Raw genomic sequence first — 43,481 nt, 5'->3', positions numbered from 1 at the left:
CAACGCTTCCAGCTTAGCTTCCGCACTAAGAGAATGGCCATCAATTAAAAATGAATTTGAACCATGCATAGTGAAAACATGAGCCCAATAACGAACATGTTTTGTTGGGACAGAATATTTTTCAGCGAGCTCTCGAGGAGTGGAGCCATCAAGATACTTTTTAGCTACTTTGAACTTTAACTCGCGACTGTATTTGGACATAAATAAAAGACCCCCAATAATTGGTTGTCCAACTATTGGGGGTCACTTCAAAGCATGGGAACGAGAGAAAACTTTCTGCTCAGCGAATGGCCAATTTGATCATATTTTTACCTAGGACGGTATTACAGTTCAACACCCGGGCTTAGTGTCGCTGGAAGCTCGGTTGCCGAACCTTCCATTGATGCCATAGGGTAAGCACAGTAGTCCGCAGCGTAGAATGCGCTTGGACGCAGGTTACCTGAAGCGCCCGGTCCACCAAATGGTGCATCACCACTCGCTCCCGTTAGCTGACGGTTGCGATTAACAATACCGGCACGAATGTGGTCTACGAAGTATTCCCACTCTGCATCATCGGTAGTCACAAGACCAGCCGACAGACCAAAACGAGTATTGTTAGCCAATTCAACGGCTTGCTCTAGAGTTTGATAACGCACTAATTGCAGCAGCGGACCAAAGTACTCTTCATCAGGAAGTTGCGCGATAGCCGTAACATCAATAATACCCGGCGAGACAAACGCAGCACCTTTACTTTGCGCTTCAACAAGGCTGTTACCGCCCAGTGATTGAAGATTCGCTTGTGCATGCAAAATAAAGTCGGCAGCCGCTTTAGAGATTTGTGGCCCCATAAATGGCGCAGGCTCAGCAAATGGTTGATCCATACGCAGCTTCTTAGTTGCTTCGATTAAGCGAGCCACGAGTTCATCACCTTTCGCCCCCATCGGAACGTACAGGCGACGCGCACAGGTACAACGTTGACCAGCACTGATAAATGCAGACTGAATGATGGTATAAACCGTTGCGTTTAACTCACCGAACTGCTCAGAAATCAGCATGGGATTATTCCCGCCCATTTCTAGCGCGAGCATCTTATCTGGTTGACCCGCAAATTGGCGATGCAGGATGTGCCCCGTATTAGCACTACCGGTAAACAGTAGACCATCAATACCTTTGGACTGAGCGAGCGCGATGCCGGTTTCTTTACCGCCTTGTATCAGGTTGATAACACCGGCTGGCAGACCGGCGGCTTGCCAAAGCTTCATCGTGACTTCAGCCGTCCATGGCGTTTGCTCTGAAGGCTTAAACACCACAGTGTTACCTGCCAGTAACGCAGGAACAATATGACCATTTGGCAAATGACCCGGGAAATTGTACGGGCCAAATACTGCCATAACACCTAGCGGGCGGTGGCGCAGTACAATTTGGTTACCCGCCGCTTCACGTACCGTTTCACCAGTACGCTCATGGTATGCACGAATGGAGATAGCAATTTTACCCGCCATTGCAGCCGCTTCAGTGCGAGTCTCCCAAATGGGTTTCCCCGTTTCTTTCGCGATCACTTCGGCAATTTGTTCGCTACTTTGTTTAATTTTTTCCGCAAAAGCGAGCAGAACTTTTTCACGCTCTGCGACAGGCAGTTTTTTCCAGCGAACAAAGGCATTACGAGCAGAAGCGACCGCTTGTTCGACTTGCTGTTGTGTTGCACTTTGACCTTGCCAAATGATTTCATCATTATAAGGGCTTAAAGATGAAAGCATTTCACCTTTACCTTCTAACCACTGCCCGGCGATCCACTGTTGCCCTGCTATCCTCGGTTGTTCTGCTGCCCACTGAGTCATGCTCTATTCCTTGTCGCTTAGCTTTACACAAGTGATGCGATTGCTTTATCCAAACGCGCTAAGCCTTGTTCAATTTCTTCTTTTTCGATGACTAACGATGGCGTCAAACGAACTACGTTGGCACCCGCCATCAGAATCATTAGACCTTGTTTACCGGCGGCAACAAGAATGTCGCGAGCCCGACCTTGCCACTCTTCGTTTAACGCAGCACCGATCAACAGACCTTTACCGCGAACTTCAGAAAACACCTTGTACTTAGCATTAATCTTCTCTAAACCTGCACGGAATAGCGCTTCTCGCTCAAGCACACCTGCCAGAGTTTCAGGTTGGCTAATGATGTCCACGACCGCTTCTGCTACCGCACAGGCTAGTGGGTTGCCGCCGTAGGTAGAACCGTGTGTACCGGGCTTAAAGTGCTGTGCAAGCTCAGTTGTGGTTAGCATGGCACCGATAGGGAAACCACCGCCAAGAGATTTAGCTGTGCTGAGAATATCAGGAGTAATACCTAGACCTTGGTATGCGAAGAAGTGACCAGTACGACCGTTACCCGTTTGAACTTCATCGAAAATCAATAACGCATTGTATTTGTCACACAGCTCACGAACCGTTTGGATGAACTCTGGCGTTGGCGAGACAATACCACCTTCACCTTGCAGTGGTTCGATCATCACCGCGCAAGTGCGATCCGAGATGTGTGCACGCAGCGCTTCAACGTTGTTGTACTCAAGGTGAGTAATGTCACCCGGTTTTGGACCAAAACCGTCTGAGTAAGCGGCTTGACCACCAACGGTGACAGTGAAAAAAGTACGACCGTGGAAACCTTGTTTAAAGGCAATGATTTCAGATTTATCAGGGCCGAACTCATCTGCGGCATAGCGGCGCGCAAGCTTAAGTGCTGCTTCGTTTGCTTCTGCACCTGAGTTTGAGAAAAATACTTTTTCCGCAAAGCTGATTTCGGTCAGTTTCTTCGCCAGACGAAGTGCTGGCTCGTTTGTCATCACGTTACTGAGATGCCAAAGCTTGTTGCCTTGCTCGGTCAACGCGTTAACCATCGCTGGGTGACAATGACCTAAACCACTCACCGCGATACCGCCAGCAAAATCAATGTACTCATTGCCTTGTTGATCCCATACGCGTGAGCCTTGTCCCTTAACCGGGATGAATTCCATTGGGTTATAACAAGGTACCATCACCTCATCAAACAGACCGCGTTCTACATTCATTTCAGTTGTCATTGCTCGTCCCTTTTTAATACTGCACGCCTTGTAGATCGTCGACCTAACTACAAAAATATAAGCTTGATATTTTGTATATTATTTTAGTGAGCGCAGCATTGTATTTACAAAATATTGACCATTTCAATAGTGATTTATCCCTTCACAGTCTTTTCCCGACTAATAAATGACACTACTGTTGAGTATTTATGCAACAAGCCAAGACTTTTATGAAGCAATTTCTACGTTTCATCACAAAATAATTAGCAGAACCCCATAAGAAATGAGCTATTCGGTAAAAAGCAGATGAAATATCACGAATAAAATTTCACCAGAGACAAATCATGGCATTGAGATAAGGAAAATAATGAATAGTGATCTCTGTCAGGGAATGATGACTTAGTACAAGTCAATCAACGACGTAGGAAATTTGCTAACAACTCATGCCCTTGTTCTGTTTTGATCGACTCAGGATGAAACTGAACGGCATCAATCGCTAGGCTTTTATGTTGATAACCCATAATTTCATCCATGCTGCCATCTGGGAGCTCAGTCCATGCCGTTAATTCAAAACAATCAGGAAAGGAGTCTGTTTTCACCACTAAAGAGTGGTAACGAGTCACAGTGAGGGGATTATTCAAACCAGCAAAAACACTCTTGCCATTGTGCTTAATTGGCGATGTTTTGCCATGCATCACTTGGCGGGCTCTCACCACTTCGCCGCCAAAGACCTGCGCTATGGCTTGATGTCCGAGACAAACACCGAGAATAGGCAATTTCCCGGTAAAATGTTTAATCGCATCCAACGAAATACCCGCATCGTTTGGCGTGCATGGTCCGGGAGAAATAACCAGATGGGAAGGAGCCAATGCTTCAATTTGTTCTAATGTGATCTCATCATTACGCACCACTTTCACTTGTGCGCCCAGCTCGCAAAAATACTGGTACAAGTTATAAGTAAAAGAGTCGTAGTTATCGATGATGAGTAACATAGGCTGAAATATCTATTGCAATGAGAACCACCCGCATTCTACGAATCCACTGCTCAGATTCAATCTATAACATTCAATCTATAACAATGGCACGCCAAAATGATAAATGGTGAAAAGGCTAGCAAAGCTAGCCTTGGAATACGGATTGAATACTAATATGGACGCGCCACAAAACCGACGGCTTGGTATACGTTCTTCAGCGTTTGCAGTGCACGAGCCGATGCTTTTTCAGCACCATCACGCATTACGCTGTTTAAGTATTCGCGATCATTACGGATACGTGCATATTCAGCTTGCACTGGTTCAAGCATCGCAACCAATGCTTCACCAACGTCTTTCTTGAACGGACCGTACATTTCAACCCCGGCATAATCGGCTTCAATCTCAGCAAAAGTTTTGCCTGTTGCTGCTGAGTACAAGCCCATTAGGTTAGAAATACCCGCCTTGTTCTCAACATCGTGAGCGATACGTGGCGGCGTTTCTGTATCGGTTTGCGCTTTATTAATCTTCTTAATGATCGACTTAGGATCTTCTAGCAGAGTGATCACGTTTTTGCGGTTATCGTCTGATTTAGACATCTTCTTGGTCGCATCTTGCAAGCTCATCACCCGTGCGTTTACCGTTGGAATGTACGGCTCTGGAATGGTGAAGATTGGCGCTTCTGGCGCATAGATGTTGTTAAAACGAGTGGCAATGTCGCGCGCCAACTCTAAATGTTGCTTCTGGTCGCTGCCAACTGGTACTTGATGCGCACCATACAACAGAATATCTGCCGCCATTAACACTGGGTAATCAAACAGACCCACGTTGACATCATTCGCATAACGTTCTGATTTGTCTTTAAACTGAGTCATACGGCTCAGTTCACCCATTTGTGTATAACAGTTCAATACCCAACCAAGTTGAGCATGCTCCGGTACGTGAGACTGAACAAAAAGCGTGCTCTTCTTCGGATCAACACCAACGGCCAAACAAATCGCCAAGGCGTCTAGCGTTGCTTCATGCAGGGCTTTAGGCTCTTGGCGAACCGTAATTGCATGTAAATCAACAACACAATATTGGCAATCATAATCGTCTTGCATTTGGTGCCATTGACGTAGAGCACCCAAGTAGTTACCGATACTTAGTTCGCCAGATGGCTGAACACCACTCAATACGATGGGTTTGCTCATGGGTATGATTTCCTTGTTACAGATAAGAATATAAGGTCAAACAGTCTAACGCGCTGAATCGGTTTATAACCTGAACATTTCAGCGCGATTTAGCAGTGTACTCATTAACGAGTATTTTTCTAGTTAAGAATTCTCTCGTTAACCATCTTCTAGTTAAAAAAATAGTTTTTATGCTCAAACCGCCACAACATCGAGCAATTGTGCAATGTCATCAGCAACATAATCTGGGTTTGCATTGGCAATAGGTTCACCGTGGTTGTAACCGTAAGTTAAAGCAAACGAAGCGCAGCCCGCGTTTTTCGCCGCCAGAATGTCGTTTTTGGAATCACCGACCATCAGCATTTGGCTGGCGTCCAACTGATGTTTTTCTAACAGCCAGTTTAAAGCCATAGGATCAGGCTTTTTATTGGGGAAGGTGTCGCCGCCAATCACGTCAGTAAAGTACTGAGCGATATTGTGTTGTTCCAGTACGTGCGGCACAAACTTAGACGGTTTATTGGTCACCAATGTCAGAGTAAAACCCGCCTGATGCAAAGACGCCAACGTCTCTTTGACATTGCGGTATAAGTGACTGAGTTTGTGACCGGTCTTTTGGTAAAAATCATCAAACAGCTCACGAGCTTTTGTCTGCACGTCTTTATCCAACGCAGGGTCAACGACAAGGCTACGACTTAAAGAACGACCAATAAGAATATCGGCACCGTTGCCAACATAATCTCTCACTTCAACTTCTGTCACACCAGGGTAACCTAATGCTTGTACGGCTTGATCTGCTGCGACAGCCAAATCTGGAACGCTATCCAATAACGTACCATCTAAATCAAAAGCGATCAGTTTTATTTGCTTCACTATCAACTTCCCTAACTTTCTCTTTTCTATTAATAATTATTTTTCAACATCAGCCAACTGTGCACGCATATCATCAATCACAGCTTTGTAATCGGGTTGGTCAAAAATCGCTGAACCTGCAACAAACATATCAGCGCCAGCTTCAGCTATTTCACGGATGTTTTCCACTTTAACACCGCCATCCACTTCCAAGCGAATATCGCGACCGCTTTGATCAATCAACTTACGCACCGCGCGCAGTTTATCCAATGTATGTGGAATAAACGATTGACCACCAAAACCTGGGTTTACCGACATCAGCAGAATCATATCCACTTTATCCATCAGGTAATCCAAGTGGCTTAATGATGTCGCAGGGTTTAAAACCACACCCGCTTTACAGCCGTGTTCTTTAATCAGTTGCAATGTACGGTCAACGTGCTCTGACGCTTCCACATGGAAAGTAATCATAGAGGCACCCGCTTTAGCAAAATCAGGGATGATGCGGTCAACAGGTTTAACCATCAAGTGCACATCGATTGGTGCAGTAATGCCATAGTCACGCAGCGCTTTACAAATCGGTGCACCAAAAGTCAGGTTAGGTACGTAGTGATTATCCATCACATCAAAGTGCACAACGTCAGCACCGGCTGCGAGCGCTTTTTCGACATCTTCTCCCAGACGAGCTAAATCTGCGGAAAGAATGGATGGAGCAATGAGAAAATCTTTCATACCTGACCTCTTAGGCTTATTGAATGCAAGCTGAACACAATGTGTGCATCATTCTACCTAAGGGAGGCTGTAGATCCTAGCGTTAAGGGCTTCGGTTTTTCTAAGCAGGGCGATTTAGCGAAGAAGATAGCTAGCAAATCTTCCCAAGCATTAACAGTGTTGAATTTAAGAGCGGGCGTTGAACAGTGCCAGCAATTCATCCACTTTATTACGACCAGAGCCATTGCTACTAATCGTGCGTTTTACCTTGACCACATTTAACTGCGCACCGTTATAGAGGCGGCGGGTTAAAATGGTATCGTGGTTTGAAATCAAGACCGGGATATTGCGTTCGCTTGCGGTTTTCTCTGCGATGTCAGCTAGCGCTGCCTGATCATCAAGCGTAAAACCGGCACCAGCATATGAAGTGAAATTTGCCGTGTTCGACAGTGGCGCATACGGTGGATCGCAATAAATCACACTGCTCTTGCCGGCTTGACGAAATGTCTCTTCGTAACCGGCACAGATAAACGTCGCTTTTTGCGCTTTTTGTGCGAAGAATTCCAGTTCCGATTCTGGGAAATACGGCTTTTTATAGGATCCAAATGGAACGTTGAATCCACCCTTTTTGTTGTAACGGCAAAGGCCGTTAAAACCAAAACGGTTCATGTATAGAAATGCCAGCGAGCGATAGAAAACATCGTCAGAGCGATTGAACTGCGAGCGGACATCGAGATAGAACTCTTTACGGTTGTTGTCGGCCACAAACCAACGTCTAGCTTCGGTAATATACTGCTGTGGATTTTCTTTCAGTAACTTGTAGAGATTAACTAGATCGGGGTTAATATCTGCCAGCAGATAGTGCTCATACTCTGTGTTCAAGAATATGGAACCGGCACCGACAAATGGCTCTACCAATTGTTCAGCAGATGGCAAATGGCGTTGAATATCCTCGACTAGACCATATTTACCACCAGCCCATTTCAGAAAGGCACGCTGCTTTTTCATCTACTGCTCTAATTCTTAACCACAAAAATAAGGCTACGGAATGTAACACATTTTGTCAGCGAGCTCAGGTTTATTTCGCACGTTCAATCTCTCTATGCACTTGGCTTAACGATTTTGCCCAAGGTCCAAGTTGTTGCAAAGGATTTGACAAGGTTTCTACCGCATCTCTCGCTAACTGAATGGTTGGATAGTTGCTGTAGGTAATAATGTACCATTCTGCATCATTTCTGAGTGTCGGGTAGACATTGACCTTACCTTGCAACTGATACTGATTGATGAAACGCTGTGCATCAGCAATGGAATTAAAAGCACCCAATTGTAAGGTATAGCTGCGAGGAGACATGGCTTTCAGCTCTTCTCTCGCAAACGAAAAGGTCACTTTTACTGCCGGCGGAGTTTCGGTTACGGCGGTCACAGGTTTGGCTTGCTCAATATCCACGGTTTGCGCCGCTGTTATAGTTGTTTGAGAGACAGAAGCTTGAGAGACAGAAACTTGCGGTACAGCAGACTCATCCACCAGAGTATCGATCTTAGAGGTATCCGCTTTCTCGGGTTTACCTTCTAACAGAGCATCCACCACATCAGAGGTGATCACCACGCGCTGTTGGTCACTGTCAGACACACCAACACCTTCTTCGCTCTCAACAACATCCGGCGGTAATGCTGCAGAATCGTCAGTGATACTGTTTTCAAGCGGAGATGATGGCGTGGTATTTATCGAGTTGGTATCTGTCGTCGGAGTCGGCTCACTCAGGGTAGGAATCACCGTTTGCTCTTTGACCAGAGTCATCTGTTGCGCTTTGTCGTCTGGAGACGGTTGTGACAACCACCACCAGTAACCACCACCAATCAATAACAGCAGCAACACGACCAACAGAGCCACTTTCACTGGCGAACCAATAATTGAGCGAATCACAATACGTTTTTCCATTTTCTGTTCTCCCAGAGCCATAATTTCTCCTGGTAAGTTTTTCACTTTTTTATAAGCTGCTCTTACGCGGCGTTCATGCTCGTCATCAACATAACGCATAACTCGTTGTTCAAACAAACGATCGGCTTCATCGCGACTCAGCAATTCAATTTCTAAGTCAACTGGTTTGTGTTCTTGTCCGTAGCTTAAACGAGTTAATAACGCATCTAAACCAATAGATTGCGCAAACAGGACTACGTTCACTGTCCAGTGCGGATTTGCCTGAGATTCTAAGATCCACATCCACAATTCAGAGACTAATGTTTCCGACAACAGATGAGCATCATCGATGACCACAACCACATCACATTGGGCTTGCTCAAACAGATGTGAAAAACTTTCCACCAGAGAGTCTTTAGGGTTGAACAGAGATTCAGAGCTGAGCTGAGAAAGAATGGTTAGACGTCGTTGTTCGTCGTTTTGATTAGGATGACACATGAGCAATGACTGATTTTTGTCATTTGCCCACGCTTCAAGGTAACGCTGTGCCAGCCAAGATTTACCGGCTCCTTGGTTACCACAGACATTGATTAAATTTGAGCTAAAACGAGTGAGAAGCTGTAAACGCTCCAATAACTCGGTCTGAGAATCTAATTCCAGTACATGTGCCAAATTCATCGTTCATCCTAAAGGAAAACAGCATTACCCTAAAGTAAGCACCCCGCTATAGGGTGCGACAATAATCGATCGCCTGCTCAATAATGGTTTCCGGTACGCCTTTCACTACCTCTGATGCACCAATACTGGTTGGTAATACCAGGCGTAACTCGCCCGCCAGCACTTTTTTATCGCGCATCATGTGTTTCATGAAATCATCGAAAGACATGCTTTCTGGGGTATGTACCAGCAATTTTGCTCTTTTAAATATAGAAAGGATTCGCTCAACTTGTTGCTCGGTAATAAAACCTTGCAGTTGCGCTGTTTTCGCCGCCATCATGGTTCCTGCGGAAACCGCTTCACCATGTAGCCAATTGCCATATCCAAGTTCAGCTTCAATCGCATGACCAAATGTATGACCTAAATTCAACAAGGCACGAATGCCCGATTCCTTTTCATCTTGAGCAACAACTTCCGCTTTAATCTGGCAACAACGCGCGATTGCGTACGTCAGAGCTTGTTCATCCAACGCATACAGTTCATCCATATGTTGTTCTAACCAAACGAAAAAAGCTTCGTCGTAGATAATACCATACTTGATAACTTCAGCCATGCCTGCCGCGAATTCTCGCTCTGGAAGAGTATTCAGGCAGTTGGTATCAATAATGACTGCTTTCGGCTGGTAAAAGGCACCAATCATGTTTTTACCCAGAGGATGGTTTACTGCGGTTTTACCACCAACAGAAGAGTCCACTTGAGAAAGCAGTGTTGTGGGTATCTGAATAAAGTCCACACCACGTTGATAACATGAGGCAGCAAAACCAACCAAGTCACCGATAACACCACCACCTAAAGCGATGATGACCACATCTCGGCTGTGATTGTGCTCAAGCAGGAAGCTCAAAACGGTATTGAATGTTTCTAAGGTTTTGTATTTCTCGCCATCAGGCAGTTCCAGAACCGAACTGATGCAACCTTTTTGCTCAAGTAACGTTGTGATTTTACTCGCATACAATGGAGCCACGGTATGGTTTGTAATGACTACGACTTTTTGTTTTGCGGAAAGAGAAAGAAGAGCCGGATCATTAAATAATCCGGCACCAATTGAGATAGGGTAGCTACGTTCACCTAAGCTGACCGTGATCCGTTCCATGGTCTGCACTCCAATAAAAAGAACAAATTAGTTATGTTCTTCTAGCATTTTTACGATCTGATTGGCTACCACTTTTGCACTTTGGTCATCTGTACGTACGGTAATGTCCGCGATTTCTTCGTACAGAGGGTTACGACCATCAGCTAAACTCTCTAAAACTTCTCGCGGGCTGTCCGTTTGTAGTAATGGACGCTTTTTGTCGCGGTTGGTGCGAGCAAGTTGCTTTTCGATGGTGGTTTCTAAATATACGACAATACCACGTGCAGATAGGCGGTTACGGTTTTCTTTGCTCAATACAGAGCCACCACCAGTCGCTAGAACAATACCTTGCTGTTCAGTGAGGTCATTAATGACCGTTTCTTCGCGTTTGCGGAAACCTTCTTCACCTTCAACATCGAATACCCATGCGATATCAGCACCAGTGCGCTCTTCGATAACTGTATCAGAGTCTACAAACTCCATATGCAGTTGTTGAGCCAGGTGTCGACCAATTGTACTTTTGCCGGCGCCCATAGGACCGACAAGAAAAATATTGCGTTTCTCAGCCATGTTTAGCAGTAATTTACAACGTTAATTCAATGACATCGCCACAAAATTCGCCGGACATAAGTCAACGATAGGAATGCTTGTGGCACCTATTCCTCACAGATATTTCGTGATAAGACCCGAAATTATCTAGATCTGGTGGCACTAATGCAACTTTAATTTTCCTTCATAATGAATAATAGCGATAAGTTATTGAATAACCACTTTAGGTGTAACAAATATTAATAGCTCACTTTTACCCATTTTTTCGTAGCTTCGACGAAATAACGCCCCTAATAACGGAAGATCGCCTAATAAAGGCACTTTCTCGACTGAGCTGTTTACGCTGTGTTGAAAAATCCCGCCTAACACCACTGTCTCACCGTTGTTTACTAATACCTGCGTTCCTATTCTCTGCGTGTTAATCGCGACAGCTTCACCGGTGCCTGTTTTTACCACATCACCGACACGGTCTTGAGTCACGCTAAGATCAAGCACTAAACGGTTGTCGGGGGTGATTTGCGGAGTCACCATTAGACTCAATACCGCTTTTCTAAACGAGACCGAGGAAGCACCACTGGAAGACGCTTCCAAATAAGGCAGCTCTGTACCTTGTTCTATATAGGCCGGTTTTTTATTGGTAGTAATCAACCTCGGGCTAGAAATAACCTCGGCCTTTGATTCTCTTTGTAGAGCAGAAAGTTCTAAGTCCAACAGTGTATCTGCCCCCAGCTTTGCCACCTGAAACGCAATGCTTGAGGCTCCTGTGGTTGTCGCAGCTAAATTCACATTCAGGAAATCATCGATGGATACCATCTTTTTCCCCTCTGGCCCCTCTCCTTGCTCTCCGGCACCATAAAGACCTGCTGCAAACAAGTTACTCTCGATACTGCTTCCTGAACTATGGCTGCCATTGGTTGTGGTATGCCCCCAACGCACTCCCAGCTCTTCTATATCGCCTTCGTTCACGGTAACAATACGTGCTTCAATCTGCACTTGTTTTACCGGAACATCTAACGATTTGACAATATCCCGGATAACCGTAACGTTCTCTGGTAATTCACGAATTAACAGTGCATTGGTTCTTTCATCAATACTGATTGAGCCTCGCTCGGATAGCATGCTGAGCGGCCCTTCACCATTAATCATCTTGGCGATATCTGAAGCTTTAGCAAAACTGACGCTAATAATGTCGGATTGCAAATCACCCAACGTTTCTTCCATGCGTGCTTGTTCTAGCTTTTGTTGTTCTCGTAGATCAAACTCGCTCTTGGTCGCCACTAAAATCACATTACCATCAATTCGCTTATCCAACCCTCGCGCCTCAAGGATGATGTTGAGCGCCTTTTGCCAAGGAACCTCATCAAGGCGTAGCGTCATATTGCCGGTCACAGAATCAGACACCACGAGGTTGAACTCGTTATAATCAGCAATAAGCTGCAGCACGCTCCGCACCGGAATATCCTGAAAGTTAATGGATATCGGCTTGCTGTCCTGTTCTGTCAGCAATTGCTGTTTCGCTTTGGCAGTCACCCCTCGGATCACCACTTCCAACACATTGTGATTGAGCTGGTAATGGTATTGGTAATCGCCTGTCACTTTCACCTCAAGAAGACCATCTGGTTGCTGACGGAATACTTCAATAGACTCAACAAGGGTAGCGAAATCAGACACATCTAGCACAAAAAGTTTATCGTCTGGAACTTGTGTATTGAGGAGTTTAATGTTCAAACCGTTAGTCGTTTTTGCCACATCGACAATGGACGAAGTGGAAGCTAAGTCAACCAGGATAACCGCCGCTTTATCGGCATTAATGTTGAAATCAATGTTGTTCAGCTTATTTAAGATATTTTGCTCGGCACTGGCGGTTTGACACGCAACCACCAATAAGCAAGTGATTAGAAAAAAATGCCTAAGGATTTTATGCCCCATAGAAAGCCAATCATTCATGATAATTTTCTCCACTATCTACTTACTTCACCAACAATCTACTTACTTCAAAACCAACTTGACGTTACGCTGATTCCAACACCCTAAGCCATCGGGCAAGGTTTCTTTTATTAGCAAATACTCTTTGGCTACAGCCGAGACGCGCCCGTGATTGATACCGATATATTGCCCTTTTGCTATGTATGCCAACTTCCCGTCGGGAGTCTGGATCAGTGCTGATGTACTTTTGCCGTTACTCATAACGCCCTTAAATTTCAGTTGCTTTAAGGCAAAACGTTCTAGGGGACCCTTGCTGGTGCGCTTGGCTGGCTGCCAACAATCTCTGTTCGCAATGGGTTGGTTTTGTGTCACGGCTTCTCTTGGCAGTTCGAAAGGCTCTCTTGCTTCGGTATTGGCATAAATAAACACGTCAAATGGCACAATAGGCTGTTGCGGAATGAGCTCCTTACGAGCCTGCAAAGTTACCTGCTCGACATAATCGACCAGAGAATCTTCATTTGCCTGACAGCCGAGCAAACCAATATACATCCAGAGCCAATAACAGCGTTTGTTATTCATTGCTAACCTCCGGCAAAGACTCATCTGGCTGATACTGATAGGTGAATGCACGCACTTTCAGATTCAAACGTTGGCTGTTTTGACTGATTCGTTGCCAGTCAACATGTTCGAAATAAATGATCCTTGGTAGCTGTGCGATAGCTTGTGAAAACTGACCGATGTGGTGGTACTCGCCAGTGAGCTCAAGATCGAGAGGCAAACGAGACAAAAATGCCTGTTGTTGTTTTTCACCCCAATCCATGCGAGTGAAATTAAGTTGATGCTTGATCCCGAGTTCATTGACTGCCGCCAGCATGGTTGCAAGCTCTTTCTGCTCCGGTAATTGCTGCAATAGATAGTCATAACGATCTGATAAGTGATCAAGTTGAGCTTTGAGTTGCGGCAGAGTTGCAGCTTGATGCGCTTTAACACGCAGCGCAGATTTTAATAATTGCTCTTCTTCTAACAGGGCATCTAAGGTGCTTTGCTTAGGCACTAAATAAAACCAGTATCCAGCAACTTGAATCAACAACGCGACAAGTAACAGCAGCGCGAGCTGAGGTATAAGAGGCCAATCTAAGATCTCATCCAGTTCCAGGTCATTAAAATCACTCATTGCTTCCTCCTTGCAATGATGGAATATCACGCCTCGCCATATGGAACGAAAAAGAGGTCTGGAAGCTTTGAAATTGCTTGCCAAAGCGATGATTGCCAGCAACGATGGAATGCATTTCAACATCCGAGATAAAAGAAGAATTTTCCAGCAGATCCAGCATAGTGGCTAATCGAGCGGTACTGTCACTGATTCCCCGCAGCTTGACACCATTACCATTCATACTCATTTGATCGACATAAACCCCTTCAGGAATGAGCCGGGGAATGAGGTCCATCAGTTGTGTGGTTTTATTGCGTTTTTTTTGCAGTGCTTCAACCATATCAAAACGAGCCATGAGATCCTGATACTCGTTTTCAACTTGTTTTAACGCATTGATCTGCCGATCCAATTCGCTGATATGTTGATTCAAAAATTCAACACGACCACGTTGTTTGTCGGCTTGCCGGTCGACATACCACCCGCCACCCCATTGCATTGCCATCGCCAATCCGACAGTCAGTAGCGAAACATAGATAAAGCGTCTTCTGTTGGACTGTTTTTGCGCTTCTCGCCAAGGTAGTAAGTTGATGTTATACAGCATGACCACCCCCTAACCAGTTGATACCAGATAATGCCAACCCTGCTGCTGTAGCAAAGGTTGACACAGGTACTTCGCAGCGATGGCGTTGACTCGATTTATAGTTAAAAAAGCTAGGTTTATAGTTAAAAAAGCTAGGTTTATGGCTAAAAAGACTAAAGGGATCCAACACGTCGCACATAAGCGCTGTTTTCTGTATCAATGCATTCTGTAGCGCTTCAATATTAGCCCCACCACCCGTGAGCCAAATGCCCGTTAAACTTGCCGGGCCATTAACCGAGATAAACAACTGAATTTGCTTTGCGATTTTTTCTGCCAACCCATCAACATCATCCTTTATTGGCAAAGCAGACTCTGACCGCGCTTGAATTGATATGCTGGCTACTCCTGCGGCTATTTGCTTATAGAACGGAGGTTTATTGACAAAATCTAAGCACAAGGTTGTTTGGCTATGGCCGATGTCCACCAGCAACCAATCCGCTTTCGCATACTTTTGGCTGGACAATTGCCACAGTCTGACCAAGGCATGGCTTTGAACTTCGGCCAGAACAGGTTTCAGCCCTGCTTTTTCTACAGCAAGAACTCGGCTTTCCACCACTTCCCTTTTAGTGGCATACACTTGGTAGGCTGCTATATTGTTTTTACTAAGACTTCCATCGGCTGATGGCTGTTTAATGATCGGCACAAAATCGAGATTCACGTCTTCCATCGCAAAAGGTGATTGATGTGAAAATGCTTGATGTATAGCAAACTCGCGTTCGTTCGCTTCAAGTTCGCTATCTATTTGTAATATTTTGCTAATTACCGTGTTGTCTGGGATGGCAATAACAACCTTTTGACTAAATAAAGGTAAACCCTTTTTTAGTTCTTTGAGTTTCTTTACAATTTTCTGATAAACCACAGCATGGTTATCAGCGAAAATATCGTCGGTAACACGTATTTCCTTATAACCGAACAGCGTATACTTACCAGCTGAAGGTTTTAGGACCACTGCTTTAATACTATGGTGACCGATATCGACACCCATAATTAATGATTGAACCATATAGCTCTACTCCAATAAGAAAGCTCCGCTAAAGCGCCTATTCGATCGGTAAATAAGCGGTAACTACTTTTGAGAGCTAAATTTTTAGCTTAGAGTACTCGGGTTTGCATTAAGGCAGCCTCTACTAAACAGGGATTCTCCGGTGAAGTTCATAAAGCGTTTAATAATTTTTTCATTGATTTGCATAACTCTTGGAGTCAGTACAATTTTTGGCTTCTATTTTTATGTAAAACCTGAGCTACCAGACGTCGCCACATTACGCGATGTTAAGCTTCAAACGCCAATGCAAGTCTTTAGTAAAGATGGCAAGCTCATCGCTCAGTTCGGTGAAAAGCGTCGTATTCCTCTCAGGCTGGAAGAGATGCCGAAAGAGCTGATAGAAGCGATCGTCGCAACAGAAGACTCTCGTTTCTATGACCATTATGGTTTTGACCCGATTGGTATTACCCGCGCAGCCTTTGCGGTTGTCGCATCAGGCAGTGCTTCTCAAGGTGCAAGTACCATCACTCAGCAGTTGGCTCGTAACTTCTTCTTGTCTAACGAGAAGAAAATCATGCGTAAAATCAAAGAGATTTTTATCGCCATTCACATTGAACAACTGCTTTCAAAAGAAGAAATCCTTGAGCTATACCTAAACAAAATTTACTTAGGTTACCGTTCATATGGGGTTGGTGCGGCAGCACAATCTTACTTTGGTAAAGAGGTCAAAGACCTAAGCTTAGGTGAAATCGCACTTATTGCGGGTTTGCCAAAAGCACCTTCAACAATGAACCCGATTTACTCTTTGGAAAGAGCAACTAACCGTCGTAATGTGGTATTGGCTCGAATGCTGTCCGAAAACTACATCACCCAAGCACAGTATGAACAGGCGCGCGCAGAAGTTTTACCGACCAATTATCATGGCGCTGAAATCGAGCTGAATGCGCCTTATGTCGCAGAGATTGCCCGTGCGTGGATGATTGAACGCTACGGCGAAGATGCTTATACCTCAGGCATGAACATTTACACCACGGTAGATTCTAAACGCCAACAAGCAGCTAACTTAGCGGCTATTCATAACCTGATTGCCTACGATGAACGCCACGGCTATCGTGGCGCAGAAAAAGAGTTGTGGAAATCGGGCCAAGCCGCTTGGTCGGAGGAACAAATTGTTGAACATCTAAAAAATGAACCTACCTATGGTGAACTTTCACCCGCGGTTGTCCTGAGCACGGAAGACAAAGCAGCCACGGTTTGGATTAAAAATCAAGGCGAGTTCACCATTGATTGGAATAATCTCAACTGGGCACGCCGCTTTATTACTGACGAACGCCAGGGTCCATTACCAACGAGCACCAAAGAAATCTTAGCAACAGGTCAACAGATCTGGGTACGTAATGTCGCTGAAGATGAATCTGAACAACCGGTTTGGCAATTAAGTCAAGTACCCAATGCCAATACTGCATTTGTTGCCATGGATCCAGAAGATGGCTCAATTGAAGCTCTTGTCGGCGGTTTCAACTTTGTACACAACAAATTTAACCGTGCAACGCAATCAGTACGCCAAGTAGGTTCAAGTATTAAACCATTTATCTATGCCGCGGGTTTAGACAAAGGGTTAACACTGGCTACGCTCATCAACGATGCACCAATCAATCAGTGGGATGAAAGCCAAGGTACAGCATGGCGGCCGAAGAACTCACCACCGACCTACACCGGTCCAACTCGTGTTCGTATTGGTTTAGCACAATCTAAAAACGTAATGGCCGTGCGCGTACTGCGTGAAGTCGGGTTGGAAGATACGCGTCAATATCTGACTCGCTTTGGGTTTGATCTTGACCAACTGCCAAAGTCAGAAACGATTGCACTTGGGGCAGGCAGCTTAACGCCAGTGAAAATGGCACAAGGCTATTCGGTATTTGCCAATGGTGGTTATTACGTTGAACCCTATTACATCCAAAAAGTAACAGGTCCATTCGGTGATTTGGAATTTGAAGCTGACCCGACAATAGTTTGCCGACAAAACTGCCCTAAAGTTGAAAACGAGTTTGATGAGCAAGATGCTGAACACCATTATGCGAAACAAGTACTTTCTGAACAAACGGCATTCCTTGTTCGTGAAATGATGTACAGCAACATTTGGGGGGGCGGTAACTGGGCTGAAAAAACCGGCTGGAATGGTACAGGGTGGCGCGCTCAAGCTCTCAAACGCCGAGATGTGGGCGGTAAAACCGGTACAACCAACGATTCAAAAGATGCCTGGTATAATGGTTATGCTCCGGGTGTGGTTGCTATCGCTTGGGTTGGCTTTGATGAACACAGCCGTAATCTAGGTAAAACGATACCCAATCCAAACATCGAAGACGATGTTTCAGGTGCGGAAGCGGGGGCAAAAACAGCTCAGCCGGCATGGATTGAGTTTATGAGCCTCGCTCTTGACGGTGTACCAGAACAAGAAAAAGCGCTGCCAAACGACATTGTGCGCGTTCGTATTGACCGGGACACAGGCCTGTTAACCAACAAGCAAGATGCCACATCTATGTTTGAATATTTCTTAAAAGGCACTGAACCCAAAGAGTATGTTCAGGAAAGTCTTTCCGGAGATATCTATTCAACCAGTAGTAGTGACGAACTGTTCTAGTCAACTCTACGGCATCAGTCGGAATAACGAGATCCCGGATAAATACTACGTATTTTCCGGGATGACAGGTATAAATCGAATACCGAGTTTGTTGTTCTGTCAGACTTGAGATTCAAGAGTGTCTTTCATCATCTTAGCTAACGTTTCAAAACGCTGACGTAATGGAGAGCCGGGACGATATGCGACCACTAAGCGACGTGATGGTTCAGGATTGACCGCTTTGATATAGCACACACCGTCTTTCACTTTTTCTTTTGGTAGCGATAGCTTAGGTAATAAAGTAATGCCCGCCCCTGCAGCCACCATATTGCGCAGCGTTTCTAAGCTGGTAGCTTTGAAACGATCATCATCTTTTGCGCCCGCTGCAAAACAGAATCCAAGAGCCTGATCCCTTAGGCAGTGCCCATCGCCTAGTGCCAATACCGTTTTGCCATTCAGTTCCAGCATATCCACTTGATCATGATCAGCCCACGGGTGATCACAGGGAACCGCAATGCTCATCGGTTCGTTATAAACTTCTATCTCTTTGAATTGCGCTGTTTCATCCACTGAGGCTAAAACCAGACAGTCCAACTTACCGTCTTCCAATTGCTGAACCAGTTGATGAGTTTGAGCTTCATGCAGGAACAACTCTAATTCAGGAAAATGTACTTTTAAGGATGGCACAATCTTAGGCAGCAAATAAGGCCCCAAAGTGGGAATAAACCCAATATGCATGGGGCCGGTCATCGCACCAGTCTGCTTACTCGCCATATCCTTAAAGGTTTTCACTTCACTTAAAATTCGCTTTGCTTGCTCAACAAGTTGTAAGCCTGACTCGGTAAATAAAACGCGCCGGCTACTGCGCTCCAGTAATACCGTACCTAACTCGTCTTCCAGTTTACGGATCTGGCCACTTAATGTTGGCTGGCTAACAAAGCATGCCTCGGCGGCTTTGCGAAAATGTTTATGCTCGGCCAACGAAACCAAATATTCAAAGTCCCGAATATTCATTATTTACTCCGATAGAATTGAACTATCAAAACCATAACATCAACTGATTGGAACTATCAAAGATTTTATGACTAATTTGCTGAACATAACGATAATGGCAGTTATACCAATTTCACTATTTATTTGTTCAGTATTAGACAATGAGCACCGAACGCAAACACGCCCTTATTTTTATAAGAGCGGTCGTCCATGAAGCTCCGCCGAGCCATCCATGGCTCGGAGGGTTTGCTTATCGGTACTCAATGTCTACTTGATCAGGAAATTAATGTGTTTGGTATTAAACTCAGTGTAGATATTTGATTAGGGTGAGTGAAATGGCTTGCGATGACTGCCAGCAAAATTGGTTTTGGAACAAGATAGGTCGGTGTCAACGTTGCATGGATCAACTGACTGTATTGTCGGTTGTGTGTTGGTTGGTATGGTTTTTCTTCTTTAAGCAGGATCCTCGCAGCATTGAGTCGATCGCTTTAATCATTGCGGGGTTCGCTTTTAATACACTGCTGTTTTTACACTTGTGGATGAAGTACGTCATCCTTCCTTGGCGCAAACGTCAGGGAAAAGAAGAAGCATCGCCTAAAAATGAAAGCTCCAAAAATGAAAAGCCTTAAAAAAGAAAAAGCCCTAAAAACAATATCGGTTTTAGGGCTTTCTTAGATTCTTCTAAGAAAAAGCAGTGGTATTACAGTAGACCGTACTTTTTCTTTTTGGTTCAGGAAAATTTCGATCTTTTTTCGATCTTTTTTTCCTTACTTTAAATTCAATAAGTTATGCAACTTTCATCTTAGTAATTAATTGCTCAGAGACGCTTACCTCTAACGCAACTTCATCACAAGCATGTTGACGAGGGCATTTCTCACAGTCTTTAAGAACTTTCTCTGGCAACAAGGTTTTTGATGTTGGGATAAAGTCCAGCTTCATAAAGAACTCAGGCGTACGGGTCAGTACAAACACTTTCTTTATTGCCATTTGACGCGCTTTGTTCACCAAATACTGAACAATAGCCGTACCTTGACCTTGCCCCTGCCAACCGGCTTCAACACCTAGTGAGCGAATTTCCGCTAAGCCCGAGTCATAAACATAGAGAGAAGCACAGCCTGTGATTTCTCCATTATGTTCAGCGACAGCAAATGAGCCAATATCACGCACGATTTCATTACGCGAACGAGGTAGGTTTTCACCCATATTTGCCCAGTAGGTCACCATACCTTCCAGTGCTTCAATATCCGTTAAACGAGCGGGACGCACTTTAACTGACGTCGCATCACGTTTAGATAACCGCGCTTCCGCTTGTTCGACCGCATAAGCGACCTGATGAGGCGCTACACCGCCAAGAGCACTGCGTTTCTCTAAGCAAGACTCAATAGTCAGAATCGCATAAACATCATCTTCGATCACTGGCGAAAAGACTTTTAATTCCTCTAGCGTTAATTCTTCCAACGCACAGCCTTTGGCAATAGCAGCAACCACAGTGACACCGACGATATGGTGCGCTTCACGGAATGGAATGCCTTTCGCTACCAGGTAGTCAGCCAACTCGGTAGAGTTGGCATAGCCTTGCTTCGCCGCTTCCAGTGTACGTTCACCGTTGACTTTAATGCCTTCAAAGCACAGTGCCGCCATCTCCATGCAATCATTCCAAGTATCCAAAGCGTCAAACAGACCTTCTTTGTCTTCTTGCATGTCTTTGTTGTATGCCAGCGGTAGCGCTTTAACCGTCATCATCATGCCCGCTAACGAACCGTAAACACGACCGGTTTTACCACGAATAAGCTCTAGCGCATCTGGGTTTTTCTTTTGTGGCATCAGTGATGAGCCGGAAGTGACGGTATCAGCTAACTCCATGAAACCAGACTCACCTGAGTTATAGAAAATCATATCTTCAGCCAGACGAGAAAGGTGCAGCATAGATATAGAGGCGACAGACATCAGCTCCATCACGTGATCTCGGTCTGATACCGAATCAAGCGAGTTACGTGTCGCACGCCGGAAACCAAGGTTGTGCGCCAGTTTGTCACGATCCATGGGATAGGCAGTACCAGCCAGAGCGCCAGAGCCAAGCGGGCAAGTATCAAGGCGTCTAATCGCATCACTGACACGTGAATAGTCACGCTCAAACATCTCAACATAAGCCAAGCACCAGTGTGCAAATGTCACCGGCTGAGCACGTTGCAAGTGGGTGTAACCCGGCAGCACAGTGCCTTGATGCTCTCTTGCTACTGCAACCATTTTGCTTTGTAGACGATCAAGCGCAATCAGCAATTGTTGACCTTGCTGACGACACCAAAGTTTGAGGTCGGTCGCGACTTGGTCGTTACGAGAACGGCCAGTATGAAGTTTTTTACCTAAGTCACCGACTTTACCGATCAGTTGCTGCTCTACCCATGAGTGGATATCTTCAGCGTCTGAACGCAGAATTTGTTCTGGGTCTTCCATGACTTCCAACTTAAGTTCATTCAATGCTAACTCAAGTCTTTGCTGTTCGTCTTCACTCAATACGTTTACAGAAAGTAAAGCTTTAGACCACGCAATGGAACCCACAATGTCTTGTTCAGCCAATCGGTAGTCAAAGCGTAATGAATCATTAAACTCTTTGAATCTCGTATCTGCTGCTTGGGTAAATCTTCCGCCCCATAATGCCATTGTGCTTCTCCTGCATCTAATCCCTTGGCTACTGCGCCAAAGGATACTTCATTTCTGCCAGTGTTTGGTGTTTTTTAATTGCAAATAAGGATCGCGCATTCGCGATCCTCATCGTTTTTATTATTGTTAAGTTTGGCTTCCTTTAGGAGAGCCTTCAAATTACTTTTTCGCTTCGTTTAGTGCTCTGATACGGCTAGCCAAAGAGTAAAGACGAATGAAGCCGCCTGCATGGCTTTGGTCGTAAACTTCGTCTGCACCGAAGGTTGCGAACTCTTCTGAGTACAAGCTGTTTTCAGAACGTTTTTGCGTGGCTGTTGCTTGGCCTTTGTAAAGCTTGATCACCACTTCACCGTTGATGTCTTCTGCTAGTGCATCTGCCGCAGCAAATACGGATTTACGTAGCGGGGTGAACCAACGACCATCATAAACGAGGTGAGAAGCTTTGATGCCGATTTCTTCACGGAATTCAAATGACGCTTTATCTAGTACAAGTTGTTCAACAGCACGTAGCGCTTCCATCATGATAGTGCCCCCCGGAGTTTCGTAACAACCACGAGACTTCATACCTACTAGACGGTTTTCAACGATATCGATACGACCAACGCCATGTTTCACGCCTTTCTCATTGAGTGCAACAAGTGCTTGGTATGGCGAGAGCTCTTTGCCATCGACAGCAACCACTTCGCCTTTTTTCACTTTTAGCGTCACGTATTCAGCTTCATTTGGTGCTTGCTCTGGGTCAACAGTCCACGCCCAGCAATCTGCGTTAGGTGCATTCCAAGTGCTTTCCAACACGCCACCTTCTGTTGAGATGTGCCATGCGTTGGCATCACGAGAGTAAATTTTAGTCAGCGATGCCGCACACGGAATGTTACGTGCAGCCAGGTAGTCCAGACACTCTTCACGGCTCACAAGATCCCATTCACGCCACGGCGCGATAACATGTAGATCGGGTGCTAGCGCTGCAAATGCGCCTTCAAAACGAACTTGGTCGTTACCTTTACCAGTACAGCCGTGAGCCAGTGCGTCAGCACCCACTTTACGAGCGATTTCTACTTGTGCTTTTGCAATCACAGGACGAGCCATCGAAGTACCTAGCAGGTATTTACCTTCGTAGTACGCACCGGTTTTTAGCGTAGGGTAGATATAGTCTTTTACCAATTCTTCTTTCAGGTCAACCACGTAACACTCTGAAGCACCAGAAGCGATCGCTTTTTCTTCAATACCCACAAGCTCTTCTGCGCCTTGACCTACATCAGCCACAAATGCCACAACCTCACACTCGTAGTTCTCTTTCAACCATGGAATGATGACCGATGTATCTAGACCGCCAGAGTAGGCTACGACAACTTTTTTGACTTGAACTTTGCTCATTTTATATCTCCAAATATCTGGCTCTGTACTTGGCGGTCAGGGCTCAGAATTCCTTTAAATTCGTTTGGGTAATTGTTTTAAAATTGGCTGTTTGCCACAACCATTTCTCATTCACTATTTCTTTCTAATTCGTTATTGAGGTAAGAATTGCGTACCTATGCTTTGACCGGCAAATAACTTGGCAAGCTTCTCAGGATAGCGCCATGTCGCGACTTCAATCGGACGACCAAGCTCTTTCGCGGCATCCAATGCCGCATTGACTTTTACGATCATACCGTCGGTAATCACTTTACCTTCAATCAGGCTTTTTGCTTTTGCTTCATCAAGCGTCGAAATCAGATGACCTTTACCATCCAGTACGCCACTTACGTCAGATAAAAGAACTAACTCGGCATCTAACGCACTAGCCACAGAAACTGCCGCTTGGTCGGCATTAACATTCATCATTTGACCATTTTTAGTCAAGCCTATCGAGCTAATAATGGGCACTACGCCAGCTTCAAGTAGAAGCTTAGTGACGGTTCCGTCACCCGCAGTTGATTTACCTACCGCACCCAATTCTGGGTCAAGCTCTTCTACCTCACATAAACCGCCATCAGCCAAGCATAAACCGACGGCGTTTAAGCCATCTTTGATTGCCTGACCTTGCAGCATTTTATTGGCTGTACCTGCAAGCGCTCCGGCAATCACACCGATTTGGTCGTAAGGCGTGACGCGCAGACCATCTTTTTTAACCGTTGGTAACTGCAACTTCGCCATTAAGTCATCCACAAGGTAACCGCCACCGTGAACGATAACAATTCGTCGCTGAGCTTGGGCTTGATACTGTGCGATTGCGCTAAAAAGCTTACTTAGCGTCTCTGAACAAGACAGAGCTGCGCCGCCTAACTTAATCACCAATGGATCTAGTTTTGTATCCGTCATATGTAACCCTTACACCAGAGCTGTTAGCTCATCGAAACCGTAGTGAATGTTTAAACACTGCATCGCTTGACTCGATGCACCTTTTAATAAATTGTCGATTGCTGAAACAACAATCACATGTTCGCCCTGCACTTTCCAACCGATATCGCAGAACGGAGTAAATTCAACATCTTGGATACGCGGTAATGAATCCAAGCATAGACGCACAGCAGGTTTGTCTTGGTAAGCTTGAGTGAATGCCTGCTTCACTTGCTCAGCGGTTACACCTTGTGCCAGCTTCATGGTAATCGTGGCTAAAATACCGCGTTTGAAATTACCTAAATGTGGTGTGAATATCACCTCACGACCTAAGTGAGTCGCTATTTCAGGTTGATGACGATGGGTAAACACACCATAAGGCTGCAAGCTCACTTCACAGAAACTGTTGGTCAATGTCGCTTTACGACCAGCACCTGATACACCGCTGGTCGCATTGATCACAGGCCACTGTTGTACATCTAATAAATCACTTTCAATCAGAGGTTTAATCGCTAGTTGAGAAGCAGTTGGATAACAACCAGCTACAGCAACCAATTGACTCTGTTTGATGTTTTCTAAATTCCACTCGGCTAAACCATAAGCGGCTTTTTTCAGCCACTCAGCATGCTGATGCTCAAAACCATAGTATTGAGTATAGAAACTCTCACCATCGACACGGTAAGCACCAGAAAGATCGAAAACTTGGCAGTTGTTAGCCAGAAAAACAGGTGCAATATCGTGGCTCACTTCATGTGCCGTTGCCAGAAATACTACGTCACACTCTTGTGCGACTTTCTCAACATCAACAAGAGGTTGAACGGGTAAGTCGAGTAAGCCTGCTAACTTGCCGTGTAACTGACCAATTGACTTTCCTGCATCAGCGCTGTTGGCTGAAACGTATAAACCTGATAGCGTGAGCTCAGGGTGTTTATGCACCATAAGAGCAAGTTCTGCTCCGGTATAGCCGCTTGCGCCGATGATGGTGGTTTTTAACATTTCAAAACGTCCTAAATCGAGTAAAAAACCGACAATTAAAAGTGATTATAAATATTTAAATTTGGCACTTTTATCGGTTTTTTATTCACTAAAAGTGATTTAATATGTGTTTTACAGTTTCAGCGTAATTCTGTCAATAGTAGGAACAAATAATATATGCAATTGCCAAGTTTCCTTGAGGTTTATGAAGGTCTTATTTCAACCTCATCCATCAGCTCCACCGATAGTCGTTGGGATGAAGGTAACGAACAAGTCATTTCCAAATTAGCCGACTGGTGCAGCGCTTTGGGCTTTCAAGTGGACGTGGTTCAAGTCGCTCCTGGCAAACAAAACCTGATCGCTAAAAAAGGCGAAGGGGAAGGTGGCTTATTGCTATCAGGCCACAGCGATACCGTTCCTTTTGATGAGGGGCGTTGGAACTACAATCCGTATGCGTTGACCGAAGCCAATAACCGTTTTTACGGTTTAGGCACTGCTGATATGAAAGGCTTCTTTGCTTTTATTTTAGAAGCAGTGAAGAAAGTGGACTGGAGCAAACAGAAAAAGCCTCTGTATATATTGGCGACCTGTGATGAAGAGACCACCATGCTCGGCGCGCGTCACTTCACACAGAACACACCATTCAAACCTGATTACTGCATTATTGGTGAGCCAACCAGCTTAGTGCCTGTACGTGGCCATAAAGGCCATGTGGCAAATGCCATTCGAGTGACGGGGAAATCGGGTCACTCTTCAAACCCGGCACTAGGCGTGAACGCCATTGAGATCATGCACGAAGTGCTCTACGCACTGATGCAACTGCGCGACAAGTTAGTCAAAGAGTATCACCACCCCGGTTTTGATATTCCAAGCCCAACGTTAAACTTAGGGCATATCCACGGCGGCGATAGTCCGAACCGAATCTGTGGCTGCTGTGAACTGCACTATGATGTTCGCCCTCTCCCCGGCATTAGCCTTGATGGGTTGGACAACATGCTGCGTAGCGCACTGACTCAAGTACAAGAGAAATGGCCGGGACGGATAGAAATAGAGCCGTTACACGATGCTATTCCTGGTTACGAATGTCAGCATGACCATCCGTTCATTGCAGGGATCAGCGAAATTACTGGCGTTGAAGCTCAAACAGTTAATTACTGTACTGAAGCGCCCTTCCTACAAGAGTTATGTCCAACACTGGTCATGGGACCGGGCTCTATCGACCAAGCTCACCAGCCAGATGAATTTTTAGCCTTCGAGTTTATCGATCCAACCATCAATATTCTTTCCAAAGCCATGTACAAATATTGCTGCTAATTTGCAGCCTTTCTCTATTTATTAACAACAAAACAACATGACGTACTACATTAATAACAATGTGATGAGCGTCGTGTTGTTTTGTAAGAAATTTCCAACAAACACCCTGAATTGGGCAAACTTACATTGCACACCATAACGAAAAAACTGGCAAAGAAATCACCAGCATCATTTGACTACACTGGGCAAACTTAGATAAATTGTCCTTCTAACAAAAAACACAGGATGTAATTTTTTTACAAGGCAGGATGACAATGAACGAGAAATACTCTGCACTCAAAAGTAACGTAAGCATGCTTGGACATCTTCTGGGTAAAACCATTCAAGATGCCGACGGCGACGTTATTTTAGAGAAAGTAGAAACCATCCGTAAGCTTTCAAAATCTGCAATGGCAGGTAATCAAGCGGAACGGAATCTACTTATTGAAGAGATAAAAAGCCTTCCAAACGAACAACTGACACCAGTTGCTCGCGCTTTTAACCAATTTTTGAATTTGACCAATATTGCTGAGCAATACCACACTATTTCACGTCATTGTGAAGACAACGTGTGTGAACCCGATACGATTCATGCACTATTTGCCAAACTCAGCCAGAACTCGATTAGCAAACTCGATACCGCACAGGCACTACGCGAACTCAACATTGAGCTAGTATTGACCGCTCACCCGACTGAAATCACCCGTCGTACCATGATTAACAAGTTGGTTAAAATCAATGAGTGCCTGTCTCGCCTAGAGTTAACCGAACTTTCGTCTAAAGAACGTCGTAAAACCGAGCGCCGTCTAGAACAGTTGATTGCGCAAAGCTGGCATTCAGACGTTATTCGTCAGCAGCGTCCAACACCATTGGATGAAGCGAAATGGGGCTTCGCCGTGGTAGAGAACTCACTGTGGCAAGCGGTTCCTGAGTTCTTACGTGACCTGAATGAACGCGCCAAAGAGTACTTAGGTGAAGGTCTACCATTAGACGCCCGCCCGGTACATTTCTCATCATGGATGGGTGGTGACCGTGACGGTAACCCATTTGTTACTCACACTATCACTCGTGAAGTATTACTGCTTTCTCGCTGGAAAGCGGCAGATCTCTACTTAGCTGACATTAACGAACTAGTCAGCGAGCTATCAATGACCAAATGCAGTGCAGAGCTGCGTCAGCTTGCGGGTGAAAACGAACACGAACCATACCGTGCAATTCTTAAAGGTATTCGCTCACTACTGCAAGAAACGCTAGAAATTCTTGATGCTAAAATTCATGGTCAGAAGCTAGCGGTTAAAGCACCGCTACGTGATATCAGCCAACTTTGGGATCCATTGTTCGCTTGTTATCAATCGTTGCATGAATGTGGTATGGGTGTCATCGCTGATGGTTCACTGTTAGATACGCTACGCCGTATCAAAGCATTCGGTGTACACTTAGTTCGCCTTGATATCCGCCAAGAAAGCACTCGCCATGCGGATGTGTTGTCGGAACTGACTCGCTACCTCGGCATCGGTGATTACAATCACTGGAGCGAACAAGACAAGATTTCATTCTTAACCAATGAGTTAAGTTCTAAGCGCCCTCTTCTTCCTCGCGATTGGCAGCCTTCTGAACAAGTCAAAGAAGTTCTTGATACCTGTAATATCATGGCTGCGCAACCTCGTGCAGCGTTTGGTGCTTATGTCATCTCTATGGCTCGAACAGCGTCTGATGTACTGGCGGTACACCTGCTGCTTCAAGAAGCAGGCTGTCCTTACCGTATGGATGTATGTCCACTGTTCGAAACATTAGATGACTTGAACAACGCAGAAGACGTGATTAAGCAACTGATGAGCATCGACCTATACCGTGGTTTCATCCAAAACCATCAAATGGTGATGATCGGTTATTCAGACTCAGCAAAAGATGCCGGTGTCATGTCTGCCGGTTGGGCTCAATATCGAGCCATGGATTCACTGGTGAAAGTGTGTGAACAAGAAGGTATCGAACTGACCCTGTTCCACGGCCGTGGGGGGACGATTGGCCGTGGTGGCGCGCCTGCGCATGCTGCGCTACTTTCTCAGCCACCGAAGAGCCTGAAAGGCGGTCTTCGTGTTACTGAACAAGGTGAAATGATCCGCTTTAAGCTCGGTTTACCAGAAATCGCGGTAAACAGTTTTGATATGTACGCAAGTGCCATTCTGGAAGCGAACCTGTTACCACCACCGGAGCCAAAACAAGAATGGCGCGAGCTGATGGATGCACTATCAGAAGTTTCTTGTGAAGCTTATCGTCATGTGGTTCGTGGCGAGCCTGATTTTGTTCCTTACTTCCGTCAAGCGACACCAGAACTTGAATTAGGCAAATTGCCTCTGGGTTCTCGTCCAGCCAAACGCAACCCGAATGGCGGCGTTGAAAGCTTACGTGCCATCCCCTGGATTTTCTCCTGGAGCCAAAACCGCTTGATGCTTCCGGCATGGTTAGGCGCAGGTGAAGCGATTCAATACTCGATTGACAAAGGTCATCAGGCGCTACTTGAAGAGATGTGTCGCGAATGGCCGTTCTTCTCAACTCGTCTTGGTATGCTTGAAATGGTGTACACCAAGTGTAGTGTTGATCTGGCTCGCTACTACGATGAGCGTCTGGTTGACGAAAAATTACGTCCGTTGGGTCAGCGTCTACGCGATCAGCTACTGAAAGATATCAAAACCGTTCTGAATGTAGAGAACAACGAGAACCTGATGCAAAGTGATCCTTGGGGTCAGGAATCTATTCGCCTACGTAATATCTACGTAGAGCCGTTGAACATGCTACAGGCAGAGTTATTGCACCGTACTCGTAAGTCTGAGACCCCAACGACTGAGCTGGAAGAAGCACTAATGGTAACCATTGCCGGTATTGCCGCAGGCATGCGTAACACAGGCTAATTAACAGCATAATATACCAAGCTTACAGCCAAAGACCGCGATTACGCGGTCTTTTGTTTTGCACTGAATTTAAATCAAGAATAATATTAGTTTTTGGAGTGAAATCACTCTTGTATTCTACTTTATGCTTATTATTTAGATATACTACTGCACCTTTACGATACCAACACTTATAAAAAGAGATCGTAGTGAAGTATGCATACGCATAACACCCCTAGGTGATAAACGGCTTTAAGGTGACATGAAAAGCACATTTGTGCTGAATTTGCTTAAGTTTTCTAGCTATTCGTTTTTAACTATTCGGTTTTAATGATTCGGTTTTAACTATTAGTTAAAAAACAGTTTAAAAAAATACGTGCCATTAGAAGCACAAAATGAAAACGGTAGATAAGCAATTTTTAACTGACTTAACCAATTTGGATAATAAAGACATGTCATTACCACACGTAATTCTCACTGTTTTAAGCACGCGTGATGCGACGGGATACGACATCACTAAAGAGTTTTCAGCAAGTATTGGATACTTCTGGAAAGCCAGCCATCAACAAGTTTACCGCGAACTAAACAAAATGGGCCAACAAGGTTTGGTTACTTGTGTTTTGGAACCGCAAGAGGGTAAACCGGATAGAAAAGTCTATTCTATTACAGATTCAGGCCGTAGTGCATTGGGTGAATGGTTCGATCAACCCACAGCACATCCAACGGTACGCGATGAATTTAGTGCAAAATTGATTGCTTGTTCTGTTCAACCATCAGCGCCTTATAGAACTCAACTTGGAGAGCTGATTGGAGAGTCTCGCAAGCTAGTTGCACACTATCAGGAAATTGAAGCGGCGTACTACGCGACACCATCAATATTAGATAAGCAGCAACGTTTAGAGCGTTTAACTCTGCGTCGCAACTTACTGCTTCGTCAAGCTTGGATTGACTGGGCAGAAGAAGTACTGACTGAGCTGGATGCTATTGGCTAATACCATTCTAGCTAAAAATATGATCAGGTTGAACATCGGTGGCACAGCGAATGAGCGTCGAACGCAAACACGCCCTCATTTTTTTTATAAGAGAGGCCTTCCATGGGGCTCCGCCGAGCCATCCATGGCTCGGAGGGTTTGCTTATCGACACCCATTCACTGATCAGAAATTTTTCTATAACGGTATAATACGCCAAGGTCATACTTAGCTTTACGAGATAAAGAAAAGGGATAATGCACAGCATTATCCCTTTTTGTTTTTCTGTTTAGTTTACACGGCGCGCTAAATACCATCGCCACCAGTAAAGGTCTGAACTCGACCATTAAACTGCTGATCCATATCAAAGGATGGTTTTTCAGACTTAGGACGGCCGACAATACGAGCCGGAACACCAGCAACGGTTGTGTGTGGAGGAACCGCCTGAAGCACTACCGAACAAGAGCCAATTTTCGCCCCTTCGCCCACTTCAATGTTGCCCAAAATTTTCGCACCGGCACCGATCATCACCCCTTCACGGATTTTCGGATGGCGATCACCACACTCTTTACCTGTACCACCTAGCGTAACATCTTGCAGGATAGACACATCATTCTCTACCACAGCGGTTTCACCGATAACAATACCCGTTGCATGGTCAAGCATGATGCCACGACCGATGCGTGCTGCCGGGTGAATATCCACCTGGCAAGCGACAGAAATTTGGTTTTGTAAATAAACCGCTAAAGCTCTGCGGCCCTGTTTCCATAACCAGTTTGCCACCCGGTAACCTTGTAATGCATGGTAGCCTTTCAGATACAATAGCGGTACCGAGTACATAGAAACCGCGGCATCACGGTTTACCGTCGCACAAATATCACATGCCGCCGATTCGGTAATACCAGAGTCGGCCGCAAAGGCTTCTTCAACCACTTCACGCACCGCCATGGCAGGCATAGATGCGGTATTCAATTTGTTTGCCAGAATATAGCTCAATGCTGAAGACAAACTATCATGCTTAATAATGGTCGCATGATAGAAACTGGCGAGCATCGGTTCTTGTTCTGACTGCTCACGAGCTTCCTTAACGATGGTCTGCCAGACTTTCTCTTTTTCGCAAAATTTCATGGTGTTATGTGTCCCGGACGTTGAGTCAAAGTCAGGCCTGTATTTATAGTAATATTGAGTGAGAACCTGACCCATGCAACAAGGTTAACGTTCCGCTTTTTTGTCTCGCGCAAGCAAATCTTGTGCGGCTAAGCGTGCATCCTTTCCTTGATACAATACTTGATAAATTTGTTCAACTATAGGCATTTCAATACCAATACGTTGAGCAAGCGCCCAAACTTCTTGAGTATTGCGATAACCTTCAACCACTTGACCGATTTCCTTCTGCGCGCTATCGACATCTTTACCTTGGCCTAAAGCCAAACCAAAGCGGCGGTTACGGGATTGGTTATCGGTGCAAGTCAGCACTAAATCCCCCAAACCAGCCATTCCCATAAAGGTTTCAGCTTCAGCGCCTAATGCAATACCTAAACGAGTCATTTCTGCCAGACCGCGGGTGATCAGCGCGGTTCTGGCGTTGGCACCAAAGCCAATACCATCTGACATACCGGCACCAATCGCGATAACGTTTTTAACCGCACCACCAAGCTGCATACCAATAAAATCACTATTCGCATACACGCGGAAGGTTTTACTACAGTGGATTTTTTCTTGTAAGTCTTTAACAAACTGCTCATCTGGCGAGGCTACCGAAATTGCGGTTGGCATACCCATCGCAAGTTCTTTAGCAAAGGTAGGGCCAGACAGCACAGCCAACGAATGACAATCACCAATCACATCATGAGCAACATCCTGTAATAGTCGACCGGTTTCTGGCTCTAAACCTTTGGTTGCCCAGCAAAGACGAGTATCTGGACGCAGATATGGTTTGAGACTTTTCAGTACAATACCAAACACATGGCTCGGAACAACCACCAGCAGATCACGGCAGGCTTCTACGGCCTTTTTCAAATCAGATTCAACAATCAATGAGTCTGGGAAATCGATGCCTGGTAAAAATTCTTGGTTAGCGCGCTCAGCCTGTAATTTAGCCATGTGCTCTTGCTCGTGCCCCCAAAGAACAACGTTAGCGCCATTACGTGCTAATGAAATTGCCAATGAGGTTCCGTAAGAGCCGGCACCGATAACTGTCATGGATACCGTTTTACCGTAGGCATTATTTACTTGTGCTTCTGTCATTGTTCCGCCCGATGGATAATCGTTTGTTAACACTAATTTTATACCCAAAGTTCAATATGCCAATCCTATTTAGGAGTGAGTGAATAGCAATATGCTTGGGTAAAAATAAAAATGCACATCGTACTCATCAAGTACTCTGTGCATTCATTGCCACGAATGGCTACATATTTAAATCGCTATCGCATTAAGCGTCAGCGCTTGCTGCACTTTGACCAGCAGCTTGCTGTTGCAGGTAATTCATGAACAATGCATCAAAGTTAACTGGTGCTAGGTTCAGTTGTGGGAATGTACCTTTAACCACTAAGCTAGAGATAGTTTCACGAGCGTATGGGAAAATGATGTTCGGGCAGAATGCACCTAGACAATGCGCTAGTTGACCCGCTTCCATGTTCTCAACGGTGAAGATACCGCCTTGTTGAACTTCACATAAAAAAGCAGTTTCTTCTGCATTTTTAACTGTTACAGTCAGACGTAGAATCACTTCGTAAACACCTTCACCTAGCTCACGGCTTTGAGTATCCAGATCCAGTTTCACATCTGGGTTCCACTCTTTTTGGAACATTACTGGAGAATTAGGTGCTTCGAAAGAAACATCTTTTAGGAAAATACGTTGGATTGCGAAGTTTTGTTGTGCTTCTTGAGTTGCTGCTTCAGCCATTTTCAAGTCCTTAATACTGATAAATTCCGGTCAAGGTTGATACCCTGAGACGAACCGAGAACGTTCTGATTTACGAGGCTGAGACATCATTGAAATGTGTTCCAGAAAAATACGAGTAAAACATCACATCTCTTTCAATCAAATGCTGCCCATTTAAGCAGCATCTCAAATCAATTGTGGGCGTTATTTTTTACCACGAACAAGCGGAAGTTTTGCATCAACCCAGCCTGTAATGCCGTTTTTCAGAACGCTTACGTTCTCAAAACCAGCTTTGGTTAGTAAATCTGCACTTTCACGAGCAGTTTGTCCCATCTTACATACCACAATGATTGGGTCAGATTTATGACTTTCAAGCACAGCAAAGTTATTCGCTTTGATATCAGTCGGCAAAATGTGAAGTGCGTCAGTAATGTGACCACGTTTGAATTCGTCTTTGGCACGAATATCGACAACAACACCATTCTCGCGGTTTAAAAGCTGAGTCACTTCTGGTGCAGTGAGCTCTTTGTATGTTGCTGTTGCAGATTTATAAATATTGAAAATCAATGCAACTAAAATACCGACCCAAGCTAGTGATAGGATCATATTTTGTTGGAAAAACTGAATGTATTCTTGCATGTCCTGCGCTCTTACCGTTGTGTATCAAATAATGGTGATTCAAAATCAGACAAGGAGTATAACGAGGTTAAACGCCTGAGGCGAGCAGTTACCACCTATAATCCTTGGCATGTGTCATGGTTTCAGCTTCTTTCCGCCACATTTAAGACCTTTCCACCACATTTAAGACAATGTGAAGCTATTTATTACTTTACTTATTACTTTACTTATTACTTTACGCACGAGAGAACGTTACGCGCGTGGGAATGGGAAAGCGGTCACTTTATCAATATGCTCTTCACCGAGCGCCAACATGATCAAACGATCGATCCCTAGTGCGACTCCTGCACACTCCGGTAAACCGGATTCCAGTGCCGCGATCAGATGATAGTCTATCGGCTGCTCTTCAAGCCCCATTGCTAAGCGTTTTCGATTGTCTTCTTTAAAGCGAGCCAGTTGCTCTTTAGCGTTATCCAGCTCATGAAAACCATTCGCCAATTCAATGCCTTTAAAATAGACTTCAAAGCGATCTGCCACCCTTGGGTCTTGCGGATTGATTTTCGCCAGCGCTGCCTGAGAAGCCGGAAAATCATAAACAAAGGCCGGAACCCGCTGCCCGATATGCGGTTCAACACCAATGCTAAAGAGAAGCTGCAATAAAGTATCTCTGTCTTCTTCTGGCTCAGCGATATCACTTAAGCCGAGTGTTGCCGCAGCTTTCTTCAGCTCATGCATCGAACCTTCTAGCGGACAAACATGCAGCACAGATAAAAATGCATTTTGGTAAGTCATGCGCTCTGCTGCCGCCACTTTTAATATTAATTGCAACAATTCGTCCATTTCATCCATCAGATCATGGTGGTCAAAACCAACGCGATACCACTCGAGCATAGTGAACTCTGGGTTGTGATAACGACCATTCTCTTCGTTACGAAATGCCTTATTGATCTGATAAATAGAGCCACTTCCAGCCGCGAGCAGTCGTTTCATATGAAACTCAGGGCTAGTCATCAAATGCAAACGGCTACCTTTGGCATAGTCAGGGCCAACAAATTCCGTTTGGAAAGTATGTAAATGGATATCGGTCACTGTAGCGTGACTCATAGCGGGAGTATCGACTTCCAGTACATCTCTAATGGCAAAGAAGTGACGAATTGTCGTCAGTAGTTGCGCGCGTTGCTGTAGTTGTTCTATTGATGCGCTAGGCATCCAGTCGGACTTGTTCATTTGGCTATTCATATAATCAGGATTGAACCAATTTTACCTCTTCAACGCAAAATGCAAAACCCAAACGTGATTCAAATCACACATGATAAAAATTGTATGCTTATGTGTGCACTACATAAGCAAAAGCCCAACAAAATCAATTTTTTCATCTCAGACCTCTCCTAAACTTGATCTACCACTTTATAAGTGGATTTGGCTTGATTCGGAGACTTCAGATTTTTTGCTGCTCACCGGACAACCACCCAATATAAATAACGAGGAATGAGCATCTCAGCTCATCACCAACAGACATTACACTGGAGGATAACTGTGCAGACAATTACCACAGATATCGCAGTCATCGGCGCAGGTGGTGCGGGTCTTCGTACTGCAATTGCAGCAGCTGAAGCGAACCCAAACCTAGAAGTTGCCCTGATATCTAAAGTTTATCCGATGCGTTCTCACACGGTAGCCGCTGAAGGCGGTTCCGCAGCAGTTATCAAGGAAGAAGACAGCCTGGACAACCACTTCAACGACACGGTTGGCGGTGGAGACTGGCTATGTGAGCAGGATGTTGTGGAATATTTTGTAAAAAATTCCACCCGAGAAATGATTCAAATGGAACAATGGGGTTGCCCATGGAGCCGTAAAGAAAATGGCGAAGTTAACGTTCGTCGTTTCGGCGGTATGAAAGTCGAACGCACATGGTTTGCCGCCGACAAAACTGGCTTCCACATGCTACATACTCTCTTCCAAACTTCAATTAAGTACCCTCAAATCAAACGGTTTGACGAGTATTTTGTTGTCGATCTATTGGTTGTTGATGGCGAAGTACAAGGCTTAGTCGCTATCCATATGTCTGAGGGCGAATTAGTTGTTATCAAAGCGAAATCGGTGGTATTAGCAACCGGTGGCGCGGGTCGCGTATATCACTGTAATACCAACGGCGGCATCGTAACCGGTGACGGTATGGCGATGGCTTATCGCCATGGTGTTCCTCTACGTGACATGGAGTTTGTTCAATACCACCCAACAGGTCTGCCGGGTACTGGTATCCTGATGACTGAAGGTTGTCGTGGTGAGGGCGGTATCATAGTCAATAAAGACGGCTACCGTTATCTGCAAGATTACGGCATGGGACCAGAAACCCCTGTTGGTCAACCAAAAAACAAATACATGGAATTAGGTCCTCGCGACAAAGTTTCACAAGCTTTCTGGCATGAACAGCAAAAAGGCAACACCATCAAACACCCACTGGGTGATGTCGTTATGCTAGACCTACGTCACTTAGGCGAAGAATATCTGCAAGAGCGTCTACCGTTTATCTGCGAGCTTGCTAAAGCATACGTTAACGTTGACCCGGCGAAAGAGCCAATTCCAATTCGCCCGACCGTTCACTACACCATGGGTGGTATTGAAACCAATACTCAATGTGAAACTCGCATTAGTGGTCTATTCGCGGTTGGGGAATGTGCATCTGTTGGTCTTCACGGTGCAAACCGTCTCGGTTCAAACTCACTGGCTGAGTTCGTGGTATTCGGTCGCGTTGCTGGTGAACACGCGGTAGAACGCGCTGAAGCGTTCAAAGGCTGGGACGACCAAGCGATTGATGAGCAAGTTAAAGCGGTTGAAGCACGCATCCAGGCACTGCTTGATCAGCAAGGCGATGAGAACTGGGCGACGATCCGTACGGAAATGGGTCACACCATGGAAGCCGGTTGTGGTATCTACCGTCAAGAAGATTTGATGCAACAAACCATCGATAAACTGGCTGAGCTTAAAGAGCGCTACAAAAAAATTGGCATTAAAGATAAAGGTAAAGTGTTCAACACTGACCTGCTTTATGCCATTGAAGTGGGTTACGGTTTAGAAGTGGCTGAAGCTATGGTTCATTCTGCACTGCTACGTAAAGAATCTCGTGGTGCTCACCAGCGTTTAGACAAAGGCTGTACCGAGCGTGATGACGAGAACTACCTAAAACACTCACTTGCGTTCTATCAAAATGGTGATGCACCGAAGATTGATTACAGCCCGGTCACCATCACTAAGTCTCAACCTAAAGCTCGACTTTACGGTGAAGCTGCTGAAAAAGCCGCAGCAGCAGAAGCGGCTAAAGAAGCAGGTGTCAGTGCGGAGGATCAAAAGTAATGGCCAATCGTATTCAAAAAGTAGAGATCTTGCGCTACGACCCAGCAAAAGATACGCAGCCTCATCTGCAAAGCTTTGAAGTGCCTTTTGATGAAACCATGTCGGTACTCGATGCCATCGGTTATGTGAAAGATCACTTAGATAAAGAGCTTTCATACCGCTGGTCTTGTCGTATGGCGATTTGTGGTTCATGCGGCATTATGGTGAATGGCGTGCCTAAACTGGCATGTAAGAGCTTCCTGCGTGATTATCCGAATGGTTTGAAAATCGAACCATTAGCGAACTTCCCGATTGAGAAAGATTTGATTGTTGATATGACGCCGTTTATCGAACGTCTTGAAGCCATCAAACCTTACATCATTGGTAATGACCGTACACCTGAAGATGGTCCAAATAACCAGATGCCAGAACAGATGGCACGCTACAAACAGTTCGCTGGCTGTATCAACTGTGGTTTGTGTTATGCGGCGTGTCCTCAGTTCGGTCTTAACCCTGAGTTCATCGGCCCAGCAGCGCTAACACTGGCTCATCGTTACAATCTTGACTCTCGTGACCATGGTAAAGCAGAGCGTATGAAGCTGATCAACGGTGACAATGGCGCATGGGGTTGTACTTTTGTTGGTTACTGTTCTGAAGTTTGTCCAAAACATGTCGACCCAGCAGCGGCGGTAAACCAAGGTAAAGTGGAATCGTCAATGGACTTCGTGATTGCAATGTTGAAACCAGACGGTTCAACAAACAAAGTGGAGGGCTAAGGATGAGTAACCGTAAACCTTATGTTCGTCAGATGAAACGTACTTGGTGGAAAGATCATCCTTTCTATCGTTTTTACATGGTGCGCGAAGCGACGGTTCTGCCGCTCATTCTTTTTACCTTGTTCCTGACTGTCGGTTTGGGAGCGTTGGTAAAAGGTCCTGAAGCATGGAACACATGGCTTGGATTTATGGCAAACCCTGTCGTTATCGCCATTAACATTGTTGCGCTCGCGGGAAGTCTATTTCACGCTCAAACCTTTTTCAGCATGATGCCGCAAGTGATGCCCATCCGCATAAAAGGCAAGTTGCTGGATAAGAAAATCGTTGTATTGAGCCAGTGGGCAGCCGTTGCCTTCATCTCGCTTATTGTTCTCATTGTGGTGTAAGGAGCTTATTGTGATTAATACCAATCCAAAACGTTCAGATGAACCGGTATGGTGGGGACTGTTTGGTGCAGGCGGTACATGGTTCGCTATGATCACCCCTGTCACTGTATTCGTATTAGGTATTTTGATACCACTAGGCATTATTGATGCGGATACGCTTAGTTATGAGCGTGTCGTTAGTTTTGCTACCAACATTATCGGTGCGCTGTTTATCATTGCTACGCTTGCACTGCCAATGTGGCACGCAATGCACCGAATTCACCATGGTATGCATGATCTGAAATTCCATACCGGCGTGGTCGGCAAAATTGCTTGTTATGCGTTTGCAGGTGCAATCTCAGTTCTTGCTGTGGTATTCATTGTCATGCTTATGATTTAAGTCATCAGCACTCATACCATCCTAGGTAAGAATATGATCAGATTGAACATAGGTGGAACAGCGAATGAGCGTCGAACACAAACACGCATAAACCCGTCCATGGGGCTCCGCCGAGCCATCCATGGCTCAGAGGGTTTGCTTATCGACACCCATTCACTGATCAGATATTTTTCTAGAACGGTATAATGTCGCTTAAACGCTTCATTTAAGTACATAAATAAAAACCCGATAAACACTGCTTATCGGGTTTTCTCTTTTCGGTTAAGACCACATTAAGACGAGATGGTCAGTTTGCCGAAATGGTCGTTGCTAATAGGTACTGCTCACCCGGTTGCAACGTTTGGCCGGCAGACAGGCATGGAGCATGGATGGTTGACTCAACACAGAACATAGTTTTGTAACCATCATCTGGCATATCAGCCATTGCCTTAGAACCTTGTGACCAAGGGTTCCAAAGTACCGCGGAATTGTGACCGCTATTTTCAATAGATAGCGCACGTTTCAGTACAGGGTCTGATACTTTGATGATCTGCTCTGGCATGGTATAGATTCGGTCAATGGTATCCGTTAGAACTAACGATGCCTCACCTTGACAGATCTTAGAATCTTGCAGTTTGTCGATGTACTCAGCGCCCATACCTGATGTGGAAACTTGAGCAATATCGCCGACATTAAGATAAGTGTGAAGCGCACTGGAGAAAGTCCAAGCTTTTTCATCAGTATTGTTTACTTCCAAAGTGACTTTCAATTGATCGCCAATTTCAACGAACAAACGGGTCTTAAATTTATAAGGCCAAATAGCGAATGTCTGTTCTGTTTGTTCAAGCTCTAGTACGACAACAACGCCTTGTTCGTTTTCTCTGTGCTCTGCCAGTTTCCATTCACAGATTCGAGCAAAACCGTGGCCAGGTTCCGCGATTTTGCCAAACCATGGCCAACAAACTGGAATACCGCCACGGAGAGCTGCTTTACCATCAAAAGGTGTGTTGCTGCTCATCCAAATAAGGTCTTCTTTGCCTGCTGGAATATACGAAAGCACATGAGCACCGTGTAATGCGATAGCTGCCGTCGCTTTGTCGTGGATAACACGTACAATTTTTACATCATCTTTTTCAACAATAGTGACATTGTCAGAAAGGTAAGTCAGGGTAGGGAGAGATTTTAGATCCATAAATATCGTTCCTCATTCAGCTTCTGTTTGGCTGGTTGTCATTGAAACACTAAAGTTTACAAAACTAAAAAAGGCGACACATCGGCCGCCTTTTCATCATTCTCAACGAATTTCTTCGCTAATGCTTACATTACTTAGAGATGTGAGCGATTAGGTCTAGAACTTTGTTTGAGTAACCGATTTCGTTGTCGTACCAAGATACAACTTTAACGAATTTGTCAGTTAGAGCGATACCAGCTTTAGCATCGAATACTGAAGTGCATTTTTCGCCGATGAAGTCTTGAGATACTACTGCATCTTCAGTGTAGCCAAGAACGCCAGCCATTTCGCCTTCAGAAGCTTCTTTCATTGCTTTACAAATTTCTTCGTAAGAAGCAGCGTTTTTCAGGTTAACAGTTAAGTCAACAACAGAAACGTTAGCTGTTGGTACGCGGAAAGCCATACCAGTTAGAAGACCTTTAACTGCTGGAAGTACAACGCCTACTGCTTTAGCAGCACCAGTTGAAGATGGAATGATGTTTTGAGAAGCACCACGACCACCGCGCCAGTCTTTAGCAGAAGGACCATCTACAGTTTTTTGAGTTGCTGTAGTTGCGTGAACTGTAGTCATAAGACCAGATTCGATACCGAATTTGTCGTTAAGAACTTTAGCGATAGGCGCTAGACAGTTAGTAGTACAAGAAGCGTTAGAAACGATGTCTTGACCAGCGTAAGTAGCGTGGTTAACGCCCATTACGAACATTGGAGTAGCGTCTTTTGAAGGACCAGTTAGAACAACTTTCTTCGCACCAGCAGTGATGTGCTTACGTGCAGTCTCGTCAGTTAGGAAAAGACCAGTTGCTTCAGCTACTACGTCAACACCGATTGCGTCCCATTTTAGGTCTTCTGGGTTGCGCTCTGCAGTTACACGTACAGTTTTACCGTTAACGATTAGGTTACCGCCTTCAACTTCAACAGTACCGTTGAAACGGCCGTGAGTTGAGTCGTACTTAAGCATGTATGCCATGTAATCTACGTCGATAAGGTCGTTAATACCTACAACTTCGATGTCGTTGCGCTCTTGCGCTGCACGGAATACGAAACGACCGATACGGCCAAAACCGTTAATACCTACTTTGATAGTCATTATAGTTGCTCCACAACTTAATTTCTGATTAAAGATAACTGGTAGTAAAATTACAAAATCCAGTAAACATCTGCAACAGATAATCGGACTTAACTTGTTTAAAGTCAAAAAAAAGCGACGCTTTTTTTAACAATTCTTCGCAAATGCTCGTTTTTTAAACTTTTAACTGGTTATTCTACATTCCAGTTGGCGTAATATAACTTTCGAGATAAGAACTCGTATCAAATTAATTACACATGGTGTCCTGGTGAGAAAGTATGTGCTACAACTGTTACGAGAAGCAAGTTTTTTGCTAAAAAAGTCATTGCCAAAAATAAGAAATAAGGAACAGAAATTGGTAGAACAAAGCGGAAGAAAAGTAACGAAGTCCGATGAACAGTGGCGCGAGCAGCTCTCTGAGGAAGAGTTTCGCGTCTGTCGCGAGCAAGGCACAGAGCCTCCGTTCTCCGGTAAACTGCTTCATAATAAAGAGACAGGTGTGTATGCCTGTACCTGTTGCAACACCCCTCTATTTGTCTCCGATAACAAGTATGACTCTGGCTGTGGTTGGCCGAGTTTCGATGCCCCGATTAACGACTCTGCGGTGCGTTATCTTAAGGATTTGAGTCACGGAATGGTCCGAACTGAGATTCGATGTGCCACTTGTGACAGCCATTTAGGTCACGTTTTTGAAGATGGACCGCAAACAACGGGTGAGCGTTTTTGTGTCAACTCGGTGTCGTTAATTTTCAACAAATCCGATCAATAACGCCAGTTTTGGTAGAAAGAATGTTTCATCCTTTCAATTAATAAAATACTGAACCGTTACTGTAGAAATAAAAAACTCCCGACATGAACGGGAGTTTTTTATTTTATAAATCGCTAGGGATCATCCTTGGTGAATAATTCCCTTTATCTATTGTCTTAGATATAGATTTAGCCAGATCATCTAATTGCTCATATTTCTCTGGGTCGGCAAAGTTAAACATGCGTTGCAATTGTTGCTCGTCAGCAAGCGGGACATCATAGCGCTTTGCAACCATGGCCCATAAGTAAGCCTGCTCTTTATTACCTAGACCTTGGTTAATACTGGCCAATGACTTCAAAATTTCTGGTTTTAGATTGTCTTCGTTCGACATCGATAGCGAATTATGAAGTAATGTTAATGTCTTTTGTGGATCGCGGTTGGTATAGAAGGTGGCGAGTGCGTACTGCATTTCTGCGGTATTGAGCTCTGGTTTGCCTTCCATTTGTAAAAACTGACGACGTGCTTGGTCGTCACCCGTTTGAGACCACAAGAAGTAAAGTGTTGCTGGGTCGTTAGAGCCTTTTAAGTTATTGACGATACGATCCAGCTCATCAATGCTGTGCACCAAGGCATCAAATCTTTTACGTTTTAGCGCGCTTTGATCAATCGGAGTGATCTGTGACGCGAGTTCTAAACATTTGCGATACTCAGCAACTAACCCGTATTCGATGACTTGATTAGCTTCTGATGGATCTTTAAGTAGCTCAAAGCGATGCCAAACCAAATTGGTACGAGGTATGCGACATTGACCATCGTCCATATTTAAGTTTTCACAGCGAAGTTGTGGATTATTTTGGCACAATTCTTCAGTGGTGACGTTGCCTTCGAAGCAACCTGTTAATGTCAGGCTGGCAAGGCCTGCGAGTAACCAGTCTGTTCGTTGCATGGTTTGGCTTGTGATCCGTTACACCAATTCATTTTCGAGCTCTTGACTCTGCTTTCTATACCGTTATGTTCTGTAAATAGAATGTAATAAGAAGGTACATTATGGACGCAGAACAATTATTAAATGCGATAACTCCAGAAGTCTATGAGCGATTGGTTTACGCAGTAGAGACAGGAAGATGGCCTGAGGGTACACCACTTTCCCAAGAGCAGCGAGACTCATGTATGCAAGCTGTGATGTTGTATCAATCAAAACATAACACCGAGGCGCAGCACATGACGGTCGCCGCTGGTGGTGAAATCAGCTTTAAATCTAAGCAAGAATTGAAGAAACAATTCAGTGGAGAAGAGCAAGACATCGTTCGAGTGAACCCAAACTTGAACTAAACAACACACCTCTTTCAAAGCAAAAAGCCCAATTTTGTAAATTGGGCTTTTTCGTATTTCGGATGTTGAAGATAACCGTTTACAGGCTCATTTCGCCACGTAACACTTCTTGCATCTTTTGCTTGATTTCTTCGTACGACAAATCTTGGCTCAAAAGGTAGTGAAGATTTGCTAGTGCCGCTACTGGTGTCATATCAAAACCTCTGATCACGCCGGAATCTGCCAAAGCACAGCCTGTTGCGTAACCACCCATATTAACTTTGCCAGCCAAACACTGAGTTAGGTTCACGACGATAACGCCACGCTCAGACGCTTCTTTTAGATGACCAAGTAGCTCTGGATT

The 43,481-nt window shown here is 44.9% G+C and carries 39 protein-coding genes and 2 pseudogenes; 11 read left to right on the top strand and 30 right to left on the bottom strand.

The features are described 5' to 3' along the window. From ACK5MF_RS12545 to pilM, 16 genes and pseudogenes are all read right to left on the bottom strand, one after another. Positions 1-201, bottom strand: a pseudogene (locus ACK5MF_RS12545) (helix-turn-helix domain-containing protein); the annotation flags it as partial. Between the two features lie 122 nt (positions 202-323). After that, on the bottom strand, positions 324-1,817 hold the full coding sequence (gene astD, locus ACK5MF_RS12540) for a succinylglutamate-semialdehyde dehydrogenase (protein ID WP_416922712.1): 1,494 nt from the start codon (positions 1,815-1,817) through the stop codon (positions 324-326). A 23-nt stretch (positions 1,818-1,840) separates the two neighbouring features. After that, complete coding sequence (locus tag ACK5MF_RS12535) at positions 1,841-3,052, bottom strand: aspartate aminotransferase family protein (RefSeq protein WP_416922710.1); 1,212 nt, start codon at positions 3,050-3,052, stop codon at positions 1,841-1,843. A 392-nt stretch (positions 3,053-3,444) separates the two neighbouring features. After that, a complete protein-coding gene (locus ACK5MF_RS12530; protein ID WP_416922708.1) occupies positions 3,445-4,023 on the bottom strand; it encodes an aminodeoxychorismate/anthranilate synthase component II in 579 nt (192 codons plus the stop codon). Between the two features lie 152 nt (positions 4,024-4,175). Beyond that, positions 4,176-5,195, bottom strand: coding sequence for a tryptophan--tRNA ligase (trpS, locus tag ACK5MF_RS12525; protein WP_416922706.1), 1,020 nt, complete (start codon positions 5,193-5,195; stop codon positions 4,176-4,178). A 174-nt stretch (positions 5,196-5,369) separates the two neighbouring features. Beyond that, positions 5,370-6,044, bottom strand: coding sequence for a phosphoglycolate phosphatase (locus ACK5MF_RS12520; RefSeq protein WP_416922704.1), 675 nt, complete (start codon positions 6,042-6,044; stop codon positions 5,370-5,372). Positions 6,045-6,080: 36 nt separating this feature from the next. Further along, positions 6,081-6,755 (bottom strand): ribulose-phosphate 3-epimerase, encoded by a 675-nt coding sequence (gene rpe, locus ACK5MF_RS12515; RefSeq protein WP_416922702.1) that lies wholly within the window; start codon positions 6,753-6,755, stop codon positions 6,081-6,083. A gap of 165 nt (positions 6,756-6,920) precedes the next feature. Continuing rightward, positions 6,921-7,742 carry a Dam family site-specific DNA-(adenine-N6)-methyltransferase gene (locus tag ACK5MF_RS12510; protein ID WP_416922700.1) on the bottom strand — a complete coding sequence of 274 codons (822 nt, stop codon included), beginning with the start codon at positions 7,740-7,742 and terminating at the stop codon, positions 6,921-6,923. A 70-nt stretch (positions 7,743-7,812) separates the two neighbouring features. Beyond that, entirely contained in the window at positions 7,813-9,330 is a 1,518-nt protein-coding gene (locus tag ACK5MF_RS12505; protein ID WP_416922698.1) for an AAA family ATPase, read from the bottom strand. Between the two features lie 46 nt (positions 9,331-9,376). Next, positions 9,377-10,462, bottom strand: coding sequence for a 3-dehydroquinate synthase (gene aroB, locus ACK5MF_RS12500; protein ID WP_416922696.1), 1,086 nt, complete (start codon positions 10,460-10,462; stop codon positions 9,377-9,379). A gap of 27 nt (positions 10,463-10,489) precedes the next feature. Then, positions 10,490-11,011: a shikimate kinase AroK gene (gene aroK, locus ACK5MF_RS12495; RefSeq protein WP_416922694.1), complete on the bottom strand. Its 522-nt coding sequence runs from the start codon at positions 11,009-11,011 to the stop codon at positions 10,490-10,492. Between the two features lie 186 nt (positions 11,012-11,197). Further along, positions 11,198-12,937 (bottom strand): type IV pilus secretin PilQ, encoded by a 1,740-nt coding sequence (locus ACK5MF_RS12490; RefSeq protein ID WP_416922692.1) that lies wholly within the window; start codon positions 12,935-12,937, stop codon positions 11,198-11,200. A gap of 42 nt (positions 12,938-12,979) precedes the next feature. Then, complete coding sequence (locus tag ACK5MF_RS12485) at positions 12,980-13,495, bottom strand: pilus assembly protein PilP (RefSeq protein ID WP_416922690.1); 516 nt, start codon at positions 13,493-13,495, stop codon at positions 12,980-12,982. Continuing rightward, positions 13,488-14,090: a type 4a pilus biogenesis protein PilO gene (locus ACK5MF_RS12480; RefSeq protein WP_416922688.1), complete on the bottom strand. Its 603-nt coding sequence runs from the start codon at positions 14,088-14,090 to the stop codon at positions 13,488-13,490. The genes ACK5MF_RS12485 and ACK5MF_RS12480 overlap by 8 nt, the downstream gene beginning before the upstream one ends. Then, on the bottom strand, positions 14,083-14,670 hold the full coding sequence (locus ACK5MF_RS12475; RefSeq protein WP_416922686.1) for a PilN domain-containing protein: 588 nt from the start codon (positions 14,668-14,670) through the stop codon (positions 14,083-14,085). Before ACK5MF_RS12475 ends, ACK5MF_RS12480 begins: the two co-directional genes overlap by 8 nt. Then, positions 14,660-15,712 (bottom strand): type IV pilus assembly protein PilM, encoded by a 1,053-nt coding sequence (gene pilM, locus ACK5MF_RS12470; protein WP_416922684.1) that lies wholly within the window; start codon positions 15,710-15,712, stop codon positions 14,660-14,662. Before pilM ends, ACK5MF_RS12475 begins: the two co-directional genes overlap by 11 nt. A gap of 142 nt (positions 15,713-15,854) precedes the next feature. Here pilM and ACK5MF_RS12465 point away from each other — a divergent pair, with 142 nt between their 5' ends. Further along, positions 15,855-18,332, top strand: a complete 2,478-nt coding sequence (locus ACK5MF_RS12465) for a penicillin-binding protein 1A (RefSeq protein WP_416922682.1) — start codon at positions 15,855-15,857, stop codon at positions 18,330-18,332. Between the two features lie 99 nt (positions 18,333-18,431). On the opposite strand, the gene oxyR is transcribed toward ACK5MF_RS12465, so the two are convergent. Beyond that, positions 18,432-19,325: a DNA-binding transcriptional regulator OxyR gene (gene oxyR, locus ACK5MF_RS12460; RefSeq protein WP_416922680.1), complete on the bottom strand. Its 894-nt coding sequence runs from the start codon at positions 19,323-19,325 to the stop codon at positions 18,432-18,434. Positions 19,326-19,639: 314 nt separating this feature from the next. Here oxyR and ACK5MF_RS12455 point away from each other — a divergent pair, with 314 nt between their 5' ends. Further along, positions 19,640-19,933, top strand: coding sequence for a DUF3624 domain-containing protein (locus ACK5MF_RS12455; protein ID WP_416922678.1), 294 nt, complete (start codon positions 19,640-19,642; stop codon positions 19,931-19,933). A gap of 157 nt (positions 19,934-20,090) precedes the next feature. Here the strand turns inward: ACK5MF_RS12455 and argH are convergent, their stop codons facing one another. The 4 genes from argH to argC form a co-directional block, all read right to left on the bottom strand. Next, positions 20,091-21,965, bottom strand: a complete 1,875-nt coding sequence (gene argH, locus ACK5MF_RS12450) for an argininosuccinate lyase (RefSeq protein WP_416922676.1) — start codon at positions 21,963-21,965, stop codon at positions 20,091-20,093. A 159-nt stretch (positions 21,966-22,124) separates the two neighbouring features. After that, positions 22,125-23,339 carry an argininosuccinate synthase gene (locus ACK5MF_RS12445; RefSeq protein ID WP_416922674.1) on the bottom strand — a complete coding sequence of 405 codons (1,215 nt, stop codon included), beginning with the start codon at positions 23,337-23,339 and terminating at the stop codon, positions 22,125-22,127. Positions 23,340-23,471: 132 nt separating this feature from the next. After that, the gene (argB, locus tag ACK5MF_RS12440; protein ID WP_416922672.1) at positions 23,472-24,263 is read right to left on the bottom strand and encodes an acetylglutamate kinase; all 792 of its coding nucleotides are present in this window, start codon (positions 24,261-24,263) and stop codon (positions 23,472-23,474) included. Positions 24,264-24,272: 9 nt separating this feature from the next. Next, entirely contained in the window at positions 24,273-25,277 is a 1,005-nt protein-coding gene (gene argC / locus ACK5MF_RS12435; RefSeq protein ID WP_416922670.1) for an N-acetyl-gamma-glutamyl-phosphate reductase, read from the bottom strand. 156 nt (positions 25,278-25,433) lie between these two features. Between argC and argE the strand changes: the two genes are divergently transcribed. From argE to ACK5MF_RS12420, 3 genes are all read left to right on the top strand, one after another. Then, positions 25,434-26,570 carry an acetylornithine deacetylase gene (argE, locus tag ACK5MF_RS12430; RefSeq protein WP_416922668.1) on the top strand — a complete coding sequence of 379 codons (1,137 nt, stop codon included), beginning with the start codon at positions 25,434-25,436 and terminating at the stop codon, positions 26,568-26,570. 254 nt (positions 26,571-26,824) lie between these two features. Continuing rightward, positions 26,825-29,458 (top strand): phosphoenolpyruvate carboxylase, encoded by a 2,634-nt coding sequence (gene ppc / locus ACK5MF_RS12425; protein WP_416922665.1) that lies wholly within the window; start codon positions 26,825-26,827, stop codon positions 29,456-29,458. A gap of 431 nt (positions 29,459-29,889) precedes the next feature. Next, positions 29,890-30,429, top strand: coding sequence for a PadR family transcriptional regulator (locus ACK5MF_RS12420; protein ID WP_416922714.1), 540 nt, complete (start codon positions 29,890-29,892; stop codon positions 30,427-30,429). A 283-nt stretch (positions 30,430-30,712) separates the two neighbouring features. On the opposite strand, the gene cysE is transcribed toward ACK5MF_RS12420, so the two are convergent. The 5 genes from cysE to epmA all read right to left on the bottom strand — a co-directional run bounded on the left by cysE (position 30,713) and on the right by epmA (position 35,135). Next, complete coding sequence (gene cysE, locus ACK5MF_RS12415; RefSeq protein WP_416922663.1) at positions 30,713-31,534, bottom strand: serine O-acetyltransferase; 822 nt, start codon at positions 31,532-31,534, stop codon at positions 30,713-30,715. An 84-nt stretch (positions 31,535-31,618) separates the two neighbouring features. Beyond that, positions 31,619-32,653, bottom strand: coding sequence for an NAD(P)H-dependent glycerol-3-phosphate dehydrogenase (gene gpsA / locus ACK5MF_RS12410; protein ID WP_416922661.1), 1,035 nt, complete (start codon positions 32,651-32,653; stop codon positions 31,619-31,621). 184 nt (positions 32,654-32,837) lie between these two features. Continuing rightward, entirely contained in the window at positions 32,838-33,311 is a 474-nt protein-coding gene (secB, locus tag ACK5MF_RS12405; protein ID WP_416922659.1) for a protein-export chaperone SecB, read from the bottom strand. A 183-nt stretch (positions 33,312-33,494) separates the two neighbouring features. Continuing rightward, a complete protein-coding gene (locus ACK5MF_RS12400; protein WP_416922657.1) occupies positions 33,495-33,929 on the bottom strand; it encodes a rhodanese-like domain-containing protein in 435 nt (144 codons plus the stop codon). 231 nt (positions 33,930-34,160) lie between these two features. Next, positions 34,161-35,135, bottom strand: a complete 975-nt coding sequence (epmA, locus tag ACK5MF_RS12395; protein WP_416922655.1) for an elongation factor P--(R)-beta-lysine ligase — start codon at positions 35,133-35,135, stop codon at positions 34,161-34,163. Between the two features lie 309 nt (positions 35,136-35,444). Here epmA and frdA point away from each other — a divergent pair, with 309 nt between their 5' ends. From frdA to frdD, 4 genes are read left to right on the top strand one after another with little or no spacing between them, the layout of a single operon-like run. Beyond that, positions 35,445-37,262, top strand: a complete 1,818-nt coding sequence (gene frdA, locus ACK5MF_RS12390; protein ID WP_416922653.1) for a fumarate reductase (quinol) flavoprotein subunit — start codon at positions 35,445-35,447, stop codon at positions 37,260-37,262. After that, complete coding sequence (locus ACK5MF_RS12385) at positions 37,262-38,017, top strand: succinate dehydrogenase/fumarate reductase iron-sulfur subunit (protein WP_416922651.1); 756 nt, start codon at positions 37,262-37,264, stop codon at positions 38,015-38,017. Before frdA ends, ACK5MF_RS12385 begins: the two co-directional genes overlap by 1 nt. Before the next feature lie 2 nt (positions 38,018-38,019). Continuing rightward, positions 38,020-38,403 (top strand): fumarate reductase subunit FrdC, encoded by a 384-nt coding sequence (frdC, locus tag ACK5MF_RS12380; protein WP_416922649.1) that lies wholly within the window; start codon positions 38,020-38,022, stop codon positions 38,401-38,403. A 10-nt stretch (positions 38,404-38,413) separates the two neighbouring features. Continuing rightward, positions 38,414-38,782, top strand: coding sequence for a fumarate reductase subunit FrdD (gene frdD / locus ACK5MF_RS12375; RefSeq protein WP_416922647.1), 369 nt, complete (start codon positions 38,414-38,416; stop codon positions 38,780-38,782). 286 nt (positions 38,783-39,068) lie between these two features. Here the strand turns inward: frdD and ACK5MF_RS12370 are convergent, their stop codons facing one another. Further along, positions 39,069-39,953: a D-hexose-6-phosphate mutarotase gene (locus tag ACK5MF_RS12370; RefSeq protein ID WP_416922645.1), complete on the bottom strand. Its 885-nt coding sequence runs from the start codon at positions 39,951-39,953 to the stop codon at positions 39,069-39,071. A 130-nt stretch (positions 39,954-40,083) separates the two neighbouring features. Next, positions 40,084-41,079: a type I glyceraldehyde-3-phosphate dehydrogenase gene (gap, locus tag ACK5MF_RS12365; RefSeq protein ID WP_416922643.1), complete on the bottom strand. Its 996-nt coding sequence runs from the start codon at positions 41,077-41,079 to the stop codon at positions 40,084-40,086. Between the two features lie 334 nt (positions 41,080-41,413). Here gap and msrB point away from each other — a divergent pair, with 334 nt between their 5' ends. Further along, entirely contained in the window at positions 41,414-41,827 is a 414-nt protein-coding gene (msrB, locus tag ACK5MF_RS12360; RefSeq protein WP_020195692.1) for a peptide-methionine (R)-S-oxide reductase MsrB, read from the top strand. A 103-nt stretch (positions 41,828-41,930) separates the two neighbouring features. Here msrB and ACK5MF_RS12355 read toward each other — a convergent pair whose 3' ends face one another. Further along, the gene (locus ACK5MF_RS12355) at positions 41,931-42,752 is read right to left on the bottom strand and encodes a DUF2989 domain-containing protein (RefSeq protein ID WP_416922641.1); all 822 of its coding nucleotides are present in this window, start codon (positions 42,750-42,752) and stop codon (positions 41,931-41,933) included. A 101-nt stretch (positions 42,753-42,853) separates the two neighbouring features. On the opposite strand from ACK5MF_RS12355, the gene ACK5MF_RS12350 reads away from it, so the two are divergent. Further along, a complete protein-coding gene (locus ACK5MF_RS12350) occupies positions 42,854-43,138 on the top strand; it encodes a YeaC family protein (protein WP_009707311.1) in 285 nt (94 codons plus the stop codon). Between the two features lie 79 nt (positions 43,139-43,217). On the opposite strand, the pseudogene ansA reads toward ACK5MF_RS12350, so the two are convergent. After that, a pseudogene (ansA, locus tag ACK5MF_RS12345) lies at positions 43,218-43,481 on the bottom strand (asparaginase); the annotation flags it as partial.

This window comes from Vibrio sp., assembly GCF_047973365.1.
Lineage (GTDB): Bacteria > Pseudomonadota > Gammaproteobacteria > Enterobacterales > Vibrionaceae > Vibrio.
Note: the sequence above shows the minus strand (reverse complement) of the source record. Positions and strands in the feature narration are given on the sequence as shown.

Coding starts and splice junctions, on each gene's coding strand:
- astD (WP_416922712.1), bottom strand. CDS start 1,817: ATGACTCAGTGGGCAGCAGAACAACCGAGGATAGCAGGGCAACAGTGG.
- ACK5MF_RS12535 (WP_416922710.1), bottom strand. CDS start 3,052: ATGACAACTGAAATGAATGTAGAACGCGGTCTGTTTGATGAGGTGATG.
- ACK5MF_RS12530 (WP_416922708.1), bottom strand. CDS start 4,023: ATGTTACTCATCATCGATAACTACGACTCTTTTACTTATAACTTGTAC.
- trpS (WP_416922706.1), bottom strand. CDS start 5,195: ATGAGCAAACCCATCGTATTGAGTGGTGTTCAGCCATCTGGCGAACTA.
- rpe (WP_416922702.1), bottom strand. CDS start 6,755: ATGAAAGATTTTCTCATTGCTCCATCCATTCTTTCCGCAGATTTAGCT.
- ACK5MF_RS12510 (WP_416922700.1), bottom strand. CDS start 7,742: ATGAAAAAGCAGCGTGCCTTTCTGAAATGGGCTGGTGGTAAATATGGT.
- ACK5MF_RS12505 (WP_416922698.1), bottom strand. CDS start 9,330: ATGAATTTGGCACATGTACTGGAATTAGATTCTCAGACCGAGTTATTG.
- aroB (WP_416922696.1), bottom strand. CDS start 10,462: ATGGAACGGATCACGGTCAGCTTAGGTGAACGTAGCTACCCTATCTCA.
- aroK (WP_416922694.1), bottom strand. CDS start 11,011: ATGGCTGAGAAACGCAATATTTTTCTTGTCGGTCCTATGGGCGCCGGC.
- ACK5MF_RS12490 (WP_416922692.1), bottom strand. CDS start 12,937: ATGAATGATTGGCTTTCTATGGGGCATAAAATCCTTAGGCATTTTTTT.
- ACK5MF_RS12485 (WP_416922690.1), bottom strand. CDS start 13,495: ATGAATAACAAACGCTGTTATTGGCTCTGGATGTATATTGGTTTGCTC.
- ACK5MF_RS12480 (WP_416922688.1), bottom strand. CDS start 14,090: ATGAGTGATTTTAATGACCTGGAACTGGATGAGATCTTAGATTGGCCT.
- ACK5MF_RS12475 (WP_416922686.1), bottom strand. CDS start 14,670: ATGCTGTATAACATCAACTTACTACCTTGGCGAGAAGCGCAAAAACAG.
- pilM (WP_416922684.1), bottom strand. CDS start 15,712: ATGGTTCAATCATTAATTATGGGTGTCGATATCGGTCACCATAGTATT.
- oxyR (WP_416922680.1), bottom strand. CDS start 19,325: ATGAATATTCGGGACTTTGAATATTTGGTTTCGTTGGCCGAGCATAAA.
- ACK5MF_RS12455 (WP_416922678.1), top strand. CDS start 19,640: ATGGCTTGCGATGACTGCCAGCAAAATTGGTTTTGGAACAAGATAGGT.
- argH (WP_416922676.1), bottom strand. CDS start 21,965: ATGGCATTATGGGGCGGAAGATTTACCCAAGCAGCAGATACGAGATTC.
- ACK5MF_RS12445 (WP_416922674.1), bottom strand. CDS start 23,339: ATGAGCAAAGTTCAAGTCAAAAAAGTTGTCGTAGCCTACTCTGGCGGT.
- argB (WP_416922672.1), bottom strand. CDS start 24,263: ATGACGGATACAAAACTAGATCCATTGGTGATTAAGTTAGGCGGCGCA.
- argC (WP_416922670.1), bottom strand. CDS start 25,277: ATGTTAAAAACCACCATCATCGGCGCAAGCGGCTATACCGGAGCAGAA.
- argE (WP_416922668.1), top strand. CDS start 25,434: ATGCAATTGCCAAGTTTCCTTGAGGTTTATGAAGGTCTTATTTCAACC.
- ppc (WP_416922665.1), top strand. CDS start 26,825: ATGAACGAGAAATACTCTGCACTCAAAAGTAACGTAAGCATGCTTGGA.
- ACK5MF_RS12420 (WP_416922714.1), top strand. CDS start 29,890: ATGTCATTACCACACGTAATTCTCACTGTTTTAAGCACGCGTGATGCG.
- cysE (WP_416922663.1), bottom strand. CDS start 31,534: ATGAAATTTTGCGAAAAAGAGAAAGTCTGGCAGACCATCGTTAAGGAA.
- gpsA (WP_416922661.1), bottom strand. CDS start 32,653: ATGACAGAAGCACAAGTAAATAATGCCTACGGTAAAACGGTATCCATG.
- secB (WP_416922659.1), bottom strand. CDS start 33,311: ATGGCTGAAGCAGCAACTCAAGAAGCACAACAAAACTTCGCAATCCAA.
- ACK5MF_RS12400 (WP_416922657.1), bottom strand. CDS start 33,929: ATGCAAGAATACATTCAGTTTTTCCAACAAAATATGATCCTATCACTA.
- epmA (WP_416922655.1), bottom strand. CDS start 35,135: ATGAACAAGTCCGACTGGATGCCTAGCGCATCAATAGAACAACTACAG.
- ACK5MF_RS12385 (WP_416922651.1), top strand. CDS start 37,262: ATGGCCAATCGTATTCAAAAAGTAGAGATCTTGCGCTACGACCCAGCA.
- frdC (WP_416922649.1), top strand. CDS start 38,020: ATGAGTAACCGTAAACCTTATGTTCGTCAGATGAAACGTACTTGGTGG.
- ACK5MF_RS12370 (WP_416922645.1), bottom strand. CDS start 39,953: ATGGATCTAAAATCTCTCCCTACCCTGACTTACCTTTCTGACAATGTC.
- gap (WP_416922643.1), bottom strand. CDS start 41,079: ATGACTATCAAAGTAGGTATTAACGGTTTTGGCCGTATCGGTCGTTTC.
- ACK5MF_RS12355 (WP_416922641.1), bottom strand. CDS start 42,752: ATGCAACGAACAGACTGGTTACTCGCAGGCCTTGCCAGCCTGACATTA.
- ACK5MF_RS12350 (WP_009707311.1), top strand. CDS start 42,854: ATGGACGCAGAACAATTATTAAATGCGATAACTCCAGAAGTCTATGAG.